This is a genomic window from Mobiluncus porci (assembly GCF_009695935.1).
In the GTDB taxonomy this organism is placed as follows: Bacteria; Actinomycetota; Actinomycetes; order Actinomycetales; family Actinomycetaceae; genus Mobiluncus; species Mobiluncus porci.
The window spans coordinates 56,017-109,258 of sequence record NZ_VUMY01000006.1 but is presented as its reverse complement, the minus strand read 5'-3'; the positions used below and the strand labels follow the sequence as shown (position 1 = coordinate 109,258).

At 56.0% G+C, this 53,242-nt stretch carries 65 protein-coding genes, 3 tRNA genes and 1 pseudogene (2 of these 69 running past the window's edge); 22 read left to right on the top strand and 47 right to left on the bottom strand.

Annotated features, from left to right (window positions below; translation table 11 throughout):
• Positions 1-1,120, bottom strand: partial view of a cell wall-binding repeat-containing protein gene (locus tag FYJ63_RS04620; protein ID WP_154544228.1) — the 5' portion only. 83 nt of this gene lie to the left of the window's left edge; 1,120 of the gene's 1,203 nt are visible here — the first part of the coding sequence; its start codon is at positions 1,118-1,120; its stop codon lies beyond the left edge, outside the window.
• Between the two features lie 395 nt (positions 1,121-1,515).
• On the opposite strand from FYJ63_RS04620, the gene FYJ63_RS04615 reads away from it, so the two are divergent.
• Both FYJ63_RS04615 and FYJ63_RS04610 read left to right on the top strand, forming a co-directional pair.
• Positions 1,516-1,683 (top strand): hypothetical protein, encoded by a 168-nt coding sequence (locus FYJ63_RS04615; protein ID WP_154544226.1) that lies wholly within the window; start codon positions 1,516-1,518, stop codon positions 1,681-1,683.
• A 65-nt stretch (positions 1,684-1,748) separates the two neighbouring features.
• Positions 1,749-2,390: an FAD-binding protein gene (locus tag FYJ63_RS04610; RefSeq protein WP_154544224.1), complete on the top strand. Its 642-nt coding sequence runs from the start codon at positions 1,749-1,751 to the stop codon at positions 2,388-2,390.
• On the opposite strand, the gene FYJ63_RS04605 is transcribed toward FYJ63_RS04610, so the two are convergent.
• On the bottom strand, positions 2,369-3,082 hold the full coding sequence (locus FYJ63_RS04605) for an HNH endonuclease family protein (RefSeq protein WP_154544222.1): 714 nt from the start codon (positions 3,080-3,082) through the stop codon (positions 2,369-2,371). The two genes, FYJ63_RS04610 and FYJ63_RS04605, sit on opposite strands and share 22 nt — an antisense overlap.
• 274 nt (positions 3,083-3,356) lie before the next feature.
• Positions 3,357-3,788, bottom strand: coding sequence for a rhodanese-like domain-containing protein (locus FYJ63_RS04600; protein WP_154544220.1), 432 nt, complete (start codon positions 3,786-3,788; stop codon positions 3,357-3,359).
• Positions 3,789-3,991: 203 nt separating this feature from the next.
• Between FYJ63_RS04600 and FYJ63_RS04595 the strand changes: the two genes are divergently transcribed.
• From FYJ63_RS04595 to FYJ63_RS04585, 3 genes are all read left to right on the top strand, one after another.
• Positions 3,992-4,762 (top strand): tyrosine-type recombinase/integrase, encoded by a 771-nt coding sequence (locus FYJ63_RS04595; protein WP_229769965.1) that lies wholly within the window; start codon positions 3,992-3,994, stop codon positions 4,760-4,762.
• A gap of 13 nt (positions 4,763-4,775) precedes the next feature.
• Entirely contained in the window at positions 4,776-5,054 is a 279-nt protein-coding gene (locus tag FYJ63_RS04590; RefSeq protein ID WP_154544216.1) for a hypothetical protein, read from the top strand.
• Positions 5,055-5,355: 301 nt separating this feature from the next.
• Positions 5,356-5,565 (top strand): helix-turn-helix transcriptional regulator, encoded by a 210-nt coding sequence (locus FYJ63_RS04585; RefSeq protein WP_154544214.1) that lies wholly within the window; start codon positions 5,356-5,358, stop codon positions 5,563-5,565.
• On the opposite strand, the gene FYJ63_RS04580 is transcribed toward FYJ63_RS04585, so the two are convergent.
• The 19 genes from FYJ63_RS04580 to FYJ63_RS04490 form a co-directional block, all read right to left on the bottom strand.
• A complete protein-coding gene (locus tag FYJ63_RS04580) occupies positions 5,562-5,834 on the bottom strand; it encodes a flagellar motor protein (protein ID WP_154544212.1) in 273 nt (90 codons plus the stop codon). The genes FYJ63_RS04585 and FYJ63_RS04580 overlap by 4 nt on opposite strands.
• Complete coding sequence (locus FYJ63_RS04575) at positions 5,835-6,035, bottom strand: phage holin (RefSeq protein ID WP_154544210.1); 201 nt, start codon at positions 6,033-6,035, stop codon at positions 5,835-5,837.
• Positions 6,036-6,047: 12 nt separating this feature from the next.
• The gene (locus tag FYJ63_RS04570; RefSeq protein WP_154544208.1) at positions 6,048-6,887 is read right to left on the bottom strand and encodes a peptidoglycan recognition protein family protein; all 840 of its coding nucleotides are present in this window, start codon (positions 6,885-6,887) and stop codon (positions 6,048-6,050) included.
• A gap of 20 nt (positions 6,888-6,907) precedes the next feature.
• Positions 6,908-7,438 (bottom strand): hypothetical protein, encoded by a 531-nt coding sequence (locus FYJ63_RS04565; protein ID WP_154544206.1) that lies wholly within the window; start codon positions 7,436-7,438, stop codon positions 6,908-6,910.
• A 1-nt stretch (position 7,439) separates the two neighbouring features.
• Positions 7,440-7,676: a hypothetical protein gene (locus tag FYJ63_RS04560; RefSeq protein WP_154544204.1), complete on the bottom strand. Its 237-nt coding sequence runs from the start codon at positions 7,674-7,676 to the stop codon at positions 7,440-7,442.
• The gene (locus FYJ63_RS04555; protein ID WP_154544202.1) at positions 7,677-9,242 is read right to left on the bottom strand and encodes a hypothetical protein; all 1,566 of its coding nucleotides are present in this window, start codon (positions 9,240-9,242) and stop codon (positions 7,677-7,679) included. It lies immediately after the preceding gene.
• Positions 9,239-11,245: a phage tail protein gene (locus FYJ63_RS04550; protein WP_154544200.1), complete on the bottom strand. Its 2,007-nt coding sequence runs from the start codon at positions 11,243-11,245 to the stop codon at positions 9,239-9,241. The genes FYJ63_RS04555 and FYJ63_RS04550 overlap by 4 nt, the downstream gene beginning before the upstream one ends.
• A gap of 97 nt (positions 11,246-11,342) precedes the next feature.
• On the bottom strand, positions 11,343-11,708 hold the full coding sequence (locus FYJ63_RS04545; protein WP_154544198.1) for a hypothetical protein: 366 nt from the start codon (positions 11,706-11,708) through the stop codon (positions 11,343-11,345).
• Complete coding sequence (locus tag FYJ63_RS04540; RefSeq protein WP_154544196.1) at positions 11,705-11,998, bottom strand: hypothetical protein; 294 nt, start codon at positions 11,996-11,998, stop codon at positions 11,705-11,707. Before FYJ63_RS04540 ends, FYJ63_RS04545 begins: the two co-directional genes overlap by 4 nt.
• A 90-nt stretch (positions 11,999-12,088) precedes the next feature.
• The gene (locus FYJ63_RS04535) at positions 12,089-12,553 is read right to left on the bottom strand and encodes a hypothetical protein (RefSeq protein WP_154544194.1); all 465 of its coding nucleotides are present in this window, start codon (positions 12,551-12,553) and stop codon (positions 12,089-12,091) included.
• On the bottom strand, positions 12,550-12,924 hold the full coding sequence (locus FYJ63_RS04530; protein WP_154544192.1) for a hypothetical protein: 375 nt from the start codon (positions 12,922-12,924) through the stop codon (positions 12,550-12,552). The genes FYJ63_RS04535 and FYJ63_RS04530 overlap by 4 nt, the downstream gene beginning before the upstream one ends.
• Positions 12,921-13,277, bottom strand: a complete 357-nt coding sequence (locus FYJ63_RS04525) for a hypothetical protein (protein ID WP_154544190.1) — start codon at positions 13,275-13,277, stop codon at positions 12,921-12,923. The genes FYJ63_RS04530 and FYJ63_RS04525 overlap by 4 nt, the downstream gene beginning before the upstream one ends.
• The gene (locus tag FYJ63_RS04520) at positions 13,277-14,839 is read right to left on the bottom strand and encodes an HK97 family phage prohead protease (protein ID WP_154544188.1); all 1,563 of its coding nucleotides are present in this window, start codon (positions 14,837-14,839) and stop codon (positions 13,277-13,279) included. The genes FYJ63_RS04525 and FYJ63_RS04520 overlap by 1 nt, the downstream gene beginning before the upstream one ends.
• Positions 14,808-15,941 (bottom strand): phage portal protein, encoded by a 1,134-nt coding sequence (locus FYJ63_RS04515; protein WP_154544186.1) that lies wholly within the window; start codon positions 15,939-15,941, stop codon positions 14,808-14,810. The genes FYJ63_RS04520 and FYJ63_RS04515 overlap by 32 nt, the downstream gene beginning before the upstream one ends.
• Before the next feature lie 30 nt (positions 15,942-15,971).
• Positions 15,972-17,372 carry a terminase gene (locus tag FYJ63_RS04510; RefSeq protein WP_195839336.1) on the bottom strand — a complete coding sequence of 467 codons (1,401 nt, stop codon included), beginning with the start codon at positions 17,370-17,372 and terminating at the stop codon, positions 15,972-15,974.
• Between the two features lie 194 nt (positions 17,373-17,566).
• The gene (locus tag FYJ63_RS04505; RefSeq protein ID WP_154544182.1) at positions 17,567-17,911 is read right to left on the bottom strand and encodes a hypothetical protein; all 345 of its coding nucleotides are present in this window, start codon (positions 17,909-17,911) and stop codon (positions 17,567-17,569) included.
• A 72-nt stretch (positions 17,912-17,983) separates the two neighbouring features.
• Positions 17,984-18,310 (bottom strand): HNH endonuclease, encoded by a 327-nt coding sequence (locus FYJ63_RS11490; protein WP_420846018.1) that lies wholly within the window; start codon positions 18,308-18,310, stop codon positions 17,984-17,986.
• Between the two features lie 44 nt (positions 18,311-18,354).
• On the bottom strand, positions 18,355-19,320 hold the full coding sequence (locus tag FYJ63_RS04495) for a hypothetical protein (protein WP_154544178.1): 966 nt from the start codon (positions 19,318-19,320) through the stop codon (positions 18,355-18,357).
• On the bottom strand, positions 19,317-19,676 hold the full coding sequence (locus FYJ63_RS04490; protein ID WP_154544176.1) for a helix-turn-helix domain-containing protein: 360 nt from the start codon (positions 19,674-19,676) through the stop codon (positions 19,317-19,319). The genes FYJ63_RS04495 and FYJ63_RS04490 overlap by 4 nt, the downstream gene beginning before the upstream one ends.
• 271 nt (positions 19,677-19,947) lie before the next feature.
• Here FYJ63_RS04490 and FYJ63_RS04485 point away from each other — a divergent pair, with 271 nt between their 5' ends.
• Positions 19,948-20,340: an HIRAN domain-containing protein gene (locus tag FYJ63_RS04485; protein ID WP_154544174.1), complete on the top strand. Its 393-nt coding sequence runs from the start codon at positions 19,948-19,950 to the stop codon at positions 20,338-20,340.
• On the opposite strand, the gene FYJ63_RS04480 is transcribed toward FYJ63_RS04485, so the two are convergent.
• Positions 20,337-20,555, bottom strand: a complete 219-nt coding sequence (locus FYJ63_RS04480) for a helix-turn-helix domain-containing protein (protein ID WP_154544172.1) — start codon at positions 20,553-20,555, stop codon at positions 20,337-20,339. The two genes, FYJ63_RS04485 and FYJ63_RS04480, sit on opposite strands and share 4 nt — an antisense overlap.
• 100 nt (positions 20,556-20,655) lie before the next feature.
• Here FYJ63_RS04480 and FYJ63_RS11485 point away from each other — a divergent pair, with 100 nt between their 5' ends.
• Positions 20,656-20,970 (top strand): helix-turn-helix domain-containing protein, encoded by a 315-nt coding sequence (locus FYJ63_RS11485; RefSeq protein WP_154544280.1) that lies wholly within the window; start codon positions 20,656-20,658, stop codon positions 20,968-20,970.
• Here FYJ63_RS11485 and FYJ63_RS04470 read toward each other — a convergent pair.
• From FYJ63_RS04470 to FYJ63_RS04460, 3 genes are all read right to left on the bottom strand, one after another.
• Positions 20,932-21,003: transfer RNA gene (locus FYJ63_RS04470), tRNA-Asn, on the bottom strand. The two genes, FYJ63_RS11485 and FYJ63_RS04470, sit on opposite strands and share 39 nt — an antisense overlap.
• 383 nt (positions 21,004-21,386) lie before the next feature.
• Positions 21,387-21,713, bottom strand: a complete 327-nt coding sequence (locus tag FYJ63_RS04465; protein WP_154544170.1) for a hypothetical protein — start codon at positions 21,711-21,713, stop codon at positions 21,387-21,389.
• A gap of 201 nt (positions 21,714-21,914) precedes the next feature.
• A complete protein-coding gene (locus FYJ63_RS04460) occupies positions 21,915-22,421 on the bottom strand; it encodes a hypothetical protein (protein ID WP_154544168.1) in 507 nt (168 codons plus the stop codon).
• A gap of 369 nt (positions 22,422-22,790) precedes the next feature.
• Between FYJ63_RS04460 and FYJ63_RS04455 the strand changes: the two genes are divergently transcribed.
• Positions 22,791-22,864, top strand: a tRNA-Ile gene (locus FYJ63_RS04455).
• 39 nt (positions 22,865-22,903) lie between these two features.
• Here FYJ63_RS04455 and FYJ63_RS04450 read toward each other — a convergent pair.
• The 6 genes from FYJ63_RS04450 to prfB all read right to left on the bottom strand — a co-directional run bounded on the left by FYJ63_RS04450 (position 22,904) and on the right by prfB (position 28,324).
• Positions 22,904-23,197 (bottom strand): hypothetical protein, encoded by a 294-nt coding sequence (locus tag FYJ63_RS04450; RefSeq protein WP_154544166.1) that lies wholly within the window; start codon positions 23,195-23,197, stop codon positions 22,904-22,906.
• A 150-nt stretch (positions 23,198-23,347) separates the two neighbouring features.
• Positions 23,348-23,893, bottom strand: coding sequence for an SsrA-binding protein SmpB (smpB, locus tag FYJ63_RS04445; protein ID WP_154544164.1), 546 nt, complete (start codon positions 23,891-23,893; stop codon positions 23,348-23,350).
• A gap of 11 nt (positions 23,894-23,904) precedes the next feature.
• Positions 23,905-25,212, bottom strand: coding sequence for a peptidoglycan DD-metalloendopeptidase family protein (locus FYJ63_RS04440; RefSeq protein WP_154544162.1), 1,308 nt, complete (start codon positions 25,210-25,212; stop codon positions 23,905-23,907).
• 50 nt (positions 25,213-25,262) lie between these two features.
• Positions 25,263-26,177, bottom strand: a complete 915-nt coding sequence (gene ftsX, locus FYJ63_RS04435) for a permease-like cell division protein FtsX (RefSeq protein WP_154544160.1) — start codon at positions 26,175-26,177, stop codon at positions 25,263-25,265.
• Positions 26,177-26,923, bottom strand: coding sequence for a cell division ATP-binding protein FtsE (gene ftsE, locus FYJ63_RS04430; RefSeq protein WP_154544158.1), 747 nt, complete (start codon positions 26,921-26,923; stop codon positions 26,177-26,179). The genes ftsX and ftsE overlap by 1 nt, the downstream gene beginning before the upstream one ends.
• Before the next feature lie 258 nt (positions 26,924-27,181).
• Complete coding sequence (prfB, locus tag FYJ63_RS04425) at positions 27,182-28,324, bottom strand: peptide chain release factor 2 (RefSeq protein ID WP_154544278.1); 1,143 nt, start codon at positions 28,322-28,324, stop codon at positions 27,182-27,184.
• Between the two features lie 58 nt (positions 28,325-28,382).
• On the opposite strand from prfB, the gene FYJ63_RS04420 reads away from it, so the two are divergent.
• From FYJ63_RS04420 to FYJ63_RS04370, 12 genes are all read left to right on the top strand, one after another.
• A complete protein-coding gene (locus FYJ63_RS04420) occupies positions 28,383-29,627 on the top strand; it encodes a potassium transporter TrkG (protein WP_338106822.1) in 1,245 nt (414 codons plus the stop codon).
• Complete coding sequence (locus FYJ63_RS11370) at positions 29,539-29,820, top strand: potassium transporter TrkG (RefSeq protein ID WP_338106821.1); 282 nt, start codon at positions 29,539-29,541, stop codon at positions 29,818-29,820. Before FYJ63_RS04420 ends, FYJ63_RS11370 begins: the two co-directional genes overlap by 89 nt.
• Before the next feature lie 24 nt (positions 29,821-29,844).
• The gene (locus tag FYJ63_RS04415) at positions 29,845-30,492 is read left to right on the top strand and encodes a potassium channel family protein (RefSeq protein WP_154544156.1); all 648 of its coding nucleotides are present in this window, start codon (positions 29,845-29,847) and stop codon (positions 30,490-30,492) included.
• 249 nt (positions 30,493-30,741) lie between these two features.
• Positions 30,742-31,671 (top strand): phosphate ABC transporter substrate-binding protein, encoded by a 930-nt coding sequence (locus FYJ63_RS04410; protein ID WP_154544276.1) that lies wholly within the window; start codon positions 30,742-30,744, stop codon positions 31,669-31,671.
• A 155-nt stretch (positions 31,672-31,826) separates the two neighbouring features.
• Positions 31,827-32,858 carry a phosphate ABC transporter permease subunit PstC gene (pstC, locus tag FYJ63_RS04405; RefSeq protein ID WP_287847703.1) on the top strand — a complete coding sequence of 344 codons (1,032 nt, stop codon included), beginning with the start codon at positions 31,827-31,829 and terminating at the stop codon, positions 32,856-32,858.
• Positions 32,855-33,901, top strand: coding sequence for a phosphate ABC transporter permease PstA (gene pstA, locus FYJ63_RS04400; RefSeq protein WP_154544154.1), 1,047 nt, complete (start codon positions 32,855-32,857; stop codon positions 33,899-33,901). Before pstC ends, pstA begins: the two co-directional genes overlap by 4 nt.
• On the top strand, positions 33,898-34,713 hold the full coding sequence (gene pstB, locus FYJ63_RS04395; protein ID WP_154544152.1) for a phosphate ABC transporter ATP-binding protein PstB: 816 nt from the start codon (positions 33,898-33,900) through the stop codon (positions 34,711-34,713). Before pstA ends, pstB begins: the two co-directional genes overlap by 4 nt.
• A gap of 150 nt (positions 34,714-34,863) precedes the next feature.
• Positions 34,864-35,529, top strand: a complete 666-nt coding sequence (gene phoU / locus FYJ63_RS04390) for a phosphate signaling complex protein PhoU (protein WP_277028512.1) — start codon at positions 34,864-34,866, stop codon at positions 35,527-35,529.
• A gap of 97 nt (positions 35,530-35,626) precedes the next feature.
• Positions 35,627-36,307: a winged helix-turn-helix domain-containing protein gene (locus FYJ63_RS04385; protein WP_287847699.1), complete on the top strand. Its 681-nt coding sequence runs from the start codon at positions 35,627-35,629 to the stop codon at positions 36,305-36,307.
• Positions 36,308-36,378: 71 nt separating this feature from the next.
• Positions 36,379-37,713, top strand: coding sequence for a sensor histidine kinase (locus tag FYJ63_RS04380; protein ID WP_277028510.1), 1,335 nt, complete (start codon positions 36,379-36,381; stop codon positions 37,711-37,713).
• Between the two features lie 124 nt (positions 37,714-37,837).
• A complete protein-coding gene (ypfJ, locus tag FYJ63_RS04375) occupies positions 37,838-38,740 on the top strand; it encodes a KPN_02809 family neutral zinc metallopeptidase (RefSeq protein ID WP_338106820.1) in 903 nt (300 codons plus the stop codon).
• A gap of 144 nt (positions 38,741-38,884) precedes the next feature.
• Positions 38,885-38,957, top strand: a tRNA-Ala gene (locus FYJ63_RS04370).
• A gap of 262 nt (positions 38,958-39,219) precedes the next feature.
• On the opposite strand, the gene FYJ63_RS04365 is transcribed toward FYJ63_RS04370, so the two are convergent.
• The 3 genes and pseudogenes from FYJ63_RS04365 to FYJ63_RS11365 form a co-directional block, all read right to left on the bottom strand.
• The gene (locus FYJ63_RS04365; RefSeq protein WP_154544148.1) at positions 39,220-39,852 is read right to left on the bottom strand and encodes a histidine phosphatase family protein; all 633 of its coding nucleotides are present in this window, start codon (positions 39,850-39,852) and stop codon (positions 39,220-39,222) included.
• Between the two features lie 227 nt (positions 39,853-40,079).
• A pseudogene (rsfS, locus tag FYJ63_RS11430) lies at positions 40,080-40,434 on the bottom strand (ribosome silencing factor); the annotation flags it as partial.
• Positions 40,431-41,615 carry a ligand-binding protein SH3 gene (locus FYJ63_RS11365; protein WP_268233704.1) on the bottom strand — a complete coding sequence of 395 codons (1,185 nt, stop codon included), beginning with the start codon at positions 41,613-41,615 and terminating at the stop codon, positions 40,431-40,433. The pseudogene rsfS and the gene FYJ63_RS11365, both read right to left, overlap by 4 nt.
• 263 nt (positions 41,616-41,878) lie before the next feature.
• Here FYJ63_RS11365 and FYJ63_RS04350 point away from each other — a divergent pair, with 263 nt between their 5' ends.
• Together FYJ63_RS04350 and FYJ63_RS04345 are read left to right on the top strand one after the other, a co-directional pair.
• The gene (locus FYJ63_RS04350) at positions 41,879-42,097 is read left to right on the top strand and encodes a hypothetical protein (RefSeq protein WP_154544146.1); all 219 of its coding nucleotides are present in this window, start codon (positions 41,879-41,881) and stop codon (positions 42,095-42,097) included.
• 314 nt (positions 42,098-42,411) lie between these two features.
• A complete protein-coding gene (locus tag FYJ63_RS04345) occupies positions 42,412-42,729 on the top strand; it encodes a hypothetical protein (protein ID WP_154544144.1) in 318 nt (105 codons plus the stop codon).
• A 124-nt stretch (positions 42,730-42,853) separates the two neighbouring features.
• Here FYJ63_RS04345 and nadD read toward each other — a convergent pair whose 3' ends face one another.
• The 12 genes from nadD to FYJ63_RS04285 form a co-directional block, all read right to left on the bottom strand.
• Positions 42,854-43,570, bottom strand: a complete 717-nt coding sequence (gene nadD, locus FYJ63_RS04340) for a nicotinate-nucleotide adenylyltransferase (RefSeq protein ID WP_154544142.1) — start codon at positions 43,568-43,570, stop codon at positions 42,854-42,856.
• 233 nt (positions 43,571-43,803) lie between these two features.
• Complete coding sequence (locus FYJ63_RS04335; protein WP_154544140.1) at positions 43,804-45,207, bottom strand: glutamate-5-semialdehyde dehydrogenase; 1,404 nt, start codon at positions 45,205-45,207, stop codon at positions 43,804-43,806.
• A gap of 101 nt (positions 45,208-45,308) precedes the next feature.
• Positions 45,309-46,394: a glutamate 5-kinase gene (gene proB / locus FYJ63_RS04330; RefSeq protein WP_287848046.1), complete on the bottom strand. Its 1,086-nt coding sequence runs from the start codon at positions 46,392-46,394 to the stop codon at positions 45,309-45,311.
• A 124-nt stretch (positions 46,395-46,518) separates the two neighbouring features.
• Positions 46,519-48,078, bottom strand: coding sequence for a GTPase ObgE (obgE, locus tag FYJ63_RS04325; RefSeq protein WP_154544138.1), 1,560 nt, complete (start codon positions 48,076-48,078; stop codon positions 46,519-46,521).
• Between the two features lie 121 nt (positions 48,079-48,199).
• Positions 48,200-48,460, bottom strand: a complete 261-nt coding sequence (gene rpmA / locus FYJ63_RS04320) for a 50S ribosomal protein L27 (RefSeq protein ID WP_154544136.1) — start codon at positions 48,458-48,460, stop codon at positions 48,200-48,202.
• Positions 48,461-48,471: 11 nt separating this feature from the next.
• Positions 48,472-48,792: a 50S ribosomal protein L21 gene (gene rplU / locus FYJ63_RS04315; protein ID WP_338106827.1), complete on the bottom strand. Its 321-nt coding sequence runs from the start codon at positions 48,790-48,792 to the stop codon at positions 48,472-48,474.
• A 265-nt stretch (positions 48,793-49,057) separates the two neighbouring features.
• Positions 49,058-50,068, bottom strand: a complete 1,011-nt coding sequence (locus FYJ63_RS04310) for an MFS transporter (RefSeq protein WP_154544134.1) — start codon at positions 50,066-50,068, stop codon at positions 49,058-49,060.
• Between the two features lie 183 nt (positions 50,069-50,251).
• Positions 50,252-50,485, bottom strand: a complete 234-nt coding sequence (locus tag FYJ63_RS04305; protein WP_195839334.1) for a hypothetical protein — start codon at positions 50,483-50,485, stop codon at positions 50,252-50,254.
• A 29-nt stretch (positions 50,486-50,514) separates the two neighbouring features.
• Positions 50,515-50,829: a hypothetical protein gene (locus tag FYJ63_RS04300; protein ID WP_154544130.1), complete on the bottom strand. Its 315-nt coding sequence runs from the start codon at positions 50,827-50,829 to the stop codon at positions 50,515-50,517.
• Between the two features lie 4 nt (positions 50,830-50,833).
• Positions 50,834-51,268 carry a hypothetical protein gene (locus FYJ63_RS04295; protein WP_154544128.1) on the bottom strand — a complete coding sequence of 145 codons (435 nt, stop codon included), beginning with the start codon at positions 51,266-51,268 and terminating at the stop codon, positions 50,834-50,836.
• Between the two features lie 73 nt (positions 51,269-51,341).
• Positions 51,342-52,697, bottom strand: a complete 1,356-nt coding sequence (locus FYJ63_RS04290) for an MATE family efflux transporter (protein WP_154544126.1) — start codon at positions 52,695-52,697, stop codon at positions 51,342-51,344.
• A gap of 166 nt (positions 52,698-52,863) precedes the next feature.
• Positions 52,864-53,242 carry the 3' portion of an alpha/beta fold hydrolase gene (locus FYJ63_RS04285; protein WP_154544124.1) on the bottom strand. It continues 419 nt past the right edge of the window, so the window shows 379 of its 798 coding nt (coding positions 420-798); its start codon lies beyond the right edge, outside the window; the stop codon is at positions 52,864-52,866.

The following is a 53,242-nucleotide window of genomic DNA, read 5'->3' as shown; positions in this document are numbered from 1 at the left end:
GAATCGCCCCGCCGGTCTTCTCGAGAACTTCAGCGCAGGAGGCATAAACAAGGGTGCCGTCCGGAAGTTTCAGGGTGGGGGGAGCCACCTGCCCATACGAGGGACTAGCGGAACCAGCACCCGCTCCACTCGGGATCGCGGGAGCGCTCGGGTTGGGGCCGCTGGGCTGCGGTGCGGGAGCGGGCTGAGTCGGTTGAGCGGGCTGCGCGGGTTGGGCGGGCTGAGTCGGTTGCATCGAGGGCACGCATTGCGTTGTCGCCACGGTGTCATCAAGCACTCCGGAACCACCGACCAAGGTGACGGGAACTTGCGGAATAAACCAAGTACAGTTCTTCGGGGTAAGGAGCAAAGGCTGGTCATTGATTGCCGCCACTGGAGAAATCGACAGGGCGTCAGCAAAATTGTATCCAGAAACCATAAACAGCGCTTTGCTGGGTTTCGCCTCCAAAATCCGCTGGGAGGTTTCAAAACGATTAGCCCCGTAGATTCGCCGCGGATTCGGCAAGGTGGTAAGCAACGACTCCGGGACCGCGCCAGGTCCCCCGATAACTACTGTGCCTGACACGGATTCAACCTTGATTTGGTGACCCGGAGCTGTGAGAACCAGCGGCGCCTGGTTGCGCGCTGCTAAGACCCCACCCGCCAAAGCATCGGCATAACCGCGGCCGTCAGCGACATAAACCTCGTTAGCCGCGCCATAACGCTGGGCAATCATCATCGCGGTCTCATAGCGATCCCGACCGGCGATGCGCTCTGTGGAGGTCACCACGCTCAACTTGGCCTGAATCTCACCGCTAATCACCCCAAGGCCGCCAAGAATCACGACCCTTGGCTTCAGCTTCTGGATGTAATCGAGCTGGGCTTGAGTGAGGGCATCTCCGATGAGGAGAATCGGAGCCTGGTCTTTCGCGGCCAGCGGGGTCGCCGCCAAGGCGTCGGGGAAATTTTTTCCGGTGGCGACATAGACGGTTTTCGCCTGTGGAAAGTAGGTTTGGGCAACGGTCAGCGAGGTCCCGTAGCGATCCGGACCGGCGACGCGGTTGGTCTGGGCAAAAGCGGGAGTGACGGCAGTGAGGGCGAGCAGGGCGGCAACAGCGCCGGCGAGAAACTTCTTATTCATAGAGCCATAATAAGCGGTTTTGTCTAAATTTTAAAGAATCATACCCAAAAGATTTACAAGGCGAGTCGCGAGGATTCGTCTCCTCTTCCGAGCGTAGAGTCTTATCTCCCGCTAATAGTGACCGTCCTCGTTACAGTAAAGTAGTCGAGTCACTAACGCCAATTGCCTCCGTCGCAACCGGCAGAGTACCCGCAGTCAGTTAACTAGCCCTCGATGACTACCATACCAAGTTCACCAACGAACTCACGTAAACCGCAGCTAGATGGTTCTGACTGCGAAAAAGGAGTAATTTAATGGACGAAACGTTGTTTTTTCTTCAAAAAACCACAACCCCTTACTGATTTCAGTTCTGAAAACAGTTTCGACATCATTATCGTAGTAACCTGAAAACGCCAATGATAAAGCAATGCTGGGGCTATTACCTGCCGTCCATGACCCCAATGGATTTGAAGCGTACCGATCACAGTGGCGATGGTCACAAGATGATTGTGTGGGCTGATGGAAGGATGGAAGAGTCCGGGCACACCAAGATGGTTCACGATATGGACGCCGGCCCGGGGTAAATGATGTTTTTGCCTTTCCTTTCGTAAGAACTTATGGGCAGCGTTTTACTAACGAGCCTATCGGTATGGAATACATGAAAAATTTCCTCGATTTTTCGCAGGACAAGGGGCACTACTGCCAGATTTTCGACTCCCGCTATGTCGAGCAAGCAAAGGCTCTCGGGAGGCGCGCGGAAACTCCCGAAGTTCTCCGCAACTGGATGCGAGAGGAGCAAATTGCGAAGCGCGAAGGCGTTTACGATTACCTCATCGACACCTGTAAAGCTGATACCTTGGAACAGTTGACCCCGAAGCTGCGCATCAGTGACGTCGATGCTTTTGTGAAGACGGTAAAGCGGTACAACGAACTCGCCGCCCAAGGAAAGGACTTGGATTTCGGGGTTCCCGGCGACCAAATGTGTCCCATCGAACAAGGGCCCTTTTACGGAACACAACGCCATGTGCGTTTCACGGTGGGATGTTCCGGAATTGTGATTGACGGGCACTTGCAGCCGCTTAATGACCAGAACCAGCCGATTGAAGGTCTGTACGAGATTGGTAACTTGGCGGGAAGCTTCTATGGAGCCCACGATTATCCGCTGAGCATTTTTCGGAAGCAATCTCGGAAAAAACTATACCCACGGCTACTTCGCGGCGGAGGAATTGTGCCGGTAAAATTGAGGCTAGGAGCGCCATGGCGTTCCGGTTACGGTAGTTTCCGGGTCTGACAATTGCTCAAAACGCTAGCCATCGCGCGGCGCTCTGCCGCAGTGACCCAAAGTCCGTATTTTTTCTTCACCGCGATTTGGCGCGACACGTATTGGCAGCGGAATGCCTTATTTGGTGGGAGCCAAGTGGCGGCATCCCCGTCAGACTTTTGCTGGTTCAGCGCCCCGTTGACCGCCAGCAGGTTCAAGGGATCGTTAGCAAAGGCCTCCCGCGTGTCCAGCGGTAGCTGCTGGGCACCTGTTTGCCACGCGTTAGACAGGGCTACCACATGGTCGATCTGAACTTTACTGGCGTTTTGTTTCTCAAAAATAATCTCTTTGCCAGAATAGGGGTCAGGTAAGATTCCCGAGATAACCACACAGTTGCGGGTGCGGGGTTTCCAAGACGTGTCTTGGAGATCTCTATTCAGGATATCGTTTCTCGTATCACAGCCATTTCGGTCTGTGTCGCGCCACCTTTGCCCGAATTGGGATCTCTCGTACCCAGTTTTCGGGGCGCGCCCCTTTACCGGAAGAGTTTCGAGTAAAGCGAGCGCCTGGCGGCTTCCAAGGAACGCCGAGGGGGTTGGATTTGGAGAGACTTCATTAGCGGACTCTCGAGGCAGGTCGGATGAGGTAACTGTTTGCTGAGGAGTTAGGGTTGATTCGGTTTTTGTTATTGGTACAGAGGTAGACGACCTAGTAGAGTCCATTCCGAGCAATCTCGATACAATTCCGGTTACCAGCAGACCAATTGCCAAAAGAATCGCAATGAAGACACGCCTTCTTTTGCTGACCTTGAAACCCATTTTTCGATTGTATCCGCGAACGATTCGTCAGAAGAAACCTCATTCCAACACATCCGCACCTTTTCGTGTCGCAGTTTTACCTGACTGTTAAGATGACCGTTGTCGGCACCCTTGTTTCCGCCCTCAATTACAATGCCTAGGCTCCGATGAAACCCTTTCAACAGCGTTGTCTTGGAGGTTATTTGACGATCTCTATGCCCAGGGATTTGCTGGCGTCTTCAAGGCCGCCCGCATTGCTGACGTGTTCGAATCCTGCGTTTTCCATGAGGGATTTGGCGCCGCTCGCCCGTTTTCCGGTGCGGCAATACACCTGGTAGGTGGTGGTTTTGTCGAGTTTTATGACCTCGTCGGCGAAAGTCGGATTGTAGTAGTCGAGATTGATGGCTCCTCTCAAGTGGCCGACCGCGAATTCCTCGGGGGTGCGCACGTCGAGGATAACCGTCTCCTGGGTGGTTTCAGTCCCGCCTTCAGCAGTGGGGCTGGCACTACTGGCGGTTCCCGAGTCGGGTGACGAGCCGATCTCGTCTGGGGCGCTACACGCCGTCAAGCCAACCAGCGCTAACCCTGCGAGCAGCAGGAGGAATGAAATTTTCGCGAGCAGTTTCAACATATCTCCATGCTACGGGAAGCAATTTTGAGGAACAATTCGAACAATCTGGTTTGTGCTTTTGCCCCCTTGTTGGCTCCCGCGGCTGGATTCGAACCAGCAACCTGCCGATTACTGGTTAAGGCTGATGGCGGGGTTGCTGGTTTTGCTGATTCTCGTTCGTGGATGTCTACAGTGGCGGCATGAAAAGTAAGACGTGGCCAAACATGATTCACCTGTACATTCAGCACCTAAAAGCGGCGGGACGCGCGAGCGGGACTATCCGCGTGCATTCCTATTACCTCTCTGTGATGCGCGAGATTGCCCCGGTTCCTACGCACGTTACCCGCGAGAGGCTGGAAGCCTGGCTGGCAGAGCATGATTGGAAGCCAGAGACGCGCCGGAGCGCTCAAGGCGTAGCCAGTCAATTCTTCAAGTACATGGAAGATGAAGGCTTTATCAAGAGTTCGCCTGCCAGGGCTCTTACCCCGGTTATCGTACCTGATGGCATTCCCCATCCTGCCAGTGAAAGCCAGGTTGCCATAGCACTCAGAGAGGGAGATTCAAGGACACGGCTCATGGTTCGCCTGGCGGCGTTTTGCGGGCTTAGGGCTTGCGAAATCTGCAAAGTGCGTGGCGATGATTGGAACGGTGAGGTTTTGAAAGTCATCGGTAAAGGCGGGCGTGAGCGGATTATCCCAGTTCAAGACGGAGCCCTGATTCAAGCGTTTCACGCTTGCCCAAGTTTTCTTTTCCCCGGTCGGATTGAGGGCCATCTTTCCCCGGCTTATACTGCGAAACTTCTTGGCAAAGTGCTCCCAGATGGCGTTACCGGCCACGCGCTTAGGCACCGTTTCGGGACTGTGGCTTACCGCGCCACTCACGATTTACTTTCAGTGGGAGCCGTGATGGGGCACGTGAAGACTGACACGACTAAGCGCTATATCAAGCTCGATTTGGATCCACTCGTTGCTGCGGTAAGTGCAGCACAATTTTAGAAAGGAAAAGGCCATGTTAACTGATGAGGAAATAGACACTTTTGCCAATATTGCACGCTATATAAACGAAGTTGTGGAAGACCCTCAGCCTGAAGATACGATATTGACCGATGCGGAAATAGATTTGGTCGCCACGCTTAACCGCTATATAAATGCAGTTGTAGATATTGAGATACGTCAGGCGCTCAGTGGAGATTACTCGAAATCGCGTTGCACATGGGTTGACCTCGAGCGGATTGTGAAAGGGCAACCGCTCGAGGGTTGGGATGAATATGTGGCAACGATACCGTAGTCTTCATATTTGTTAGGTCAAATGCCCCATTCCGGTTTGACATTACGCCCTATTAGGCGTATAGTTATAACTGTTAGGGCAACCGCTCTGACATAGGAAAGCCCCGGGGCGATCCGGGGCTTACGGGAAAGGATATCAAGATGATTACCGTCATCGAGATTCTGATTTCCCTTCCAGAAGCTATTCTAGCACTGATTCTCATTCGTGAGAAGATGGCAAAGAATCCGCCGAAGGAAGATTAAGGAAGTCGTCCCCGTCCCATAGGGGCGGGGACTTCCCGAAACAACCTGAGGGGTGTGTCATGTTTTTATCGCTGAAAGGTGTTGCAACGCGGGCGGGTCTTTCTGAAAACACGATCAAGGCGTATTTCGCACGAGGCTATATGCCCGCGCCGGATGTGGAGATAGGCACGGGGGAAAAGGTCACGGCTTACGGGTGGAGCCCGGAAACCGTGGACACATGGCTTGCTAATCGTCCAGGGCGCGGAGCTCGAACCGATTTACAGCGCTAATTTTCGAGTTTTTCCAGGCGTTTCCAGATTTGGGCGTGGGTGTCGCGTTCCGAGTCTACGAGGTTTTGTAGCTGGTCGTGGAGTTCGCCTTGCCGGTGTCCAAGAGATTTGATGCGGTCATCCATCACGTCTAGGAGGTCTCTCATGCTAGATCCGTGGTTGGGCTTCATCTCTTTGGCAGCGGATTTGGCATAGAACGCGGCTATCAGCGCGGCCACTCCTGAGATAACCGCGCCGATGCCTTGCAGGTCAAAGAGCCATGGTGGCATTTATTCCACCTCTTTAGGTGTGCGCGTGGGACGGTAGGCGAAAGCCGTGGTGGTTCCGAGCAGCGCGGCTCCCAGCGCAACCCAGAGAGGCGCGACTTGTTCGGAGATGATGCCGTAGGCGCTCAAGAGCGGGATGGCGGCGGTGATAATGCCGTAGAGCCAGGTGCGGATTTGGGCGGGAATGATTTCTTTGTTTTCCATTGTTCTAACTCCTTATGCTTGGCGGGCGGGAATGCCCATGGTGGCTTGAATTTTTGCGAGGACTGAGGTGCGTTTGAGACTGTCGCTCATACCGGGGAAATCCGTGGCCATGTCCTTGAGGTCTTTCACGCGGCCTGGCACGGTTTCAAGCCCGTTCGGGGCTGGCAGGTACCAGGCTTCCACTTGGTCAGGCGTGGCAGAAATAAGTGGCACGCCCGCATTCATGAGGGCTTGCAGATGCGCGGGGTCTCCGATGTAGTTGTAAAAAATGCCATCGGTTTTTACGCATCTCCCGTCTGGGTATTGGAAGCAAATCATTTTGGGGGGTTCCTTTCTTTCGGTTAGTGGCTTGGTGGCGGTGGGGTTGTTGGGGTCGATTTTCGGGTAGTATTCGGCGGCGCGTTTCTCGAGGTCTGAGATGCGAGCGATCCATTCGGCAGGACAAGCCGTGTTGTAAAACTGCTTGTGCCAGCGTAGTTTCCGGTCGAGCCCGGGGCATACATGCCAGAGGTAGGCGATAAGCCACGCGGTAGTCTCGAAGATCGCGTCTACTTCTTCTTTCGGAGTCTGACTGTCAAAGGGTTTAAGCTCAAGCCCGATGCCGTAGGCGTTACCTCCCGGCGCGTGCCAAGCGATACGTTGCCAGGGGCATATCTGGATCACTTCCCAGGGGCCAACAACGGCGTGAGCCGAAGAATTCCCACCGGGTCGATTCAAGAAACTTGCGATAGCGGCGGGCTTCACGTTGCGATGCGCGGCGGGGTCTCCCCAATGGTGGATCACGATGTAGCGAGCCCACGCGGGGCGCGGGCCTTTGTTCGCGTTGCCTAATTGCGTTCTTAGAGTAAACATTTCGGGTTCCTCTGCTCTGTTTAGGCGTGGTCTTTAGGAACCAGGATATGAAGGTAAATAATTTCTGTTATTGCAGTGTGGCCAATAGTTATATTTGTCGGCAAATCTTTGCATATATTTCCGCTCATTCTCATGGATTTCTGATCGATGTCTTGCCACTTAAGTACATAGCTAAAAATTGGGTAAGGGCTAGAAATATCGACGCAATTCTTATCGCGTTCTACCGCTCTGATTTCGGGATATTTATAAACATTAGCAGTTCTACCTGGAGTCCCCTCGACGTAAATTGATACTTCAACCGCTTTCACGAAAGGCGGATATTTGATTATTTCTTGAATTTTGGGGACGATTTCCGCGTAGGATGTTTCTACAGTCTGTACTCTGGTTTTGAGTGATTCGATTTCTGCGATTGATGGCCCGAAGCCTTGCTCTATTAGTGCGCGGAGCTCGGCTTGGCCGTTGTTGTATAGGTCGGGATCGTTGACGAGGTAGGCGTTGACGTCGGCGGCGGTTAAGACTTCTCCGTCTGTGAAGGTTTTTAGTTTGGCCATTTTATGCTCCTGGGGTATTAGCGGCGATGCTTTGCAGTTTTGAAAGAGTGGCTTCGATAGAAGCTACTGAGGTTTTCAGCGTCTGAAAGTGGGTTGGTAGTTCGGTTACTTTCTCGTTGATTTCTTGCCGCATTTGGGTTAGGTAGGCTTCTAGCTCGGCTCCGTCGTCGTTTACGAGGGTGTCGTTGATTTCGGCGGCGGTGAGTACATGGCCGGGGTTGTAGCGTGGTGCTGCCATTTATTCGCCTTTCTGCTTCCATCCTGCGAGTTCTATTTCCATCATCCAGTCCCAGGCGTCACTTTTATGTGTGATATGGCTGATGTGTCCGATGGTTTTTTCTCCTCTGAGGTGTGCTTCTATTAGGTCTCCGATTTCGGCGGTTCCGGCGTAAGCCTGGTAGCGGGTCGCATTCAAGGTGACATTGGAGACTGTCAACGCGGCGGTCTTGGTTGCTGCGAGGCGATCTGCGAGGGCTTGCCTTGCGGCTTGAGCCTGTAGGCAGGTCTCAATAACGGCTTTTTGCGGACCGTGCCACTGGAGCATTTCCTGATTCGTGCCTGTTGTGGTGGTTTCTAGGGCTTGCCAGTCTTGCCTTTCGGGGTCGTATTGCGCGGCCTTGTTCAACACGTCTACTAGGCTTATGAGGTCTTTCGAGTTCCAGACCGCGCTTACTTCCACGAAGTAAAAGGCTTGGGTTTCGATTTGGTCGCTGTATAGAGCGCCGGGGGCGGTTTGGGTGGCTTCTAGCTGGAAAACAATCTCGCCCGCGCGGTTTACATACCATGCCCCGCCGATAGAGTTGCAAGCTAAATCGAGGTGTTTAGCGATAGAGGATTCTAAAACGGTGTTGCAGAGCATTACCCCGGGGTCGGTTGTGGGCGGGGTGTAGGGGTAGCCTCCCGAGGTTAAGAGCCGCGCGAGGCGGGCTGTGAAGGTCTCTCCCGTGTCGATAATTCCGGTTTCTCTTACCCCGTAGCGCTTCATCTGGACTAGCTCGCCCACTAGGTCAGTTCCGGCGATGGTTACGGTGTAGTCTGCTTTATTTTCGAGCTGTAGCGCGGTTTCGGTGACATGGCCGGTAAAAACAGGTTGCATGTTCCTTAGGGTGTAGACGCGTAGAGGCCGGTTTTTGATTATGTCCCAGGCGCGGGGGTCAGCCGTGTTTTTCACACTGATTTTGACGCTTGCGGCCTGTGCAAGGGGTATTAGCCCGTTGTAGGTTTGGCCGCGTGAGATTTCCAGGTCGTAAGTATCGGGCGCGAGGGCTCTCCATGTTTCGGGCGGGTCGGGGATGAAGAGGCGGCCTTCGTCTAGCGGGGTGGATCCGATAATGAAGGTTCCTGCTGTGGGGGCTTGCCAGTCGAGGGATGCTACCGAGATTCGGGAGGTTCCAAGGATAAACGGGACTCGCCCGGGGCGGGTGGTGTAAACGTCGATGCCTAGCTCATCGTAGGGTAGGGGGTCATCGGGTGATGAGTAACGCTCATAGGAAAGCTCGAGGCGCTCGAAAGCCACCGAGGCAACAGAGACTAGAGAGAGTTTGACGGGCATTGGCACCGTTGTAGAAACTGTAAACTCTGTTGGAGTGTTTGGGGTGAGCTTCGCTAGGGACTCTCCCATAATGATAAATGGCTGCGAGTCATCCTGTTTCGGCGCGGCGGTGGCTTTGCCTTGGAGTGTGTAGCGGCGCCCTGGCTGTAGATACGGCAAATCAATAATAGGCGTAGAGTTTTCGAGTGGCGTTACGTCATTGCCTTCTACCGTTGCACCTTCCCAGGGTGGAAGCTCGATTATTTGTTTCATCGGTCGGCTCCTTGGAGATGCTGGTATTGGCCGAGGGCTTGAGCGATGCGCCTTCCAACTTCGGGAGTGGCCTCCAGGGCGTGAACGTTTATAGTTACGTTCATTCCGGGGGTGGCTCCTGCCATAGCGAGGCGGGGCGCTCCAATAGCGGGATTAATTCCGCTAATGGTGGCTTCTACTGTTCCGAGAGTGTTTCGGAGAGCCGGTAGCTCGGAGATTAGCCCGGTTCTAAGGCCTTGCATGATTGCCTTACCAGCGGGCACAAGTAGGGAGCGGTCTTTCTCGATAGGGCCTTTGTTCGCGGCGATCCATGAGGCGATGCCTCCCACAAAGTCTTGCACGGCTCCCCAAGCGGCTTTCAGACCGTTTAGGAAGCCTTGCATGATAGATTTACCGGCTCCGAGTAGGAGGCCTCCGAGGTTTCCGAGGGCTGAGACTATGCGAGATGGTAGCCCGCTCATAAACCCTATGATGGCCTTGATTCCGGCTTGAACCGCGCCTGCCATGGTCTCAAAAGCGCCTTTAAACACTTGAATAACTGCGTCTAGCGCGGCTTTGGCAATGTTGCGCGCTTGGTTCAGGCCTCCTTTTATGAGTGCTTGGATGATGGTAAGCGCGGCTTGGACGATAGCTCCGGTTTGTTGCCATATTCCCTCGAAGATTTGCTTGATGCCTTCCCAGGCGCCTTGCCAGTCGCCCTTGATAATCGAGGTAACAGTTTTAATGATGCCGCTAATGATCTTCATGGCGCCTTGCACGATTCCAGCCATGGCGCCGAAAACGGCTTCCACGATTACGCCGAGTGTTTGGATTGCGGGCGAGAGTACGCCGACAATGGTGGTGATTAGTGGTGTGAGAGCTTGCAGGATTTGGCCAATCACGGGTAAGACAGCGTTAGCGATAGTAATTATCGCTGGATACACTTGCGTTAAGAGGATTTGCGCGAAGGGCGCGAAGGCTTGAGCGAGAGCGCCTCCAATCTGGATGAGAGAAGGAAGTAAAGCGCCGGTAACGAAGCTTATTACGGTTTGGAATAGTGTCTGTAGGCTCTGCCAGAGCGGCATAAAAACTTGAAGATGATTGCTGAGAGTGCCGATGCCCTGCGAGCTTAAGCCTTGGAAGGATTCGATTAAGGGCGCTATGGCTTCTTTGGCTTGGTTGAAAGTGGCTTGCACTTGCGGCCCGTATTTGTCCGTAAGCTCACTAATGGCGGGCATGAGGCTATCAGACAGTAGCCCTACTACTTGGGTTGCTATTGGTAGGAAAAAACCGCCGAGTTGTGCGGTAAAGTCTCCCCATTTAGCAGATAGGACTTGCTGCTTGTGTGCGAGTGTGTCTGTCTCACGGGCGAAGGCTCCGTGAGCGTCTCCCGTCTGCTTCATGATCAGAGAAAGCGTGGCGGCGGCTTGAGCTTCTTGGTCGAAGCTCCCCCCGACTTTCTGGAAGCCAAGAGAGGCGGCTTCCGCGTCAATAGCGGCTTGCTTGAGACTTACCCCGTAGCGTTCGATGGGGTCCCGCTCCCCTTTCAGGGCTGAGGATAGGGCTCCGACTGCTTCCGCTGTAGAACCTCCGAACATGGCCGACATGTCGGCTCCGAGTTTGATTAGTTCGTTGGTTTTAGGCGCGAGCTCGCTCATGGAGATACCCGCGTTTTTGAGTTGTGCTCCAATCAGGGTGCCTAGCTGGGAGTATTCGGAGCGGGTCAAGCCTACGGCGGTAGCGGCGGCTTTGCCCCATTCGTGCATTTGGCCGGCGGATTCTTTGAAAACTGCGTCAATGGCTCCGACTTGCTGCTCGAGCTCACCAGCCGCGCCAATAGATTTAACTACTAGCGCGGTGGTGGCGGCTCCTGCGGCTGCGAGTCCCGCGGCGGCGAAGGCTCCGAGTTTAGAAAAACCGCTTTTCAGCAGACCCAGGCCTTTAGCTCCTACAGCTTCACGCATTCCAGCGACGAGTTTTTTAACGTCAGCTAGTACCGAGACGTTAACTACATGTTTTGCCATGGTTATCTCCTTACTTTTTGACGTTTCAAAGCGCTATAGATTTCTTCGACCTCGAGGATGGTTAGCCGCGTGTAGGCGGCGCGGTCATAGCAGCCTGTTAGAACGGCGAAGTTTGCGAAACGGGCGGCTTGGTGTTGTAAGAGCTCACTGTTAGCGGGTTGGCTTGCGCTAAAGGGACTTTTGGCAACAGTTCCAAGAGCTCCGAAACGATGGAGTCGCGGTTAGGGGTTGCGTCCTTGATGCCGAACTGTGCGAGCTCGAGGGATTCTTCTACCGTGAGGCTCCCGGCTTGCTCCATGGTGATGGGTTTACCGAGGCGCTGCGAGGCGATCATCGCTAAGACCTGGAAAAACACGGACTGCGAGGCGGCCTTGTCAAAGTTCTCCATACTAACCCCGAGATTGCGCTCTAAGAGTTCGAGTTCGCCTGTGGTGAGGTTATTAATAAAGTTTTCCGGATTCATTTCTGGGAGTGTCCTTCTACTATTTCGTGTATGCCTTGCTCGAGCCGTGCGATGATTGCGGGCTCTTGGGCTCTGATTGCTTCTGTAAGGTAGGGGCGGGCTTTAATGCCCCTCTTTGGCCAGCCGTAGTGAATCATCGGAGCGTATGGGACTTTAGCGCGTCCCGCTCTCACAACGGCCTTAGTTTTGCCGCGGCCCGCTCGCATGGAAGCCTCAAGTCTCCCGGTTTTCACGGGCGGCCGCGCGGCGTTGACTGCGATCATGCCGATATCGTGCATGAGATTAGGCATGTCTTGCGCGTCTTCGGCGATCTTGTTAAGGGCTCTGACTACTTCTTTTAAGCCCTTAGTTTTGATTCCGACAGCGTAGCGAGCCACTGTTTAGACTCCGGTTCCTGTTTCAGATGGCGGGGTGTAGGTTCCGGCGCTAGTGACTAACTGCGGCTCTCCGGTGCAGGCCCATTCGGTTTCGAAAGTGAATTCTTCTTCTCCTGCGTCGCCTCCGAGTGAGGGCTTGCGGCCGATTTTCACTTTGCCCTTGAAGTGGGGCTGCGCCTCGGTCGGGGTGTCGTTGCCGAACGGGGCGATAACATAATCGACTTCTTTACCGGATTTATCCCAGATGGCGCGCCAAAGCGAGGCGGTCGTGGTGGACTGCAAAGCTGAGAGCTTCATGGTCCATTTAACCCCAGCTCCTTTAGCGACTTCCGCGAAAGTGCGCTTTTTAGAGTCAGCTTCTCCCGGCTCTAGGAGGTAGGAGGTTAGATCGGTGTTGTACTCTTTGCCGTCAATAATGAAGCTGAGTTTGTTTCCGTAAATTCGGTCGGGTACTACTTCGAGAGTCATTGCTCTTTTCCTTTTCTAATAGTTGTCGTGATTTTGAGGTCGATTGCTGGATAGGCGCGCTCGTGAGTGGTAAGCGCGTATGGTTTCCCTACCCATTCCACTTCCAGGCCGTCATTTCCGAGAATTGCTGCCACTGAGTCTTCTAACTCGGTGAGGTAGTCCTCGGTGACGGCGGGAGAGGTTACGATACGCACGTTTAGCGAGACTTTCCACGTCCTGAAGGCTTCTCCGGCTTTCAGGTAGGTTGTGTCGGGTCCCACAATCACGCAAGGAGCGTTGAAACGCTCGGGCTCCCAGGCGTAGGCCTCGAGCCCCGTTGTTTCCGCTAGTTGCGTCGCGAGTTTTTCCCTCAGGTCGCTTAAAACATTCATGCCATCCCTGCTTTCAGGTAGGGCGCTAGGAGGGGGCGCGCGCCTAGCATGGGATCGCGGGCGAGCCGTACCGGGGCGGCTCCGAGGTCGGCGTATTGTGCGAGGATTCCCCCCGGCGCGCTACGTCTTGCCCAAAGCTCGGAAGCCACCTCAAGAATGGCGCGGTTGAGGATTGCCCCGGGTACGGTTTCGCCCTGGTCTCCACACCAGGCACGTATCATCTCATACCCTTCGAGCCACACGGCGCGTAAAGCGTCGGTTTCCAGGCTGGCACCAGCTCCCATGTGCGAGGCAAGAGAGCTAGCGCCAATCTGGATAGTAGGCTCGGTGAGGGTCGAAGCGGCGGGTAGCATTATGCACCGGCTCCCGCGGCTGCGAGTTGCAGAGGCACGAGCGCGTTAGGCATGGGCGCGTAATGCGCGGCATACCCGTAGACGCTCCATGCGTTAGTGAGGTTCACGATGTTTTCGTCTTGCAGCTTCAAGGGCGCGCCGGGGGATTCTTTGACCTCGATAGCGGCCTTGGAGTAGGCAAGGGCTTTTTCCCCGTCCCAAGATGGATGCATGGTAAGCGAGATGCCTACCAGAGAGCCAGACTGGGCAGGGGCAAGGGTGATAGTGCCTTGCCGCTCATCGGGGGCGGGCGTGATTTGCAAAGCGGTAGCCGTCTTAGGCAACTCCATGAGTTTCTCGAAAACGAGAGGCGAAACGATGAGGCCAGAAAGCGGGGCAAGAATACCGTCATACTTACGCACAAGGGCGAGCATGAGGCGCTGCCAGTCCAGGATGCCAGCAGTAGCGAGGGTCTTACCCAAGTAAAGGTCAGCGGTTGCGAGGCTATCCGTGTATTGCTTATCTACCAGGGCGCGGGTTTCCGCTTCGATGGCAGAGGCGTATTTCAAAGCCAGGCCTTTAAATGTCGTGTCGAGCACGGCGGTAGAAGAACGATCAATTACCCGCTTAGAAAGGCTCGAGTAACCACCAAAGGTTTTAACGCTTGCGGACTTGGTACCGGTCGCTACCTTGCCATAAACGAGATCATCGCCTTCTTTGGCTTGCTCAGCAACTTTCAGTGTACCTTCGTTAATCTCGGTGTATTCAAGAGTCATGCCCTCGCTAGGCAAGTCGGTAGTGTGCGTGAAAAGTCCTGTGATGATTTGCTTTTCTTCCATCATTCGCACGATTTCGCCAAGCCAGGCGGGGCGGGTGGAGGTCTCTCCGATGGTGAGTCCTTCCCAGGCGCGGCCTTCCATTTCCTGCTTGGCCATCATTTCCACGTATGCGCCAAAAGAGCGGGTTTGCATGAGTGGAGACATGGCGGGCTTATCGTCTTGGCCTTCCTTTACCAGGTCGAGCTGGCGGGTAAGAAGATCCACGTCTTCTCGGAGCGCCTTAATTTCTTCTTCGGTTTTCACTTTGTTTTCTCCTTTGTTATCGGGGGTTTCAGGGGTTTCTAAATCTTGGTTTCGGGTTCCGGTTACTTTCGCGTCCTTATATGCGGGCACGGGTACGAGGCTTACTTCCCTCACGTCTGCGAGGGTGATTACGGTTTGGTCTTCCCGGTCTTTCCATTCCACGGGCTCGAAGCCAACGGACATGCCAGCAACGGCTCCATCTTTCACGAGTTGCAGGGCTTCATCCCCGCGCGCGGTTTGAGAGATTCGAGCCACTATGTGCAGACCGTCTTCTTCATCGCTAGCGGTTTCGATTACCCCGATAGGCTCAGAGTGGAGGTATAGCAGCGGGGCGGGGGTTTCGAGGATGGCCGCGCCTCGCTCGAATGACTCGATCCAGCCTCCTACAGTGGTAGGTGTTTCCCAGGGTACGGCGATGCCTTCAACGGTGCGGCCCGCGCCGGGGGTCTCGCTATCGGCGGCGCGTAGGCTAAGCCGGTTGCTGTAAAGATTCTTCTTCACTGTTTTCTCCGTTCATTGGTGGTAGGTTCTCGATTTGTCTCACTTCGTCAATGGTCATAAACCCGGCTTGTATCGCGGTTGCGTATGAGTTGTAGCGTTGCGCCGTGTCAGTTCGAAGCAGAGAGTCTAGGTTGAAGCGGGCGGTTTGGCCGCGCGGCAAAATATCGGTAAATGCCTCTTCGATTGGGCGTAAATATCCCATGAGGGTGTATCGGATGAAAGAGATTTCCATCTGCTCGATATTCGTGTAGGTCATGGAAGAGCCTTCGACTGCTGCGAGCATGTGAGCGGCTGGAATACCGAACAACCTAGCTACTTGTGTTACTGAGAACTTTTGGGATTCGAGCCACTGCAATTCTTCAGGCTTCAAAGCAAGGGGAGAATACTTCAAGCCGGATCCGAGCACTGCGGGGCCTTTATCATAAGATTGGGACTCCATCCACTGCTGTTTATAGTTCGAGGCCATTTGTGCTGTTAGGGCTTGCTCGGTGGATAGTACCCCGTTAGGGACTCCCCCGCTGTTTATCCAATTGTCGGCATAGTTGCGTACTGCGAGGGCTCCGGTTAGTAGCTCACGGGCGGCTTGGATTGGTCCCAGACCCTCAGGTCTCCCAGGGACTCGAAGCAACTTCATGTGAGCGATTTTCGAGCGGGTGAGCTCTTGGCCTTGATAATGGTATTTGTAGCGTCCTGGTTTCGTCATGGAAACCAGGACGAGAGCCGGATCCAAGGGCTCGAGGTTGATAATTTCTTGGGCTTCATTGCGCCAAATACGCCAATACGCATTTCCCCGTAGAGCGAGACTCATCACGGTTTCGGCGATAAATTCGCTTCTTGCCATGCAAGCGGCGGGACGCGTCACTAGCGACGGGGCTGGGTCCACTTTCTGGATGCCGCGCCATGAGTCGAGGCTGATTTGTTGCGCGGCGGCTTGCAGGATGCTAACCGCGCGGTAAACAGACTCTAGCGCGAGAGAGGATTCCGGGGTGAGATAAGCGGAGCGAGGGGGTGGCACGGGAGCGCTAGACTCGGTAGGGGTCGGGTCTTGCGCTCCCGTGTCGGATCGGGTTACCAGATGAAGGGCATTTTTGAGGATTCCCATATTCTTATCTAAGGGCGCTTACCGTCACTTTTACGGAGCCTTCGCATTTGCGCGGCGTGTCGTGCCTGAAAACAGTTTGGATGATTGGCTCTTTCGTGATGGATGAGAGCGGCGCGGGCTTCTTCCCGGGTGCGGTAGATAGGGGATCTCCATCCACACTTGCAAGTCACAAGAGCGGATTCGTCGGATACGTCGAAATTGTACATTTTCAAAATATCGTTCCCCTTCCCCAGATAGGTGGGTAAGGTAGGCGGCTACGATGGCGGCTTTGAGCCCGTCAATAGGTCCCGCTGAATGGTTTTCTGAAAAAGCTGTAGCGCCTCCCAAGGGGCGTAGTTGCGCGGCGGCTAGCTGTTTGGTGATTAGTTGCGCGCCGTCGTGCCTGATTTCCCCGGCTTCCACGGCTCCAATAAACCAGGTGCAGGCGGTAGCCCATTCGCGGGGCGTGAGCCGTTTCACGGGGTAACCGTTTTGAGCCATTTCTTGCAAAGCAACCCTCGTTAGGCCCGCGTCATCCCCTCCAAGGGTCAAGATTTGTTTTTCGTCCATCATTTGCTCCAGGGCGGGCTCGAGCCAGGCCGCACCGTCTTTGGTTGCGAGCTGATGAATAGCAATGTTTCCTTCTTGATGCCACGCTCCCCATATCGAAGCAGCGGAGCGGTCAGCAGCTACAGCGCAACCGATAGCAACCCGCGCGGGGTCTGGCATTTCCAGAGAGCTGTCTTCGAGCGCGTCCCAGGCTGCGGGGTCAATAACCGCGGCGGTCTCGTTACTCCAAAGGTTCAAATAGGCGCGCCTCCACACGGAAAGGCTAGTGGCCTTAGCGACTTTCAAAAGATCGCGTAAGTCTTGCGTGTAGTCTAGGGCGGGGTGAAACGCCAGTGTTTCGGGACTGTAGGGGTCTTTCGCTGCGAGTTCCGGATCGGCGGACCACTCAAAATAGGCGATAGAAGCGTTAGGGTCTTTCGTCGCGGCACGGCCTTGCTCGACTAGTTGCTTGAGCCAGGTCGACTGCTGATGCCCCGCGGTGGACACAATCCAGATTTGCGCGTCTGGAAAAGTAATGCCCACGGGCTCAGCCGATGCCAGCAGCTCGAGCCCGGCTTCGAGACTGAAAGCGAAGGCTTCATCAATTTCTACCAGGGGCGAAGTGATAGAGTCCAGGCCGTCCTTTTTCGGAGCAAACGGCGCAATAAGAGACCCATTCCAGAAATAGAGAAACTCGTTACCTACGCCTTTCTTGAGATCGGCGCGGGGCTTCCCATCCGGACCGTAGCCCATCATTGTAGGAAGCGGGTCTGCCAGCTCGTGCCATTTCTTAACCGCGGCTTTCCGTGTTTGCGCGGTGTACCAGATTTCCATAGGGCAGGTCAGAGCCCGCGCTACAGACAAGGCTCTTAGAAGCGTGGTTTTACCTGATTGCCTAGGCACGGTGAGAATAACCTTTTTGTATTTGAAAGCACCGGGGCGGGCGGGGTCTACTTCTAGCGCGGTGTCTACTACTTGCCTCTGCCAAGGCATAAGAGGAGTCCCAAGAAACGAAGCCACACGATCTACCCAAGGCCCATAAGTTTTCGCTTGCGGGTCTCGAGGTGTCGCATAGGTAGGAGGCGGGGGCGTGGGTCTCATTCCGGCCTCGCTGCTTCTAGCAAAGCGTCCATCGGGTCTTCAGCCTGTTTCACGGCTGGAGCCGGTAGGGTGGCCATTAGCTCGCGAAGTTCCCTAACAAGGGTCGTTGTAGCCACGGAGACCTTGCCCCAAGACAAGCCAGCTCCTACAGCCCGGGCAACCTCAAGAATAAGCTGAATCTGGCCTGAGTGGTGGGCTTCCAGAAGGCCTTGCTCATCAAGAGACGCGAGAGAGGTTTCCACGGCTTGCACGATGGCAGACCCTCCCGCTGCCTCGATATTCAACCCCGGGAGTGTTGGTTGCCATTCTGTTTTCTTAGTTTCGTTTTTTTCCTTATTCATTGCTTTTCTCCCGTTTTTTCTACAATCTGGAGATAAATAAACTGGGCAGGCGGGAAGTCGGGCAGGGCGGTTTCAAAAAAACAGTTGCCCTTCCGGCTCCGTTTTCGGTTTTTGTTGCCGTCGTTGCGGGGTTGTCATTTTTTCCGCTGAGATCATGGCAGGGTCGAAAGCGGTTGCTCTTATCGTGTTTCGTCTCCTGTTTCCCCGCTTCAAGTTACAGCGATAGTGGGCGGGGCGTAGGTTCTCGAGCTCGTCACTTCCTCCCTTGCTGCGAGGTAGGACATGATCGACGCTGAAGCTATCGGGGTCAGGTCTCGAGGTGAGGTTGCTTGTGTGATAGCCAAAGGGCTTGCTGATTGGTTGCTGGCAGAGGTGGCAGACGCTACCATACTCTGCCATGACAGCAGCAGCCAGACGCTTTGCTTTTTCGCCTCCCCAATTGCTCATCGCTTCCTCCAAGGTGAGTAGGCTTCGAACTTGGGCTCTTTCTTGCCCATCTTTGCTAGCGCGACTTTATAAGCTCCTGGAGCATATTGTCGTAGATGCTCGAGGCGCGCATCGCCTGTAAGGCGTGGATGATACGCCTTACACACCAGGCACCAATCAGCAGCACTCATTCCTTGAGGGATAGGGTGCTCTTGCTGCCACTGTCGGCTCCCTGCTTGCCTATCGGCTTGGGCTTGAGCGTCCAGGCGTGCCAGGTTCCGGCGGGCTTGCATATTGCGCCAAGCGTTTCGCGCTTCCTTGGTTCTCTTCCTGCCATCTGCTTTCCGGTTATCGGTGATGCGTTTGCATTGTGGACAATTCCCCGCGCCGTTAATGAAGCCGTGGTCACAAAGCATTGAGTCTTGGTTCATTGTTTCTTCCTTTCTTGGGACGAAATTAGGTGCGTTTTCAATGTCATTCGGTATTACCGGCGCGGCGGCCTGATGGCCGCGCCGGTTAATACCGTTAAGGTCGGCGCTCAGTTCCGCATGGCGTGACCTGCGGATATTCGCTTCTCGGTTTTTCAAACGCTGAAGGCGGGCATAGGTGGCGGCGCGGCGGCGAGCCCACGCGGTGCTAGATTGGCTCCAGGCTTGCCGGATGAGTTCTAGCAGGGTGGCTTTCATGATGGCGATGAGGCCCGGGCGGGGCTTGCCCTCCACGATTTCCCCGCGCGTCCAACGGATTACGCCGAGGCCTTCCAGGATGTAGAGGCAACGCGCCGTCCACTTCTCTGAGAGCCCTGCTGATTGTGCTATCTGCCACACGGTAGCCTCGAGGGTAGACTTGCCTCTCGAGCGAGCGACAATAGCGGTCAAAGTGGATCGCACTCCTTGCCACTCGTTGCCAGCGAGTTCCCCCCATCCCGCTCGCGTCAATGACTGAAGCAGAACCGGAGCGGGGGTCTCAATTCCGATAGTCATAGGTTTTTCTCTTTCATGATTTCAGCGACTTTTTCACTCCAAAACGAAATCGCTAGGAAGCAAGAGGCCAAATCGCTAAGGTATTCTCGCTCCGGCTTGGGCTCGGTCTTGCGTCGCTGAGGTAATGCCCTAATACGCATTGGAGGATAGCCACTATCAAGATCATCAAGAGTTACACCAAGTTTCTTCAGAACCTCTATCTCATGAGGTCGCCACGGCTCTATATTCCTTACACGATTAGAGACAGTAGAGCGAGGGAGACCTGAAAGCTCCGAAAGCTCTTTTTGCGTGAGCTGGTTCTTTGTCTGAAAGATACGGACAGCCAAGGAAAAGTTTTTATTACTGAAATGTGGCATTTCTAGCTCCAAATCTCTAGTTCGTTTAATGCGTCTGTGAGAGTGTCTACGGCTCCTTGTGTGAGCTCGTAAGTTCGCCCTATGCGGTTAATAGGGATGCCTCGACAGTGAGCGAGGGATTCTTGCGCTTCGTGTAGCGCCTCCCTCAGATGTTTCTCTATTCGTTTAGCGGCGATGCCCTCATACAATGGGGTAAGCGTGGTATTCATCTGGGTTTTCCTTTCTCTGGTTTTGGTTATCTTGGTGGACGATTTCCGCTAGATTTAGGGGCATGGGTATTTTTGACATTTTTAAGTCCAGGCCTTCGGCTCCCAGGGCCGTAAGCCAGTATCAAGTCACTGTGGACTCTGAGGGGTTCACAATTGCGGGCGCTTCCTACCGTCAAGCCGCTTTCAAGCAATTCGCTAAAAGTATCGGCGCGAGTAGGGACTACCGTTACAGTGTGAAAGTGTTTCTTATCCCTGAGAGAGACAATCAAGCTGACCCTGACGCGATCGCGGTTTACTCTCCTCAAATGCAGCATTTGGGATATGTGCCAGCAGACCTTACGCCAAAGTTTCACGCGATGGCTCCCAAAACAAGGGGCAAGCAAGTATGGCGTATGGAAGTAGACGCTCAGCTCTACTTCTGGAAGAACTTGTGGCTTTTGAACATTTTTGCCTAACATTCCACACCTCCCAGAGGTGGCACCTCTACACCGAGGCGAGCCAAAGCGTCCACGTCAGTTAATCGCCAAGGGGTGCGATTCATCAAGCGATCGTTGAAAGATGATCGTGTGAGATTGAGCGCCTTGGCGATTTGAATGCTAGTCAAGCCTTTTTTGCGCTTCAGCTTCCTAACCGCTTCAGAAATTTCCGTGTCAATGCTTGGCGTTTTCATAGCTATCATTATGTTGGATTTTCCGACACAGTAGAGGATTTACATTAATTCGGCGTGTCGCAGCCTTGTCAATGGTGGCTATTCCACCTATAATTAGGTTATGAGCACAACTTTGTTACCAATGAGAGCGGGATCTAAAACCGCGCCTGAAATTGTTTCCGCAAATATCAGAGCCCTAAGCGCTCGGGTTGGGTGGAACGTTAGCGATTTAGCCCAAGCTGTAGGCATTAATCGCCCTAGCGTAAGCGAAAGGTGGCACAACCGCACGGATTGGCGCGTTAACGAAATAGAGCGCGTTGCCGCGCTCTTTGGGACTACGCCCTGGGATCTAATGAAGCCTGCTTTTGGCGATGAATGGGTGCCAGATACAAAGAAGCTCCCGCGGCTGGATTCGAACCAGCAACCTGCCGATTAACAGTCGGACGCTCTGCCGTTGAGCTACGCGGGATTGCGGATACGAGTGTAGCAAACTTTCCAGGTCTTTGTCCATTTTGCCTCGGGAGTGTCGAGATTTGCCTGTGCAGTAAAGGATTTTGGGGGAAGCGATGCAGGTTTTCCGCGCTTCCAGCTGTTGCTGTTCGGCATTCCCGCAATCCGCCAGCTTGCTATACCCTTCCGAATTTCGCCGCCTCGCTCGTGCAGCGCTATTGGCGAGGGTCTTGTCTCAGGGAAGCCCTCCAGCGAAGGCGGGGAGGCAGCGGATGTCTGACCACGCTCGCTTGTACCCTGTGGCAGTCTGCGCCGGGTACAACTCTTTCAGTCTGCCCTCGTCCAGATCAAAGTTGAACGCAAAGCGATACTCTAAGTCCTGTTCCTCCACAGCGAACTCACCTATGCACAAATCCGCTCTGGGAATAAATCTTCCACTATACCTATGTAGTCAATCGGCTTTGTAGATCTCTCAAACGCAGTAAGGGAGGTAACATTCTGCATAACCCACTTCTGCCTTGAAAGAAACGACAGCGAGCGGCACTGAGATTCCACCCGGCTAGCCTCGTTGGCTTTCCAAGTACCAAGCGCCAAACGTGTCAGACCGAACCGCTGCACATTCTTATCCACGCATTCATACAAGTCCTCAATGTCATAACCGTTACGCGCGGCCTTCTCAGCGTCAAACTCAATCGTAAAACTCCAAGGCACGGGTTCCTTAACTGACATCTAAACCACCTCACAAATCAACTCACGACACGATAAAAACAGTCTACCGCACCGCTTGAAGAACTACCCGAAACCATATTTAGGGTGGTGGGGATGGTGGAATTGCCCCTCCCTGGCTCGCGAGGGAAAGGTTCTATTCATTCTGGACTTGCAGGATTCTAGAATTTGACCTGAAACTTTACTTATTTCGCATATTGGGGATTACGCTGGCAGCCCCACCGAATCGCGAACCTCAGCTTCGAGAGCAACGAGGAAAGACTCGTCGCTCGGTGCCAGCGAGCCGAAAGCCACGACTTCGGAGAACCGCGACCCATCATTGCGTTCACGAATGGTGACGCGAACCTTGGTTCCGGATGGTACGGAAGCAAATTGCGTGAATATCTGGGAACGATTGAGGAAGATTCGGGTGGAATCCCCGAACCTCTTCAAACCCGTGGCGTCCGGATTCTTCCACGTCAGAGGTTCACGGGCAGGGTCGGCAAAATCCAGTTTCAAGGTGTCGGTTTCGCGGTTCCACACGATTTGTTGTAGCTCGTGCCACGGCCAGTTCTCGTTCTCCCCCGATGCCTTGAACCAGTACAGTCCGCTCGGATCTGCCGCGAGCCAGTCTCCACTGTCAAACTGCAACGGCACAGATTTCCGGCTATGACCAGGGATCTTGTCGGCGAGTTCAGCGGGCAGTTTCGGTTCACGGCGCAATAAAGACATACTCCGAGATTACAGTTTGATCCAGTTCTCAGCAAAGGCAGTTAAATTTGAAGGCTGCCGCATTCATGCTCAGTTGTACTTACGTGAATGACCACAAGGGTGACGTGGATAAACACAACGAACTCTGGACATAGTAGCATATGACATATCGAATCGCCTCGAACTGGGAATTCGCGAGTCACCTTACTAGAAATACTTGCTATTGCGGTTATTCACGCAGGGGTCGTGGTTATTCACGTCACCCATTTCAACCGTGCAGACTAATCGGCATAAAACAATTCCGAATTCTACCTTTTCCTCTTACTGTCATCTTATGCTCCGCTCGGAATGTTTTTCACTGTTCTCGTCGTAACTTGCTAGGATGTTTAAGCCCTGTTAGCTCAGTCGGTTAGAGCAGCGGACTCATAATCCGTGGGTCGCGGGTTCGAGCCCCGCACAGGGCACAACGACGCGGGTCGAGAGCAATGCCAACAGTCTGTTTTCTAGCGAGAAGTTCGCTCGAGCTCGCTCGAAAGCGAACTTTGAGCGGAAAACAGCGGCGCGACAGCGCCCGGCATTGCCGAGGCCAAGGAAGTTGTTGAGGCGGCATAGCCGCCGACACAGCGACGAGGCGCTAGCATGGCGGCATAGCCGCCGACACAGCGACGAGGCGCTAGCATGGCGGCATAGCCGCCGACACAGCGACGAGGCGCTAGCATGGCGGCATAGCCGCCAACACAGCAACGAAGCGCTAGCATGGCGGCATAGCCGCCAACACAGCAACGAAGCGCTAGCATGGCGGCATAGCCGCCAACACAGCAACGAAGCGCCAAGAGCAATGCCGGATTTGCTACGCCGGTCGGGGTCGCACCCTTTGGGCTGCGTTTCCTGCGGTCACTACGCCAAAGAGGTTCGACCCACCCGCTCCGCACTACGACGCAACATGCCTAATGCGCCCGCCGGTTCGCCTCTCGCAAAGCCCGCTGTGCCTCGCGGTTATCTTCGCGCTGGCGAATCGTTTGACGCTTATCCCATTCTTGCTTCCCGCGGGCCAAAGCGATCTCGACCTTCGCCCGCCCGCCAATGAAATACAGTTCTACCGGCACAATCGTGTACCCCTTGGCTGCGACCGCACTCTCGAGACGGACAATCTCGCGCTTGTGCAAAAGCAGTTTCCGCTTGCGTTTCGGCGCGTGATTCGTCCAGGTTCCATAGAAATATTCGGGAATATTCGCGCCTTGAAGCCAAGCCTCGCCACCGTCAATCTCAACCCAGGCCTCCGACAAGGAAGCCCGCCCCATCCTTAGAGCCTTCACTTCGGTTCCTGTCAAAGACAGACCCGCCTCGTATCGGTCTTCCAAAAAATAGTCGTGGGTAGCCTTCTTGTTGCGGGCAATAACTTTCTTCGCATCAGACTCAGCCTTGGCGCGCTGCGACGGCGTCAACTTGCCCGACGCTCCCGAACCGCTCGAAGCCCCACCTTTTTTACTCATGACTAAAAAGTTTACAACACACCCATCGGGTTGATGGTTTTCCCGTTTTGCCACACCTCAAAGTGGAGGTGGCAGCCGGTGGAGCGACCCGTGGTTCCCACCAAGCCAATAACCTGGCCTTTCTCGACATGTGCCCCCTTGGAGATTTTGTAAGACGAGAGGTGACGATAAACGGTCTGCCACTTGGAGCCGTTGATGGTTCCGTGGTTGATATATACCGAGTTGCCGCCGGTTCCTTCCCAGGCGGCGTAGGTCACATCTCCGGATTGGGAGGCGTAAATCGGCTGGCCGCACCCCATTCCGAAGTCGGTGCCGGCGTGGAAAATCCGCGTCCCGACCACCGGGTGGGTGCGGTAGCCATAACTCGAAGTCACTCTCAGACTCGAGAGCGGAGAGCCAAAAATCCCACCGGAAATCGTGCGCGCGGAACCGCTAGCCGCCGCGTTCAGAGCGGCGATTCGCGCCGCCGCGGTAGCCTGGGTGGCCTTCTCCTGTTGGATTTGCTTTTCAAAATCGGCACGTTGATTGTTGAGCTGCCCTTGCTGGGCGACTTGCTGGGTTTGGAGGGTCTGGATTGCCACCAGTTGTTTCTGTTCCTCCTGTTTCGCCGCGTCAGCCGCAGCCACGGCCTCTTTCGCCGCTGCTTCCAACTCGCCGATCCGAATCGTCACGGCCTCTTGGCGGGCTCGCGCGTTGGCGGCGGCGGCTTTCGCCTCTTCAGCGCTCTGAATGACGCGGTTTTGGGACTGGGCCGCGGTATCGGCAACTTCGGCGCGCATCGCGAGTTCATCAACGGACTTCGAGTCCAACAACAGCGTCCACGCAGAAGTGTCCAGCCTCCCCCCGCGATAGGCCTGTTGCGCGATTTGGCCAATAGTCACTTGAGTTTCAGAAATCAGCGCCTCGCTGGCATCAATATCTGTCTGTAACTGGGTTTTCTGGGTCTGAGCAACTTTGAGGCGGGCCTGGATTGACTGGTGTTCGCGCTGGGCTTGGCCGAGTTTTTGTTGGGCGGAAGCCAAGTCAGCCTGCGCTACCGGAATCGCCGCCTTGGTGCGTTCCAACTGCACCGCAAGTTCCACCAAATCCGCTTTCACACCCTCAAGCTGAGCCGCGATTTCTTCTTCGCGCTTCTTGGCGGCAGCCTGTTGTTCTTCGAGCTTCTTGCGCTCGGCATTGTTGTCGAGCCTGGCTATCTGTGAGGACGCTGGAGACGTGGGTACGCCATTGTTGATCCCCACCGCGCCGGACGAGGTCACCCCGAGGCTCAGCACCATTGCCCCCACCAAGGGCCACGCCACTAAGGCTAACCTTCCCATCTCACACCTCCGCTCACAGTCTAGACAGTTTTCCTATTATTCTCAATGGATCACACTCGGGTATAGCGGTTTAGGGACGCCGCGGAAGCAATCACTGCCAAGACAATGGCAGCGAGAACCAAAACCGGAGAAATGAGCCACACATCTCGCGTCGAGACCACCCGCACGGTCGAACTCAAACTCTCCAACCAGTCCCCCACCAGGAACTTTACGGTTCCCCACAGGACTGCCACCGCACCCAGAGCACCGATGGTGGCGGCAATCGCACCCTCAATCATGAAAGGGAGTTGGACAAAGAGATTCGACGCGCCCACAAGGCGCATAATCGAGGTCTCCTTTTCACGACTCATGGCCGAGAGGCGGATCGTAGTAGTAATAAGCAACACTGCGGCAATAATCATCGCTACTGCGAGGCCAATCGAAAGCATCGTGGCTTGGTTCAGTCCGGAGAAAAGTTTTTCGAGGATCTTCTTTTGGTCAATAACCTGGGCTACCCCTTCGCGACCTTGGAGTTCTTCAACAACGACGCGATATTTTTCCGGATCGACGAGTTTGATGCGGAAAGAAGCCGGCATCATGTCAGCGGTTACATATTGATAAACCCCGTCGCTGCCCATGAGGTTTTTGAAAGTCTCGTAGGCCTCTTCTTTGGTTTCGAAATAGACGGTTTCGATGTAGGGCTTTAGCTGGTCGGATTTCAGGAGTTCTTCAACGGCATTAATCTGTTCCTGGGTGGCTTCTTTCCCGTCACAGCCTTGGGACAAATCGTTTTTCGCGCACATGGAAACGGAGATTTCAATCTTGCCGTACCAGGTGTCGCGGAGGTTGTTGATTTGGATTTGCGCCAGGGCGGCCGACCCCACAAACAGCAATGACACGCAGGTCACGATGATGACAGCCACGGACATGGCGAGATTCCGACGCAGGCCTTGACCGACTTGAGAAAGAACAAAAGCGAAACGCATTAGGCCTCCTTCCTATCGATTTGGCGAGCCGATTTCGATTCGCGGACTCCATCTTTCGGGGCGGAGGCGCCGTAAATCCCGCGGTCTTGGTCGCGAATGACCTGGCCCTCATCGAGTTCAATAACGCGTTTGCGCATCTGGTTCACGATTTCTTCGTCGTGCGTGGCCATCACCACAGTCGTGCCGGCGCGGTTGATGCGATCAAGCAGGCGCATGATTCCGAGAGAAGTCGCGGGGTCGAGGTTACCGGTCGGCTCATCGGCAAGCAAGATAGGCGGGCGGTTCACCATGGCGCGGGCAATGGCGACGCGCTGTTGCTCCCCGCCGGAAAGCTCGTGGGGGAACCGTTTGTCTTTTCCGCCGAGTCCCACCATCTGGAGAACTTCCGGCACGACTTTCTTAATGACGCGACGTGGTTTGCCGATAACTTGGAGCGCAATGGCGACGTTGTCGTAGACGTTTTTATTGTCCAAGAGGCGGAAGTCTTGGAATACGACCCCGATTTGGCGGCGCAGCTGCGGAACTTTCCAGCGCGAGAGTTTGCCGAGATCCTTGCCCAGCACCATGATTTTCCCGTCCGTCGCGGTGTATTCGCGCAAGACGAGAGAGAGGAAAGTGGATTTTCCGGAACCGGAAGTTCCCACTAAGAAGACGAATTCTCCGCGTTCAATCGTGAGATCCACGTGATCTAGTGCGGGACGCGCGCCCCGCTTATAGATCTTCGTAACATTATCAAAGGTTATCAAGCCGTTTCTCCCCTGTAGACAGTCTTTAAAAGGTTAAACGGTAACGATTTGATAACGGCTAATTGACACGCGGTTTCGGGGAAAGCGGCGTAGCCGGCGGGTCGAACCTCTGCGGCGCAACGAAGTGTAGCCACAGGGGCGCGAACCAACGGCGTAGCCGAATTAATGCTTTATTTTCACTACGCCGATGCGGTCAGACCTTCCGACTACGTTCGCTTCTCACTGACTCCGGAGAGGTCTGACCCGCTCCGGCCGGACTCAGTCCTCCGGATGCAGCTCCTGGTGCTTGCGCCAGCGAATCCCCTCATCAATAAACCCGTCCAGATCTCCATCGAAAACGGCGTCGGGATTGTTAGACTCGTGCCCGGTTCGGAGATCTTTAACCAGTTGTTGACCATACAAGAAATACGACCGCATCTGGTCACCCCAACTTGCCTTCACATCCCCAGCGAGTTCTTTCTTGCGCGCGTGTTCTTGCTCATGGCGCAGTAGCAGTAGCCTAGATTGCAAGACGCGCATTGCGGCGGCGCGATTCTGGATTTGGGACTTTTCATCCTGCATCGAGATTACGATTCCGGTCGGCAAGTGGGTCAGGCGCACTGCGGAGTCGGTAGTGTTGACGGATTGCCCGCCGGGACCGGACGAGCGGAAGACGTCGATTTTGATGTCACTTTCCGGCACGTCAATATGGTCGGTAGTCTCAATCAGCGGGATGACCTCGACCGCGGCAAAAGAGGTCTGGCGCTTACCCGCGGCATTAAAGGGGCTCACGCGGGCGAGCCGGTGGGTGCCGGCCTCCACCGAGAGCCTCCCGTAAGCGTAAGGCGCATCGACCTCGAAAGTTGCGGACTTGATGCCGGCTTCTTCGGCATAAGACGTGTCCAACACCTTGGTCGGGTAGTCGTGGCGCTCCGCCCATCGCAGGTACATCCGCAAAAGCATCTCCGCGAAATCAGCAGCATCAACCCCGCCAGCGCCGGAACGGATGGTTACGACCGCGAAACGCTCGTCATATTCCCCGTTCAGAAGCGTCCGGACTTCCAAAGCCGCCAGGTCGGTCTCGAGGTTTTTGTAGGTATTCTCGGCGTCCTCCATAATCGCCTCACCGTCGGCGCGCCCCTCTTCTGTGAGGAGTTCTTCTGCGCCGAGTTCGACCAGGGCCTCGAAATCATCAATGCGGGTTTTCATCGTCTTGAGCCGCTCGAGTTCGGATTGGGTGGCGGAGAGTGTTTGGGTGACTTTCTGGGCGTTTTCCTGGTCATCCCAAAGATCTGGGGCGCTCGCCTTCTCGGTGAGGTCGGCGATTTTTTCGGCCAGCAACTGCGGATCCATCACAGCCTCCACCGTGTCGTAGGTGGCTCGCAGTTTCTCGAGCAAGGGCGCAAAATCATCCGGACTCATCACGCTTTTACCCTAAGACATGGCCCGCCTTCGCTCCAAAAAGCGCTATGCTTATCCGGTGATTCTTTCTCGACGTTTGAATCTGCGTCTGAATCCTAGCCGGATTATTATCCTGGCTTTCCTGGCAACAGTCCTTTTCGGAGCGTTTTTGCTCACCCTACCGGTTTCTAGAAGCGGCGCGAGCGAAGACGTGGTTTTTCAATTCTTCAACAACGGCCTCCCAAGCAGCGCGACACCAAATCACGTCCACACTTTCGGCCCCTCCTTCCCCGGCGGCGCGCCGCTCTCCGTCGCCCTCCTCACCGCGGCCTCCGCCACTTCTGTCACCGGCCTAATCGTGGTCGACACTGCCTCCTACTGGTCCCCGTTTGGCCAGGCAGTCATCTTGACCCTCATCGAACTCGGCGGTATCGGGACGATGACAATCGTGAGCCTGGTTGCGCTAAATCTCCGCGGAGCCTCCAGCGAAACCCGCGAATTGGCCTCCACAAGTCTCGGAGGCGCGCCGGTGGGGAGTGTGAAACGAACCGTGAGAAACATCATCTGGTTCAGCCTAGCCCTGCAACTCGTTTTTGCCCTTATCTTGAGTCTCCACCTGGGTTTATCCGGAATCACCAAGAACCCTCGAGAAGCCATTTTTCACGGTCTCTTCTTGACCGGCTCGGCCTTCAACAACGCGGGCTTCGCTTTGAACGGGGACTCTTTGATGAGTTTCCGTAACGACCCGATTGTGCTACTTTCCCTCGCGCTTCTCATCATTGTTGGCGGGATTGGTTTCCCCGTTTGGTCCGTCCTCGCCCACCGCGGACCGCATTGGTGGAAACTCAACATGAATGCGCGGATCATGCTCGTCGGAACTCTCGCGGCAATCCTGGCTGGCTGGGTGCTGATTGCCGCTTTGGAGTGGGATAATCCGGGAACCCTCGGTCCGGAGAACCCGGGTTCGAAACTTTTGAACGCGTTCTTCGCCTCGGTATCGCCTCGAACCGCCGGCTTCAACTCGATGGATATTGCCGCTCAATCTCCGGAGACTTGGCTGGTGACAGACATTTTGATGCTCATTGGCGGCGGTCCTGCGGGAACCGCAGGCGGGCTCAAGATTACGACCGTGACCGTGGTGATTGCGACCCTGTGGGGGGGAGGTGCGCGGGGCAGAAGCGATCAATATTCTCGGCTTGAGACTAGCCCGTTCGGCCCAGCGACAGGCTCTCGCCGTGTTCTCGCTTTTCGCGGTTTTGGTTGGGGTGGCATCGTTCCTATTGATGCTCGCTACTCCTTACACTTTGAATCAAAGCCTTTATGAGGTGAGTTCCGCCATCGCGACTGTGGGGCTGTCGACCGGAATCACCCCGAGCCTGCCGGTAAAGATTCAATTTATGCTGGCGGTGCTGATGATGGTGGGGAGGCTCGGACCGCTGACTCTCGCCACCGCTATCGGGACGAGACGGCGGAAAATTGGCTATGAGCTTCCGAAAGACCGGCCTCTAATCGGATAAACAGTTACTAATAAAGGAGAAGTTATGAATAAGAGTGTGGCAGTGATTGGGCTCGGACGCTTCGGCCTAGCCATGGCCCAGGAGCTAGAGGCCTCAGGCGTTGACGTTTTGGCGATTGATAAGAATCCGGAGGTCATCGCCAGCGCCGCGGAAACGCTGCGTCACGCCGTGAAAGCGGATGGGACGGATGCTGAGGTCCTCAAGCAGCTCGCCGTAGATCAGTTCACGACCGCCGTTGTGGCTATCGGCGGGGATCTAGCAGCCTCCATTCTGGCTGCCTCGGCGTTAATCACTTTGAACGGCTCCAAGATTTGGGCGAAGGCTTCGAGCCCCCAACAAGGTGAAATCTTCAAACAAATGGGGATTGACCGTATCTTTTACCCCGAATCCGACGGGGGACGGCGCGGGGCGCATCTCGTGGCCCAGTCTTGCGAAGATTACGTCGATCTCGGCCACGGTTTTGCCTTGGTCATCACCAATCCGGCCGACAAATATTGCCACGATACCCTCGGGGATTTAGATGTGCGACGCCGTGAAGGCTTCTCGATTGTGGCGATTCGGTCAGACAGCGGCGAGTGGGAGACCGCCCACGCCGGCACTGTGCTCAAGCCGCAAGATTCGATTATGGTGGTGGCTCCGACCAAGGTTATTGCCAAAGTTGCCCGCCGCTAACTTATTCAAACCATCTCACCCAAAATTTCCAACTAGCCCAGATTTCTTCGGTTTAAACCCTTGGAATCTGGGCAAATTGTTGATTTACCATTTTGGCCCCTCCCCGTTGGTAAAAGATAAAAGGAGGGCAAAATAAGGTAAAGACGGGGAAATTTACACAGATTTAACCCCCTGCCCCACCGTTTCTTAACAACCTTTCCCTAAAGTCACTCTGTGGGAGTGAAAGTTACGATGATGGAAAGGAAAATCATGAAAATCACTCGTTTTGGAATGCTGGCAGCCGCTGGCCTTATGTCTATGTCCCTGTTGACTGCCTGCTCCGGCGGAGCTGATCCGGCGGCGACCGATACTGCGGGCGCCTCCGAGACCCCGACCTCGACTCTTTCTGGCACCGTTACTGGTTCCGGTTCTTCCGCTCTGTTGCCTTTGGCTAAGGCTGCGGCTGAATCCTTTATGAAGGAAAACCCCGATGTCACCGTGACGATGAACGGTGGCGGCTCCGGTGAAGGCCTCAAGCAGGTCTCCGCTGGCTCGGTGCAAATCGGTAACTCCGACGTGTTCGCCGAAGAAAAATTGGACGCCACCCAGGCTGCTGAGTTGAAAGACCACAAGGTCTGCACCATCACCATGGCTCCGGTTGTCAACAAGGACCTTGGTTTGAAAGATCTCACGACCCAGCAGTTGACCGACATCTTCACGGGCAAGATCACCAACTGGAAGGACGCCGGCGGCCCGGATGAGAAGATTGTTCTCGTGACCCGCCCGTCTTCCTCCGGTACCCGTGCCTTGTTCAAGGAATGGGCTATCGGCGGACAGGAAGAGGCTTCCAACAAGTCTCTCGAGACCGACGACTCCGGGACCTTGCTGACCACCGTGCAGCAGAACAAGGGCGCTATCGGCTACGTGGCTCTGTCCTACCTCGTTGACAAGACCGATGTCCAGGCGGTTTCCATTGACGGTGTCGAGCCGACCTTGGAAAACACCTACAACGGCAAGTACAAGGTGTGGGGCTACGAGCACATGTACACCAAGGGCGAGCCGGATGAAGTTACCCAGGCTTTCCTGGACTTCATGATGGGCGACAAGTTCGCTGCCGACCTCGAGAAGATGGGCTACGGCGTGTCTTCCAAGATGAGCGCGGAGGCAACCGCTTCGCACCCCGATCCGGCTGCTAAGTAACCGAGGATATTTCTAAGCAAATGTCTTTGACGGTTACCCCAAATGTACTTGCAATTTTGCCAAGTAAAATTGCGTGCCGTGTCCTCGGTCCCAGCAATGCTCGCGCAAGCGTGGCATTGCGTTCGACCTGCGTCACGGTGCGGGAGCCTGAATCTGTGAGCGAGAAAACTGGATTGTCCTCGGAATCCACAACTTCCCTCCAGAATTCAGCGCTCCCGCCCGCGCCTCCCGCCGCGGCTTCTTCGGCTAAACATCCGGAGAGGCCGCGGCCGGAATCCGCTACTGCCGAGAAACGTTTCCGCTTGGCTGACAAAATCGGAAAATACTCTGTGCTGCTAGCTGGCTTATTCCTGATTGTTTTGACCATTGCAATCGGTGCTTTTTTGCTTTATAAGGGTTCTGCCACCTTCACCACCTTCGGCCACTCGATTACCGAATTTCTTTTCTCCGGTGAATGGGCTCCGGTGGACACCCCGGATCTCACCCAGCGCGGATCAGTCGGCGCCGCCATCTTCATCCTGGGCTCCTTGATGACCTGTTTGTTGGGCTTGGCGATTGCGACCCCCTTCGCTATTGGTGCCGCCGTTTTCATCACGGAAATCGCGCCGGTGGCGGGAGAACGCTTGTTCCGCCCTGCGGTGGAGCTCTTCTTGGGGATCCCTTCCGTGGTTTACGGCTGGATTGGTCTCACCGTGCTGGTGCCCTTCATTCGCGATGTGTTCCACGCCCCTCTCGGCGGTTACTCCGTTTTGGCTGCTGGCATCGTCTTGGCAGTAATGATCTTCCCGACCATTACTACCGTCGCGGCCGACTCCATCACCGCGGTTCCCTATGACTTTAGGGAAGCGGCCTACGGCCTGGGTTCTACCAGGTGGCAGTCGATTTACCACATTGTGCTTCCGGCCGCGAAGCGCGGGATTCTTACCGGTATCATCCTGGGTCTCGCCCGAGCCTTTGGTGAGGCGCTGGCCGTTGCGATGGTTATCGGGAAAACCCGGGCTTTCCCCGCGGATATCCTCTCCCCCACCAGCTCGCTGACGACAGCGATTACGGCCGATATGGGGAACACCACCAATGGTGGTGAGCACAACTCGGCTTTGTGGACCATGGCCCTGTTGCTGTTCATCATCTCGATGTTCTTCATTTTCGTTATCCACTTGATTGCCGGAGGGAAGAAAGAGAAATGACAACTGTAGCACCTGAAATTCATGGGAAAGCTGGCCTGTCTCAGTCCATGGAGATGCGCATCAAGCGCGCTAAACAAGTTAACGCCCTGATGACCGGCGTTTTTGCCGGAATCGGCGGATTCTTCCTGTTCCTGGTCATAGCCTTGGCCGCCTACATCGTGATTCGCGGCGCCATGAGCTTTGACCCGAACTTCCTCACCTTCACCTCCAAGGGCATCATGAACCAAGTGTTCAACACGATTTACCTCGTGTTCCTGTCCCTGATTGTGTCGGTGGCTCTCGGCGTGCCTGCCGGTATCTACATGGCTGAATACGCTCCGGAAAACCGGCTCACCGGCTTTATCCGGATTTCGATCGAGTCCCTGTCCTCCCTGCCTTCTATCGTGGTCGGTTTGTTCGGCTACTTGGTGTTCATCCTCATGGTGGGTCAACAGTGGAACTTGCTGGCCGGCGCCTTGGCGGTTTCCATCTTGAACCTGCCCTTGGTGACCACCGAAACCGAGGCGGCCATCCGCGCGCTCCCCAAGGACATGACCTACGGGTCGGCGGCTCTGGGCGCGACCCACTGGACCACCATCACCCGCGTGCTTTTGCCCGCCGCCCTGCCGCACTTGATGACCGGCGTGGTTTTGGCCGCGGAACGTGGTTTCGGCGAGGCTGCCGCCTTGCTTTACACCGCCGGTATGTCCACCAACATCAACTGGGCTTCCACGGATATTACCTCTCCGACCAACCCCTTCAACCCGATGCGTCCCGGCGAGACCCTGTCTTTGCACGTGTGGGCCATGCGGACCGAAGCAGTAGAACCAAACGCGGTCGATATCGCGAACTTCTCCGCTGCGGTTCTCGTCTTGATCGCCTTGGCGTTTTCCGTTTTGGCGCGTTACATCACCAAGCGGGTTCACGCTTCGATGGCGGGGTTGTCCCACAAGACCAAGCGGAACAAGAAGGGAGCCGTGGAGGAGCCCGCAGTTAGCGAGGAAACCATCACCGCCTCCAACTTCACCGATCGTTTCCATGACAATAAGAAGGAAGACCAATGAGTACTGATACCACCACTTTGACCGCCCCATCACCCGGGGCAACCGACACCGTATTGAATGGCAAGCCCAAGTTTTCGGTCAACAATTTGCATCTGCATTACGGAGACTTCGAGGCCTTGAAGGACGTCAATATCGACATCACCGCGAACAAGGTGACGGCCTTGATTGGCCCATCCGGCTGCGGTAAATCGACATTTTTGAAGACCCTCAACCGGATGAACGACCTGGTGAAGGACGTGCATATTGATGGGGAAGTCAAACTTGATGACGCCAAGATTTTTGAAGACATGGACGCGATTGCGCTGCGCAAGCGCGTCGGGATGGTGTTCCAGCAGCCGAACCCCTTCCCCAAGTCGGTGTTCGACAATATCGCTTACGGTCCGCGCATTAACGGCATCCGCAACAAGCATGACCTCGCCGACATTGTCGAGAAGTCACTGCGTCAGGCCGCGATTTGGGACGAGTTGAAAGACCGCCTCCACAAGTCGGCTATCGGGCTCTCGGGTGGTCAACAGCAGCGCCTGTGCATCGCCCGCGCGCTCGCCACCGAACCGGAAGTCATCTTGATGGACGAGCCCACCTCCGCTCTCGACCCGATTTCGACGACAAAGATTGAGGACTTGGCTGTCGAGCTCGCGAAGGAGTACACGATTGTTATCGTGACCCACAATATGCAGCAGGCCTCGCGTATCGCTGACAACACCGCGTTCTTCCTTTTGGGCGAGCTAGTGGAATACAACGACACCGAGACGTTGTTCTCCGTTCCTGCAGACAAACGCACCGAAGACTACATCACCGGGCGTTTTAGCTGATTTTGCACGATGCAAAATCAGCTAAAACGCAGCACGGTGGCATCAGCGGAGCCGAAAGAGCCACCGCGCAAACAGTGCGAAGCGGTTAAACGACGGCAACGATTTGCCGTCGTCCGCGGAGCCCCTTACAAATTGCGAAGGATTTAACAAGTGAGAAATCGATTTGATAGGCAGCTTGCCGACTTGAACCGCCAGCTCATCGACATGGGTGAGCTGTGCGAGATTGCTATCGCCCAGGCGACTTCTGCGTTGAAAAACGGGGATGAGGAGGCCGCCAAGGACGTAATCCTCTCTGACGCTCGCATCGACCAGATGGAGCGCGACATTGAGCATCTGTGTCTGAAACTCTTGTTGCAGCAGCAACCCGTGGCGAAAGACCTCCGGATGGTTTCAGCCGCTTTGAAGATGATCACGGATATGGAACGGATTGGTGACCAGGCCGCCGATATCGCGGAGATTGTGAAGTCCGCGGACACCTCCCTGGTGCGCGGGTTCCCCCAGATTCTCGAGATGAGCCAGAAAACCACGGAAATGGTTGCTGACTCCATCAAGGCCTTTGTGGAACGCGACCTCAGCCTCGCCGGAGGGGTTCGCGCCAAGGACGACATGGTTGATGAACGCTTCATGCAGCTTCGTAAAGGGCTCATCGAGTTCATTCTTCACGCCGACGAGTCAGACGCCCAGAAAGCCATCGATTTGATCATGATTGGGAAATATTTGGAGCGCATTGGTGACCATGCCACGAATATTTCCGAGTGGGTAGAGTATTCGATTACGGGAGTTCACGATGGTCCTTTCGACACTAAGCCGGTCTGAAGCGAGGTCGGCGACGAGCCCCGTGAATTCCACTACGACCTCGGCAGAAACCGCCGATAATTCGGTAAAAACTCCGGAAACAGGCCATAATGGAAAAGTGATATATTTCGTCGAGGATGACCGCAACATCCGCGATCTCGTGGTCTACACTTTGAGCACGACCGGTTTTGAAGCGCGTGGATGCGAAGATGACAAGGCTTTTCGCGTCGCCATGGGAGACGCCGTCCCCGAATTGGTTTTGCTGGACATTATGCTTCCGGGAACCGATGGCATCCAGATTCTGCGGCGGATGAAGGCCAATCCCGCCACGGCGAGTATCCCGATCATTATGGTTACGGCTAAAGGAGCCGAGTTCGACAAGGTGAAGTCCTTGGATCTCGGGGCTGATGACTATGTCACGAAACCCTTCGGGATGATGGAACTCGTCAGTCGAGTTCGCGCCGTGTTGCGCCGGACTTCCCGTCCGGTGGTGGAGAGTTCGGATGAGGAGATTCTCACGGTTGGTAACATCACTCTGAATCTCCCCCGCCACGCGGTGTCGGTCAATGGCGAGAATGTGGTGCTCACTTTGAAGGAGTACCAGCTCCTCGAGGAGCTCATGAGTCAGCCGGGAATCCTCTTCTCCCGCGACCAATTGCTCGACTCCATCTGGGGTTATGCCTTCCACGGTGAGACCAGGACGGTGGATGTCCACATTCGGACGCTACGGAAAAAACTTGGAGACGGAGCCAAACACATTCAAACGGTTCGCGGAGTCGGGTATAAAGTAGCAGAATGAGTTTTCTCGCTTACAACACTTATTTGTATCTTGTAAGCGAGTAAATACTCACGGAGGGAGAACAACAGAGCGTGCGCAAGAAGATTCTCTTGGCCATGACCTTGGTCGCAGCCGTCGCACTCGTGCTTTCCTATCTCGGGATTATTGCCTTCTTCTACCAGCAAAACCGCTCCCATTTTGAGGATTCCCTCCACGATGAAGGGGTGCTCTTGGCTTTGGGCTTGGAAGGCCAATCCCCCGAACGGCGCCTGGAGATCCTGAAGCAATACCACGAGAAAACCCCGGTCACCCGTTTTACCCTGATTGCTCCTGATGGCAAAGTCATTTTCGATTCCGAGCACGACCCGAAAACCATGGAAAACCACAACAGTCGCCCCGAAATTGTCAATGCGCGGCTGAACGGAGACGGCTCAGCGATTCGGGATTCCGTGACGCTCAACACCGACATGTCCTACTATGCGAAGGCTCTCCCTGATGGAGAGGTCATTCGGGTTTCACGGGCCATGAAAACCATGTATGCCACGGTTTTGACCGGTCTGCCGGTGTTGTTGGGTATTGCCGCAGTGGTTTTCGGATTGGCCATGCTCCTGGCTCAGCGGCAGGCTCGGGTTCTTATCGATCCGTTGAATCACATCGACCTCAACCACCCTTTGAACCCCGAAAAACCGCTGTATCCCGAGTTTCGCCCCTTGCTGGAGCGTCTTGATGAACAGAACCAGGACAAAGAACTCGCCGCCAAGTCGCGCCAAGAGTTTTCCGCCAACGTCTCTCACGAGCTGAAAACCCCGCTGACCTCCATCTCCGGATACGCCGAAATCATCCGTGACGGGCTCGTCCAGCCCGAGGACATCCCCGGTTTCGCCGATAGGATTCATCAAGAGTCATCGCGCTTGTTGGCGCTGATTGGGGATATTATGGAATTGTCTCGGCTGGATGAATCCGGTCTCCCTCCCGATGCGACAGATGTCGATATCTTCGATATCTGTAAGGATGTGGTTTCTCGCCTCCAGCCGCGAGCTATGGAATTTTTTGTGGCCTTGAGTCTCTCCGGCACCCACGCCACCACCCGCGGGGTTTCGGTGTTACTCCACGAAATGGTCTACAACCTCGTTGATAACGCCGTGAAATACAATAAAGAGGGCGGGCACGTCAAGGTCTGGGCCGGCAGAACTCTGGATCACCCCCAGATTCGCGTGGAGGACGACGGAATCGGGATTTCCTTGGAGGACCAAGAACGCGTCTTTGAGCGCTTCTACCGCGTCGATAAGTCCCACTCCAAGGAGACCGGCGGAACCGGCCTGGGTCTTTCGATTGTGAAACACACCGCTATCTTGCACCATGCGGAGATTACGGTGAACTCCGAGGTCGGGGTGGGGACCCGCATCGATGTGACTTTCCCCACTTAACCCATCTAACCTGTCGAGAGCGATAAAGAGATAATTATTTAGTAACGTTTAAGCACTTATCAAAGGCAGATTTCGGTTTCCACACGATAGAGTTTCACTAAAACCGTGCTAGCAAGGAGAGTCCGTGAGCTTTAACGACAATGTTACTCTCGATACTTCCGGAGTAAATCGCCAGGTGGGAGGACACCGTGGCCTGAAAATTGGCGGAGGCGTGTCGGGGTTCGGCATCGCCGCCGCGATTTTATATTTCGCTTTGACCGGTAATATCAACCCCTCACTGCTGTCTCTAGGATCCGATGGGGGCGCTGGGGTTCAACAAGGGAAAACCGTAGATATAGCCGCCCAGTGCCAGACCGGCGCTGACGCGAATACGGATCCGTACTGTCGCATGGTGGCGGGGAAGAACTCTTTGGATACCTTCTGGAGCAAGGATCTTCCAGCGGAGACTGATACGACATACCAGTCGGCAGGTTTGACCCTCTATGATGGGGCAACCTTCACGGCCTGCGGAACAGGGACTTCCGACATGGGGCCGTTCTACTGCCCGGGGGACGGTACGGTTTATATGGACGTGACTTTCTTTGACAAATTGCAGTCCATGGGGGCGGAAAACACTTCCCTGGCGCAACTCTATATTCTGGCACACGAATGGGGCCACCACATCCAAAACCAGCTCGGGATTTTGTCCCAGATGAATCGCGATGACCTGGGGCCAAATGGGGATATGGTTCGCTCGGAGTTGCAGGCGGATTGTCTCGCGGGGGCGTGGATCAACAATGCTTCTTCAACGATTGACGCCGACACTGGGCAGGCCTATCTGAAGCGGCCCACGCAGGCTGAGCTTTCTTCGGCGCTGGCGGCGGCCTCGGCAGTGGGGGATGACACGATTTATGAAAACGCCGGAATGAAGGCGAATCCGGACAATTTTTCTCACGGCTCGGCCGAGAAACGCATGCAGTGGCTAAACACGGGGATTCAGGGCGGCACGATTGCGGCTTGCAACACGTGGGATGTGGCTCAGCCGTAGTTTGTACTGGCGGGTGCTTCCGTAACTCAGGTGATTTTGGGGGTTGCTGCCATATATGGCAGTGATGGCCAAAATTGCAAGAGTTACAGAGCCCACCTTGATTTGCTTGGAGACCCAGCCAATCGGTATACTTGTTAGGCACTCGGGGCATTGGCGCAGTTGGTAGCGCGCTTCCATGGCATGGAAGAGGTCAGGGGTTCGAATCCCCTATGCTCCACATTTATGTGAAAGAAGACGGGATTGTCCCGTCTTCTTTCATTTTGAGTAATGCTCGGATTTCTCCAGTCTCAGCGCAGGGGTGTGCACGAATGTACGGCCTAAGCCCACAAAGCCTCTTCTCCCGAAACTTCAAAACGCCAAGACCAGCGCAAACGTTTAAACTCTCAGCCGACGAATCCCGGCCACACCGGTCAGGCCGTACATTCGTGTACACTTCCGCGGTTTTCACTCCACGGCCCCATCTTGCAGAAAAAGAGATTTCACCTAATCGCCGTGTCTTCGGCGCCGAGGTTGTAGCCCATAATCCGCCAACCGGGCTTGCGATTCGAGGACTGCAGGACGGCCCAGTGGCAGTTGTCGAGACCGTGAATCCCGAACCAGTCGCTCGGGTCAATGCCGAGCATCGCCGTTACGCCCTGGGTACAGGCCGAACCGTGGGACACCAAGAGCATCGTCTCGCCATCGACTATTCGTCCGGCGTGCTCCCGCCAGGATTCCGCGACCCGCTCCCCCACTTCACGGCGCAGTTCCACTCCGGTCCGCTCTGGGTTCGGATCTCCCCAATCCCGCCAAGACGTGAAATCCTCGGGCCAACCGGCCTGGATTTCCTCAGCAGTCAAGCCTTCCCAGCTCCCGAAATTGCGTTCTTTCAAGCGTTCATCAAGTTCCACCGCCATCCCCAGGCGCCGCGCCACTGTCTCGGCGGTTTCCCGTGCCCGTCCGAGAGGGGAAGCCACAATTCGGGAAATCGGCAAGCCCGCCAAAACGGACGCGGCTGCCTCTGCCTGGGCCCGCCCGCGTTCATTCAAGGGAATATCGACCTGGCCCTGCACCCGTCGCCCCAGGTTGTAGTCAGTTTGACCGTGGCGCCAGATAATGAGAGTTTTCGACATTTTCACCTCGAAGTTTCTATCGGTTCAATAATTGTCATCCAAAAAGTCCAGCGGTGAAACCGGTTTTGGCTCGCTAGAATCGCCTGTTTCCACTTCAGCAAACGGCATGGCCTTTGCTGAATCCGCTTCGTCCGGCCCCGCGCCCTGAACGACACTTTCCGCATCCTCACCCGCAGTGACCTGACCCGCCGCCACCGCCTCAGCCCGCGCTTTCAAAGCCAAGTCGGGATCGGGAATCTCCACGACCGGCGCGTCCGCCCAGAGTCGCTCCAACGCGTAGAACTGGCGGTCTTCTTCGTGCTGAACGTGGACTACCAGCGAACCATAATCGAGCAAAACCCAGCGCGCCTCCTGGAAACCCTCGCGGCGCAGCAGTTTCACCCCGTGACGGGTCAAGACTTCATCAATGGCATCCACGATGGCTCTCACCTGGCGTTCGTTCGCGCCAGATGCCAGCAAGAACATATCGGTCAAAACCAGGCGCTCGGACACATCAAGGGCGAGAACCTCGGTGGCTTTCTTTTCTTTGGCAGCCTGACCGGCCAAGATTGCTAGTTCGATTGCTTGCGGATCAGCGCTCATACCACTCCTGTAGACCCACTTCGGGGGATTTCTCTTCTGTCATCAAGACCTATATCGTAATCTACCCTCGCGCCCGCGGTAACGACGGGTTGAGTTCCGGTGGCGGTTTCCAAGGTCGCGGATCGATCCAGCGCGAAGACGAGAACCATCACTACTGCCACGGTTACCAGCACCACGAGCGCCCAGCGGGCGGCCTGACCAACCATCAAGAGCGTCTCGCCCCAACGGCCCGACTTGCGAATCAAGCGTTCCGTGAAGGTCTCTTCAAACTCATCCCAATCGATGTCTTCGAGCTCTTCATCGGTAAGGTCTTCACCGCTGCGTTCCGCGCGCGACTTGATGGCCTCGATTTCTGCCTGGTGGGAGGCTTCCTCGGCCTTACGCAGTTCCTGAATCTGGCGAGCCTCCATCGCTTCGAGGCTTTCCCGAACTGAAGAACGCGGCTGTTGCATTCCAAAGGGGCTCCGCGGCGGGTAGCGCAACGGCATCCCGTAGGGGCCGGGGCGTCCCCAGCCGTAGGGCATGGGAGGGTATCCGGACATTCCCGGGGCTCCTGGCATTCCAGGCATGCCCGGCATAGGCATTCCAGGCATGCCCGGCATAGGCATTCCAGGCATGGGCATTCCGGGCATTCCCTGCATCCCCGGCATTCCGCCTCTCCCGAGGGGCATTCCTGGTGTCCCCGACATCCCGTGCGCCCCGGGAACTCCAGGCATACCTGGCATTCCGGGCTGGGGCCTGCCAGGGTATCCGGGCGCACCGGCCATGGCTGAATACTGCTGGTTTTGTCCGGGCATCCCCTGCGTCGTCGGCTTCGCCGCCGAGGCTCCTGGAGATACGGGTCGATCCGGCAGATTCGGTTGTCCTTGGAGACTGACTGCTGTCGGCTGGGGCGAGGTAATCCTCACCTCGTTCGGGGCGGAAGGCGGGTTTAAAGGCAGGGCGCCATTGTGGGCGCTTGTCGCCTCCGCACTCCCAACGCCGGGAAGTCGCACCGCCATTTGCGGTTGTGGATTCACCGGCGCAGAACCGGGAAGTTTCACGGAAGTAAATCCTGGAACCGAGTCGGCAGGAGCCCCGGGGTTGCGAGCTCCACTGGGCGGTACCGGACGCGACTGCGCTGGTGGGGTCAGCAATGTCTGCTGGCCAGGGGTTGGAGCCATAGCGCTTGGCGAAGGCATGCCGGTCTTGCCACCTTGAACCTCGCCTGGTTCTGTAATACTCGGTTGCGCGTTGGGACTATTCAGCAAAGGGCGCGGAGTCTGGGCACCTTGGTTTGCTGGGGATTTTGCCACAAGCGGCGGTTTCGCAATGGGGCTTCCCGCAGCAGGAGGGTTGGCCAACTGAGACGGTTGTTTTGCAGTTTGAGTAGGCTGAACCGATGGCGCCAGTTTAGCCTGTGGCTCCGACTGAGCCGGTCGCTGCACGAATTGACCCGCCTGCGATGACTGGGCTGGTTGTGGCGCGGGGCGCGCTGGCTGAGCCGACTGGCCCGGTTGCGCGGGCTGACCCGGTTGAGACTGTGGCGCTGGCTGCAAGGGCTGATGTGGTTGCGCTGGTCGAGCCGAATTACGGGGTTCTACCTTGGGCGCAGCATTCGTCGAAGAAAGCGGTTTCGAAGGCCTTGGCGCCTGGGTCTGGCCAGTCGGGCGAGGCTGCGTAGTTGGTTGGGATTGGCCAGTCGGGCTGGGATGGGTTACCGCTTGGGATTCACCGGTCGGCCTAGCGGGCGACGATTTCGGCTGAGCCGAGCCAGGCTGCGGGGGAAATTTCACAGGTCGCGGAGTCAAGCGCACGGGTTTCGGCGGATTACTGGCGGACGGAGCGCTAGGGGTCGGGGGGCTGCTGTGTCTCGGAGTATCCGGGGACGCGGCAGCACCTGGCTTGGAAGAATTGGGCGAGGCTAAATTGGGCGAGGTCGGGCTAGTCCCTTGAAGGGAGGTGGTAGATCCCGCAGTAGACAGCGGCTGAGCCGGAATGGCCTTTGCTGAACTCGGAGGCACCGCTGCTTGCGGACCAACCGGCTCCCTCATCGGAGCGACTTTCGGAATCATCGCTGTGGTGGAAGGGGGAATCGGGACGCTCGGAGTCTGTAACTGGGCTACCGGACTCGATTTCGGCTTATTGGCAACCGGAACCTCCGGTTTTTCCGGAACGATAGGCTCGGTACCGCGAACCACCACCGGATTCACCCCCGGGAGAGCCGGACCTGTGAGGCTCTCCGCCTTGGCCTTCCCCACAACCGGAATCATGCCGGTCATTTCTCCGGTGGGGTCAACTCCGCGAACCGCGTGAGCGGTATGGGGAACTTTCAAGCGCGGCACTCCGGCATTAGACAGCACTTGACCAGGTCGGGGAGCATTTTCCCCCAGACCTAGTACATCTGGCTTGCCTTGCGGCGAAGCTGAATTCTTTCCGTTCAAGTTCCCTCTCTTCGGCTAGGAAGAGCTTCGGTTACCTCGAGGTCTCCGGCTTCCCCGTCCGGCAACTGGCGATTGCCAGACTCGGAGTCACTGTAGAGACCATATTTAGCAATATATTGGACAACACCGTCTGGCACCAAGTACCACACCGGCTGATGCGATTTTACCCGAGACCGGCAGTCTGTGGAGCTGATTGCCATAGCCGGCACCTCGACTAGGGAGACATGCTCGGCAGGAAGCCCCGCCGGGTTGAAAGTCACGCCCGGGCGAGTGACCCCAACAAAGTGGGCGAGGTCAAAGAGTCTGTCGACGTCTTTCCACTTCATAATGTCAGCAATCGCGTCCGCTCCCGTGATGAAGAACAGTTCGGCATCTTGAAAAAGGGCGTGGAAATCTTTCAAGGTGTCAATCGTATAAGTCGTTGTTTCACGGTCAATATCCACGCGGGACACCGAAAACCTGGGGTTTGAAGCGGTGGCGATAACCGCCATGAGATAGCGGTGTTCCGCAGGAGTGACGGGGCGCCCCAGTTTGAAGGGCTGGACATAGGTGGGAACAAAAATGACTTGATCGAGTCCGAAAACCGCCTGGACTTCGGAGGCAGCCACCAGGTGACCGTGATGGATGGGGTCGAAGGTGCCGCCCATCACCCCGATTCGCTGGGTTCGATGTTTCGGACGAGCCCACAAACCCACGTCAAAACGTGTTTCCATGTTGGCCTTCTTCGCATCGGGGTTTTCGCTAACTTTTTCATAAATTATACCTGTAAAGCCTTTATTGTTGGTAAAACTTGGGGCTTGACCTTTGGAATTTTCGCCCCAGGAGTCGGGTCAAGGGTCCAAACCCATGAGAATTTGGCACGCACTGCCACTATGGCAGTGCGAGCCGTTTTCTCCTGGGTTAGGACCGAAGGCTGTGAAACGAGCTTTGCGGTCTGGCGAACCCGCTAGTCGCGAATATGACCTTGACCAGTGACGATTGATTTCTGGGTGGTGAGCGCTTCCATCCCCATGGGGCCGCGCGCGTGAAGTTTTTGGGTTGAAATCCCGATTTCCGCGCCGAAACCGAACACTCCGCCGTCGGTAAACCGCGTAGAGGCGTTAACCGAGACAACCGCAGAATCAATCGCAGCGGTGAAACGTTCAATCACCGCGGCATCCTGGGCGACAACCGCTTCGGTATGTCCGGAGGAATAGCGGATGATGTGGTCAATCGCTTCCTCGAGGTCAGTGACAACCCGAATCGCGAGATCGTAGTCGAGGTATTCCGTTTCCCAGTCCTCTTCGGTGGCGGGGATGATTTCGAGGTTTTGGGCCTCGGAGTTCGCGCTGGCCTTTGTTGAACCGGATTCGCGCTTCTTTTCACTCGGAAGACTAGTCGCCGCCCTGGCGTTGTAATCCGTCGCTACCTTTGCAGTCGCGTCGTCTCCGTGGAGCCGCACCCCCGCCGCGGCCAGATCCGGAAGCAAAGTTGAAAGAAACTCCGGGGCAACCTCTTGATGCACCAGTAGAGTCTCTGCCGCATTGCACACCCCGACCCGCTGGGTCTTCGCGTTCATCGTAATGTTCACGGCGTCATCAAGCTTGGCACTCCGGTCAACGTAGATGTGGCAGTTCCCAACGCCGGTCTCGATTACCGGCACTTTGGCGGTGTCAACGACCATCTGGATGAGGCTGGCCCCGCCGCGGGGAATCGCGAGGTCAACCAGGCCGCGCTGGGTGAGGACGGCTGCGACGGCCTCGTGGCCCATGTCATCAAGGGAGGTCACGGCATCTTCGGGGAGGCCTTGGGAGACTAGAGCGTCGCGAATGATTTTCACAAGTTCGCGGTTAGTGTCGCGCGCTGCCGAGCCCCCGCGGAGGATGACCGTGTTATTGGTTTTTAGCGCGAGGGCCGCGGCGTCAACAGTGACATTCGGGCGCGCCTCATAAATCATCGCTACGACCCCGACTGGGACGCGGAGTTGTTTGATTTTTAGGCCATTTTCGAGGGTTCTCCCCCACAGGATTTCGCCGACGGGGCTTTTGAGTGCCCTGATTTCGCGGGTGGCAGTGGCAAGGGCTTTGACGCGCTCGGGGTTGAGGGCGAGTCGGTCTTGGAGCCCCGGGGCCATGTCGTTAGCCTTCGCGCGTTCGAGGTCTTTAGCGTTTGCTTCAAGGATTGCCTCGGCGTTCGCTTCGAGCGCGCTCGCAATCGTTTCCAAGAGCTCGTTTAGCTTCGCTCCGGAGGCTTGCAGCATCGCGCGGCTCGCCACCTTTGACCGCGAGGCAATCTCTCGGACCTGGCTCTCCACTTCTGTCACGCTTCCCGAGCTTCCCGCGCTTCCCAAGTTTTCATTCGCTTTTCCCATAGCCAAACTCTAGCAAATGAGTCATGGGGACGTGCTTTTTGACTCATTTTGTTTCCAAAAAATGTACGGTTACGCCCTGTAGGGTCGAAGGCATTGCTTTCCTAGTATCGCGTCTCGGCGAGGTAGTCGCGGTGGACGACAGGGCCGAGGTCGGTGAGTCCGGATTTAGCCAGGTCGGTTTGATTTCCGCTGATGATGGCCTTGACTTGGGCCGAGGAATAAGCGCTGACACCCTTGGCAATGATTTCTCCGGATTGGTCGGTCAGCTCCACCACTTCTCCAGCCTCAAAAGCACCCTCAACAGCGGTTACGCCTGCTGCCAGGAGAGATTTCTTCCCTACAGTGATGGCCTTTGCGGCGCCGTCATCAAGCACCAATCGCCCCTGAGCTGTCGCCGCGTATGCCAACCAGAGTTGCTTCAAACCGCGCCGCTTGCCGGTGACACGGAATACCGTCCCGACCTTCTCGCCCGCCAACGCTTCTCCGAGAAGGTTAGTCGAGGTCAGGGTGACTTCAGTGCCGTTTGAGGCAGCCACCTGTGCCGCCAAGAGTTTAGTGCGCATCCCTCCGGTACCCCATCGCGAGCCCACTTGGCCGATGTCGATGCCTTCGAGGTCCTCTAGCCCGCGGACTTCCGCAATGCGGAGCGCCTCCGGATTGGAGGGGTGGGCCGTGAAAAGCCCGTCCACATCCGTGCAGAGAATCAGCCGTTCCGCCTTCACCATGTGGGCCACAATCGCGGCTAGCCGGTCATTATCCCCGAACCGAACCTCGTCTGTCGCGACCGCATCGTTCTCATTTATGACCGGTATAACTCCAAGGGCTTCGAGTTTTTCCAAAGCGCGACAGGCGTTGTTGTATTGCGCCCGTCCCACGACTTCCGCGGCCGACAAAAGAATCTGGGCAGCCACCACCCCTTGCCAGGCCAGGGCTTGGGTCCAGCGGTACATGAGGAGGCCTTGGCCGACAGCAGCCACCGCTTGTGCGGTGGCAAGGTCTTTCGGACGTTCGGTGCGACCGAGCGGCTGGGAGCCAGCGGAGATGGCACCGGAGGAAACCAAGACGACATGTTCGCCGTGTTTTACCTCCTCAGCAAGGAGACGAGAGACCTCGTCAATGCGGTTAAGGTCCAGGAATCCGTCGGGCCGAGTCAGTGAGCTGGAGCCGATTTTTACTACTGTGGTCACGGTTCCAGTTTAGCGTTTCTAGGAATTTTGGAATAACGGTGGGGTAGGACGGGAATAGGTGGTGAGAAAATCGACACGAAAGCCGATTTTCGAGGGGTTCGTGTCGAAATCTTCTCCACGTATTTCACTCGTGACCCGGATCATCCCAAATTCCGGACTCTTTTTCGGCGGCAAGCTCCTCGCGCGCCCGCTGCTTGGCATCCATCCAAGCGTGGTAATCGATGCGTCGCTGCTGGTTAGAGCGGCGGGTGGGCTCGTAGAGTCGCGAGTCAGTCCCGCGTGCCCCCAAGAGCTCGGCTCCGGCTTGCAGGGTCGGCTCCCAATCGAAAATCACTCCGGTCTCAAGATCACCAATCACCACCGTGTCTCCGGCGCTTGCTCCCGCTTTCAGCAGGTCATCCTCCACTCCGGCATTCGCCAGCCGGTCAGCGAGATAGCCGACAGCCTCATCGTTCGTGAAATCCGTCTGTTTCACCCAGCGTTCCACCTGTTCGCCGCGAACCTCGTAGCCGGTTCCACCCTCGATTTGGATTGGGATAACAGTGTAAGGTTTTTCCCCGCGAGCTGGTTTGGGAGTCGGGCGCAGCACTGGACGTTCGATAGCCCCTGACCCGCTGGCCGTGCCGGATTCGGTTAGAGAGTTCCGGAAGTCCTTCACCAAGTTTGCCAACCCGAAAGTCAGGTCCTTCAATCCTTCATGGGTGGCCGCAGATACCTCGAAAATCGGCCAGCCGAGACGTGAGAGCTCCCCGCGCATAACCTCTGCCATTTCCCGCCCATCGGGAACATCGATTTTATTCAGAATGATGACACGTGTTCGCTCCATTAATGGCGGCAAAAACGAGCGCCCGGGACGGTATCGATCGAGGTCAGCAGCATAGGCGGCGAGTTCCTTCTCGAGGGCACGAATATCGGAAATCGGGTCGCGCTGCGGTTCCCAGGCTGCCAGGTCAACCACGTGGGCGATAACGGAACAGCGCTCGATGTGGCGCAGGAAATCGAGCCCGAGACCTTTACCCTCGGCCGCCCCGGGAATAAGCCCCGGCACATCCGCCAAGGTGAACCGCGCCACCGGATTGTCAACCACAGCGAGATTCGGTACCAGCGTCGTAAACGGATAGTCGGCAATCTTCGGGCGCGCCGCCGAAAGCGCCGCCACCAGTGACGACTTCCCTGCTGAAGGGAACCCCACCAAGGCCACGTCCGCCACGGACTTTAGCTCCAGGATGACAGTGTGTTCTTCGCCTGGCTCGCCCAGCAAAGCGAAGCCGGGGGCTTTACGCTTTGAGGAAGCCAAGCCGAAGTTGCCGAGTCCCCCGACTCCCCCGCGAGCCACCAAGAATTCAGCGTCCGGGGAGTTGAGGTCGGCCAGAAACTCCCCGTTTTCCCGAGTTACCACCGTCCCTTGGGGAACACTCAAAACGAGGTCCTCCCCGCGACGGCCATCCCGATAGTCACCAGCTCCGGCAGCCCCGTTTTCAGCGCGGACGTGGGGACGGTGGTGGAACTCCAGCAAGGTGGTGACCTGAGGATCTACCCGCAGAATAATCGATCCTCCGTGGCCGCCCGCTCCCCCGTCGGGCCCAGCAAGAGGTTTGAATTTTTCGCGACGAATCGAGGCGCATCCGTTCCCGCCGTCGCCGGCCTGAGCAAACAGCTTGACGTAATCAACGAAACTGACCAAGATTCCTCGCTTTCTTGTGGGCTTTAAAATGAGTCAAAAAGCACGTCCCCATGACTCATTTTTGGGCGTTAAAAGCAAAGAGGGCTCGGAGGAGCCCCCTTTGCTGACGTTTACGGAAAACTCACGCCGAGGCGGTTTCCTTGACAGAGATGATGCGACGATCGCGGTGGCGACCGAACTCGACCGCGCCAGCCTTCAAGGCGAACAAGGTGTCGTCCTTACCGATGCCGACGTTGAAGCCGGGGTGGTAGTGGGTGCCGTTTTGACGCACCAAAATCTCACCAGCGTTGACCATCTGGCCGCCGAAACGCTTCACGCCGAGGCGCTGGGCGTTCGAATCTCGCCCGTTGTGGGAAGAACCCAGACCTTTTTTATGTGCCATTGTTGAACCCCCTACTTGATTCCAGTAATTTCAATACGGGTCAGCGGCTGGCGATGTCCTTGACGCTTGCGGTAACCCGTCTTGTTCTTGTATTTCACGATGGAAATCTTCGGACCCTTAGCCGGGCCGAGAACCTTCGCGGAGACCTTCACCTTGGCCACATCCGCAGCCTTGGAAGTCACCTTCCCTCCGTCAACCAGGAGGATTGCCGGCAACTCAATCGTTTCCCCCGCTGCCTTTTCAATTTTTTCAACCAGCAATTCATCACCGACAGAGACTTTCTCCTGTCGGCCGCCGGCCTTGACGATTGCATAAACCACGTCGAAACTCACTTCTTGTTTAGACTTCACAATATCCGCGCTTAGGCTCTAGGAGCACGAAGCACCGAGGCTCTAAATTACCGGATTTCCCCCGCCTTTGCAAACTCACGTTAGCGCGGTCGGTGTCAAAAGGAGACGCCGCCAACTGGGCGCTCCAAAGCTCAGACCATCGTGGGGAGGCTCCGGTCTCGCTTACTCATTAACGATACTGCCACAATCAGCAGGCAGCCCAACACGACGAGAGCGGCAATCGGCGGGAAGACCCCGGAATAGGAAATCACTGTCCCGTTTTCGTCCTTTTCAGCAAAATCCCCATTAGTTGGGGGCCGAGGAGTGAAGCAGTGGAGTAGGCTACAAACATGATGGCGTAGTTCAAAACGGAGTGCTTCACCCCGAAGTTGTCGGAGGTTATAGGCGGGAACATGACCAAAACCGCACCGCCGCAGGCTCCGATGGAGCAAACTGCAATCATGAACGGGATCGGGGTGTTCAGATTGGCGATGATGATGACGGTCACCAAGAGGATTGCCAAGGCAAGAAATTGAGTCTGGTAGCGCTCGGTTTTATCGGACAGCGCCCCGAAAGAGAGCCGACCGAGGAGGTTGAAAACAGCCAACAAAGAGATGGCAAGCACTTGCTGAGAAGAGTCGAGTCCGCCCTGAACCGCGCCGATTTTTGCCCCGTTCGCCAACATCAGCATTGCCGGCGTATAGGCGATCATGAAGATCAAAATCAGCATCCAAAAGATCGGGGTGCCAAGCATCTGTTTCCAGTTTTTGTCGATAGTTCCAGCGGTGGGTGAACCCGGCCTCGAAGCGGGCGGGCGCCATCCCCGAGGTCGGTAGCCCGCGGGCGGGGTTTGGACAATCCAGCCGATAAGGAACATGAGACCCATGTAGATAAAACCGATGATGATGCAGGCCTGGGCAATTCCCACCGAGGCATTTAATGCGTTCGCAAGCGGCGCAGTAAAGACCGGTCCGATGGCCGCACCCCCGAGCATCAGCCCAGACGCGAATCCCTTGCGGTCAGGGAAGAACTTCAAGGTTTTGGTGACGTTGAAGTTGTACAACATGCCGTCGCCGATTCCCCACAGGAAACCGAATCCCAAGACAAACAGCGCGAAAGAGCCGACCATCACGCCCCAGCCAGTCACAATCCACCCCGAGGCGAACAAAAACAAGCCGACATACATGAGGATTCGCGGATTCACCCGCGAGACAATCGCCCCAATGAGGACGCCCGAGATACAGAGCAGGAGATTGTAAAGCGAATACACCAGCGTCACCGTGACGGTTTAGTATCTGTTATCTCACTCGTTCTCCTTTGGTAGCCTTTGGGCAGCACGTCTGGTGACGTAGCGAGACCTCATCTGTGGTGTGACTCAAGACAAAGGTAAGCCACCGGAGGAGAAACCGCCAAGTAGGTCACTGAAAAACTGGCGCTGGGAATGTGGCTGCTATCTCGGGTTTCAAGTATCTTGAGCCACGTAAAGCCGATTGGAGCGCGGGAATTCACGCCTGCAGGCCTCGCGCAGAGCCGGTTTCAGGTCGTGGGGACTCGTGAAGGTTTTCTCGAGGTGCTCATAGCCGGATTCAACAAGAGTTATCTCGGTTTCCCTCGCGCTCACGCTCACCGAGCGATCCTTTTTCCAGGTCAACAAGGTTACCGCTCCGGCTCGCCTTTGTGCTACAGCATAAAGCATCGTTTCGCCTTGTTTCAAGGGGACTTGTTTCACTTTAGGAACGCCTCGATTTCGTGGGTGAAGTCGGATTTTTGGATGTGGTTGCTGAGATAAACCACGGTTACGGTGCGATCTCGGACGGTGAAAGCGACGCGCAGAGCGGGGAGTTTTCCGGTGTTGACGCGGCATTCATAGACTTTCAGGCCTTCGAAAGTACGGCGGCTCGCGAGTTTTGTTTTCACAAAATCGGTTTCGAGTTGTGCGTTGAGAGCGTGAGTGATCGCGTCTTCCAAAAGGGCTTGTTGAGGCGCGAACTTCTTGAATACCGCCTTACAGCCCGTCTCGTGAAATTGAAATATCCACACGAGCCTATTCTACGTCCTTGGTATGCTGGGAAAGATCGTTACGCTTCGTCCGAATTCCCACATAGGAACTGATGAGCGGCAGAGAGACAAGACACCAGACCCAAAACATGGCGCGGTCAGCAAAGCTCTGAGCCTCGAAAATGCTGCGGGAAACAGCGAGAAATAATCCGGTCAAAGTACCAAATCCCACGTCAAGGCCCCAAATGGCGTGGCCTTTGATGCGTTCCATAGAACGAATCGCCAAGACAGCGTAGACAATGAGGGCAACCCCCACCCCAACAGAGTAAGCAACCGGCAAGAGTTCGTTTCCGATGAAGAACTTGTAGACTCCAACAGCCGTAGCGAGACAAACTGCGATAATGACGGCATAAACCGCTAGGTTAGCCCAGTTGACATGGAATTTTGATTTCTCATTCTTCTCTTCTCGCACGGTATTCACCGAGCTATTGTCCCACTTGGGGGGAAGACGGGAAGGAAGCCGGAGCACTGAAATTATTCAGAAAAACGACAACCTACGTCAGACGCATCCACGTGTCCTGCCGGATTCGCCGGCCGAGGGTCGCGAGGCGGGCGAGGAAGAAAACCCCGCAATAGCATCCCCACAGCCAGGCCAGCCCGGTCGCGCCCGAACCGGCAAAACGCCAGACTGCCACGAGCGCGGGGACATAGACCGCGAGGTTCACGAGCCCAGCCAGCGCCAGATACCAGGTGTCATTGGCCCCGATGAGGATGCCGTCGAAAACAAAGACGATACCAGCAAGCGGTTGGAAAACTGCTGAAACTGCGAGCGCCAGCGTGGCGGCTTCAAGGACGGCAGGGTCGCTCGTGAAAACCCAGGGCCACCAAAGGCTCGTCCCCGCGATTACCAGACCGAGGATGATCCCAAGCCCGATCCCCCAAGCCGAGGTGCGCTTGATGAGGGCACGAACCGCGGGTCGGTCGGCTCGCCCTAGTTCGAAGCCAATGAGTGCCTGGGTCGCAATCGCGATGGCGTCGTGGAGGTTCGCGGCAATGGTCCAGGTAGTCGCGGCAATCTGGCGTCCGGCGACCTCGACTTCACCCTGGGAGGCCGCGACCCACAGGGTGGCGAGAATCACGATTTGCATGGTCAGGGTGCGAATCATCAAGGGAATACCACCTTTGAGGGCACCGAATATAGCCCAGAATTCGGGGCGAAGAGACACCCGCGCGCCGAGAGCCCCCTTGATGATTTTCACTCCAAAAGCCACGCCCATTCCCAGCGACGCGAGGCTCGTCCCGAGACCTGCGCCCGTTACTCCGAGTCCCGCCCCGAAGATGAGCGCGGCGTTGAGGGCTACGTTGGCGATCGCGCCGGTCAGGGAGATCACCAAAGGCGTGCGGGCATCGAGTTGCCCGCGCATGGCTCCGGTGCCTGCCAAAACGAGCATCATGCCGACCATGGACGGCGCCGCGGCGCGCAAATAAGCCGCCCCTTGGAAGGTGACTGCTGGACTCGCCCCGAAAAGACCGACAATCGGCGCCGCACCCACCGCGAGAACCACAGCGATAACCATCCCGACCAGCAAACCGAGCCACGCGCCGTCCACGCCCGTTTTGACCGCACCCCTCCGGTCTCCCGCACCGAGTTGGCGGGAGGCCACCGCGGTCGTGGTATAGACCAGGAAAATACAGAGTCCCACAATGAAAACGTTGATGGAAGAGGCTAGGGTGAGGCCGGCAAGTTCGGTGGTCCCGACATGGCCGATCATCGCCGAATCGGCGACAACCATCAGGGGCTCGGCGAGCAGTGAACCCAGCGATGGCACGGCGAGCGAGAGGATTTTTCGGTTCAGGGTTTTCCCCTCGCCCGGGGGATTATTCTCGGGCTCTGACACTTCCTGGGCCATTATTGAAGTCCTCCTTCCCGAGTTTTACCAATTCCGGACACCAATCTCCCTTAATTTCACATTTTGAGACGAGTAAAGGTTTGGTAAATATCACTCTACCAGTATGTTCTCCTGCTAGCTTTAAAACCTACCAGGCGGTTGGTGTCCGGTTTGGTTAGCGGGTGAGTTAGGCGAAAGCGGGAAAAGTCGCGAGGTCGCGATCTAGGACGGCGAAGAAGGCTTGGGGCGCGCCGAGTCGCAGGGCATGATCTTGACCAGGGATAATCTCGACTTTCAAGGCAGGATTACCCACTTCACGGATAGTTTTGGCGCCGTCAAGACCCACCAGAACCTCGTCAGTATCCGAGGTTATCACCGTTGTCGGGACGCTCAACTCCGCGGCGACTTCTTGCCACGGGCGGGTGAAACTCACTATTCCCACCTCCAGCAATGCCGGATCCACCAAGGCTTTGGCAAAAGCCCACCCGAAGTGGGAGGCCGCATTCCAATGGGGACGCAACTCCAGGTTTCCCGCCAGTGTCTGCAGGGGATCCCCGCGCCACATT

What these genes read in the sequence shown, in the direction of transcription:
- FYJ63_RS04615 (WP_154544226.1), top strand. Translation starts at nt 1,516, where the DNA reads ATGATAAAGCAATGCTGGGGCTATTACCTGCCGTCCATGACCCCAATG.
- FYJ63_RS04610 (WP_154544224.1), top strand. Translation starts at nt 1,749, where the DNA reads ATGGAATACATGAAAAATTTCCTCGATTTTTCGCAGGACAAGGGGCAC.
- FYJ63_RS04605 (WP_154544222.1), bottom strand. Translation starts at nt 3,082, where the DNA reads ATGGACTCTACTAGGTCGTCTACCTCTGTACCAATAACAAAAACCGAA.
- FYJ63_RS04600 (WP_154544220.1), bottom strand. Translation starts at nt 3,788, where the DNA reads ATGTTGAAACTGCTCGCGAAAATTTCATTCCTCCTGCTGCTCGCAGGG.
- FYJ63_RS04595 (WP_229769965.1), top strand. Translation starts at nt 3,992, where the DNA reads ATGATTCACCTGTACATTCAGCACCTAAAAGCGGCGGGACGCGCGAGC.
- FYJ63_RS04590 (WP_154544216.1), top strand. Translation starts at nt 4,776, where the DNA reads ATGTTAACTGATGAGGAAATAGACACTTTTGCCAATATTGCACGCTAT.
- FYJ63_RS04585 (WP_154544214.1), top strand. Translation starts at nt 5,356, where the DNA reads ATGTTTTTATCGCTGAAAGGTGTTGCAACGCGGGCGGGTCTTTCTGAA.
- FYJ63_RS04580 (WP_154544212.1), bottom strand. Translation starts at nt 5,834, where the DNA reads ATGCCACCATGGCTCTTTGACCTGCAAGGCATCGGCGCGGTTATCTCA.
- FYJ63_RS04575 (WP_154544210.1), bottom strand. Translation starts at nt 6,035, where the DNA reads ATGGAAAACAAAGAAATCATTCCCGCCCAAATCCGCACCTGGCTCTAC.
- FYJ63_RS04570 (WP_154544208.1), bottom strand. Translation starts at nt 6,887, where the DNA reads ATGTTTACTCTAAGAACGCAATTAGGCAACGCGAACAAAGGCCCGCGC.
- FYJ63_RS04565 (WP_154544206.1), bottom strand. Translation starts at nt 7,438, where the DNA reads ATGGCCAAACTAAAAACCTTCACAGACGGAGAAGTCTTAACCGCCGCC.
- FYJ63_RS04560 (WP_154544204.1), bottom strand. Translation starts at nt 7,676, where the DNA reads ATGGCAGCACCACGCTACAACCCCGGCCATGTACTCACCGCCGCCGAA.
- FYJ63_RS04555 (WP_154544202.1), bottom strand. Translation starts at nt 9,242, where the DNA reads ATGAAACAAATAATCGAGCTTCCACCCTGGGAAGGTGCAACGGTAGAA.
- FYJ63_RS04550 (WP_154544200.1), bottom strand. Translation starts at nt 11,245, where the DNA reads ATGGCAAAACATGTAGTTAACGTCTCGGTACTAGCTGACGTTAAAAAA.
- FYJ63_RS04545 (WP_154544198.1), bottom strand. Translation starts at nt 11,708, where the DNA reads ATGAATCCGGAAAACTTTATTAATAACCTCACCACAGGCGAACTCGAA.
- FYJ63_RS04540 (WP_154544196.1), bottom strand. Translation starts at nt 11,998, where the DNA reads ATGCCTAATCTCATGCACGATATCGGCATGATCGCAGTCAACGCCGCG.
- FYJ63_RS04535 (WP_154544194.1), bottom strand. Translation starts at nt 12,553, where the DNA reads ATGACTCTCGAAGTAGTACCCGACCGAATTTACGGAAACAAACTCAGC.
- FYJ63_RS04530 (WP_154544192.1), bottom strand. Translation starts at nt 12,924, where the DNA reads ATGAATGTTTTAAGCGACCTGAGGGAAAAACTCGCGACGCAACTAGCG.
- FYJ63_RS04525 (WP_154544190.1), bottom strand. Translation starts at nt 13,277, where the DNA reads ATGCTACCCGCCGCTTCGACCCTCACCGAGCCTACTATCCAGATTGGC.
- FYJ63_RS04515 (WP_154544186.1), bottom strand. Translation starts at nt 15,941, where the DNA reads ATGGGAATCCTCAAAAATGCCCTTCATCTGGTAACCCGATCCGACACG.
- FYJ63_RS04505 (WP_154544182.1), bottom strand. Translation starts at nt 17,911, where the DNA reads ATGAATAAGGAAAAAAACGAAACTAAGAAAACAGAATGGCAACCAACA.
- FYJ63_RS11490 (WP_420846018.1), bottom strand. Translation starts at nt 18,310, where the DNA reads ATGGCAGAGTATGGTAGCGTCTGCCACCTCTGCCAGCAACCAATCAGC.
- FYJ63_RS04495 (WP_154544178.1), bottom strand. Translation starts at nt 19,320, where the DNA reads ATGACTATCGGAATTGAGACCCCCGCTCCGGTTCTGCTTCAGTCATTG.
- FYJ63_RS04490 (WP_154544176.1), bottom strand. Translation starts at nt 19,676, where the DNA reads ATGCCACATTTCAGTAATAAAAACTTTTCCTTGGCTGTCCGTATCTTT.
- FYJ63_RS04485 (WP_154544174.1), top strand. Translation starts at nt 19,948, where the DNA reads ATGGGTATTTTTGACATTTTTAAGTCCAGGCCTTCGGCTCCCAGGGCC.
- FYJ63_RS04480 (WP_154544172.1), bottom strand. Translation starts at nt 20,555, where the DNA reads ATGAAAACGCCAAGCATTGACACGGAAATTTCTGAAGCGGTTAGGAAG.
- FYJ63_RS11485 (WP_154544280.1), top strand. Translation starts at nt 20,656, where the DNA reads ATGAGCACAACTTTGTTACCAATGAGAGCGGGATCTAAAACCGCGCCT.
- FYJ63_RS04465 (WP_154544170.1), bottom strand. Translation starts at nt 21,713, where the DNA reads ATGTCAGTTAAGGAACCCGTGCCTTGGAGTTTTACGATTGAGTTTGAC.
- FYJ63_RS04460 (WP_154544168.1), bottom strand. Translation starts at nt 22,421, where the DNA reads ATGTCTTTATTGCGCCGTGAACCGAAACTGCCCGCTGAACTCGCCGAC.
- FYJ63_RS04450 (WP_154544166.1), bottom strand. Translation starts at nt 23,197, where the DNA reads ATGCTAGCGCTTCGTTGCTGTGTTGGCGGCTATGCCGCCATGCTAGCG.
- smpB (WP_154544164.1), bottom strand. Translation starts at nt 23,893, where the DNA reads ATGAGTAAAAAAGGTGGGGCTTCGAGCGGTTCGGGAGCGTCGGGCAAG.
- FYJ63_RS04440 (WP_154544162.1), bottom strand. Translation starts at nt 25,212, where the DNA reads ATGGGAAGGTTAGCCTTAGTGGCGTGGCCCTTGGTGGGGGCAATGGTG.
- ftsX (WP_154544160.1), bottom strand. Translation starts at nt 26,177, where the DNA reads ATGCGTTTCGCTTTTGTTCTTTCTCAAGTCGGTCAAGGCCTGCGTCGG.
- prfB (WP_154544278.1), bottom strand. Translation starts at nt 28,324, where the DNA reads ATGAGTCCGGATGATTTTGCGCCCTTGCTCGAGAAACTGCGAGCCACC.
- FYJ63_RS04415 (WP_154544156.1), top strand. Translation starts at nt 29,845, where the DNA reads ATGAATAAGAGTGTGGCAGTGATTGGGCTCGGACGCTTCGGCCTAGCC.
- FYJ63_RS04410 (WP_154544276.1), top strand. Translation starts at nt 30,742, where the DNA reads ATGAAAATCACTCGTTTTGGAATGCTGGCAGCCGCTGGCCTTATGTCT.
- pstA (WP_154544154.1), top strand. Translation starts at nt 32,855, where the DNA reads ATGACAACTGTAGCACCTGAAATTCATGGGAAAGCTGGCCTGTCTCAG.
- pstB (WP_154544152.1), top strand. Translation starts at nt 33,898, where the DNA reads ATGAGTACTGATACCACCACTTTGACCGCCCCATCACCCGGGGCAACC.
- FYJ63_RS04365 (WP_154544148.1), bottom strand. Translation starts at nt 39,852, where the DNA reads ATGTCGAAAACTCTCATTATCTGGCGCCACGGTCAAACTGACTACAAC.
- FYJ63_RS11365 (WP_268233704.1), bottom strand. Translation starts at nt 41,615, where the DNA reads ATGCCTTCGCCAAGCGCTATGGCTCCAACCCCTGGCCAGCAGACATTG.
- FYJ63_RS04350 (WP_154544146.1), top strand. Translation starts at nt 41,879, where the DNA reads ATGACTGGGCTGGTTGTGGCGCGGGGCGCGCTGGCTGAGCCGACTGGC.
- FYJ63_RS04345 (WP_154544144.1), top strand. Translation starts at nt 42,412, where the DNA reads ATGGCCTTTGCTGAACTCGGAGGCACCGCTGCTTGCGGACCAACCGGC.
- nadD (WP_154544142.1), bottom strand. Translation starts at nt 43,570, where the DNA reads ATGGAAACACGTTTTGACGTGGGTTTGTGGGCTCGTCCGAAACATCGA.
- FYJ63_RS04335 (WP_154544140.1), bottom strand. Translation starts at nt 45,207, where the DNA reads ATGGGAAAAGCGAATGAAAACTTGGGAAGCGCGGGAAGCTCGGGAAGC.
- rpmA (WP_154544136.1), bottom strand. Translation starts at nt 48,460, where the DNA reads ATGGCACATAAAAAAGGTCTGGGTTCTTCCCACAACGGGCGAGATTCG.
- FYJ63_RS04305 (WP_195839334.1), bottom strand. Translation starts at nt 50,485, where the DNA reads ATGCTTTATGCTGTAGCACAAAGGCGAGCCGGAGCGGTAACCTTGTTG.
- FYJ63_RS04290 (WP_154544126.1), bottom strand. Translation starts at nt 52,697, where the DNA reads ATGGCCCAGGAAGTGTCAGAGCCCGAGAATAATCCCCCGGGCGAGGGG.